55 protein-coding genes, 1 tRNA gene, 2 rRNA genes, 1 pseudogene and 3 other annotated features (1 of these 62 running past the window's edge) are annotated in these 57671 nt (G+C 37.3%); of the genes and pseudogenes, 3 read left to right on the top strand and 56 right to left on the bottom strand.

The window, feature by feature from the left end; translation table 11 throughout:
* The 28 genes and pseudogenes from rplC to ispF form a co-directional block, all read right to left on the bottom strand.
* Positions 1-148, bottom strand: partial view of a 50S ribosomal protein L3 gene (gene rplC / locus EZV73_RS23265; protein WP_240842845.1) — the beginning only. The gene continues 485 nt to the left of window position 1, outside the view; 148 of the gene's 633 nt are visible here — the first part of the coding sequence; it begins with the start codon at positions 146-148; its stop codon lies beyond the left edge, outside the window.
* 117 nt (positions 149-265) lie between these two features.
* Complete coding sequence (gene rpsJ / locus EZV73_RS23260) at positions 266-580, bottom strand: 30S ribosomal protein S10 (RefSeq protein ID WP_240842844.1); 315 nt, start codon at positions 578-580, stop codon at positions 266-268.
* A gap of 287 nt (positions 581-867) precedes the next feature.
* The gene (gene tuf, locus EZV73_RS23255; RefSeq protein WP_240842843.1) at positions 868-2064 is read right to left on the bottom strand and encodes an elongation factor Tu; all 1197 of its coding nucleotides are present in this window, start codon (positions 2062-2064) and stop codon (positions 868-870) included.
* Between the two features lie 27 nt (positions 2065-2091).
* The gene (gene fusA, locus EZV73_RS23250; RefSeq protein ID WP_240842842.1) at positions 2092-4164 is read right to left on the bottom strand and encodes an elongation factor G; all 2073 of its coding nucleotides are present in this window, start codon (positions 4162-4164) and stop codon (positions 2092-2094) included.
* Between the two features lie 33 nt (positions 4165-4197).
* Complete coding sequence (gene rpsG, locus EZV73_RS23245) at positions 4198-4668, bottom strand: 30S ribosomal protein S7 (RefSeq protein WP_240842841.1); 471 nt, start codon at positions 4666-4668, stop codon at positions 4198-4200.
* Between the two features lie 112 nt (positions 4669-4780).
* Positions 4781-5200 (bottom strand): 30S ribosomal protein S12, encoded by a 420-nt coding sequence (gene rpsL, locus EZV73_RS23240; protein WP_240842840.1) that lies wholly within the window; start codon positions 5198-5200, stop codon positions 4781-4783.
* Between the two features lie 42 nt (positions 5201-5242).
* Entirely contained in the window at positions 5243-5491 is a 249-nt protein-coding gene (locus EZV73_RS23235) for a ribosomal L7Ae/L30e/S12e/Gadd45 family protein (RefSeq protein WP_240842839.1), read from the bottom strand.
* Positions 5492-5629: 138 nt separating this feature from the next.
* The gene (gene rpoC / locus EZV73_RS23230) at positions 5630-9139 is read right to left on the bottom strand and encodes a DNA-directed RNA polymerase subunit beta' (RefSeq protein ID WP_240842896.1); all 3510 of its coding nucleotides are present in this window, start codon (positions 9137-9139) and stop codon (positions 5630-5632) included.
* A 59-nt stretch (positions 9140-9198) separates the two neighbouring features.
* Positions 9199-12921: a DNA-directed RNA polymerase subunit beta gene (gene rpoB / locus EZV73_RS23225; RefSeq protein ID WP_240842838.1), complete on the bottom strand. Its 3723-nt coding sequence runs from the start codon at positions 12919-12921 to the stop codon at positions 9199-9201.
* A gap of 340 nt (positions 12922-13261) precedes the next feature.
* Complete coding sequence (gene rplL / locus EZV73_RS23220) at positions 13262-13630, bottom strand: 50S ribosomal protein L7/L12 (RefSeq protein WP_240842837.1); 369 nt, start codon at positions 13628-13630, stop codon at positions 13262-13264.
* An 18-nt stretch (positions 13631-13648) separates the two neighbouring features.
* Positions 13649-14236, bottom strand: a complete 588-nt coding sequence (gene rplJ / locus EZV73_RS23215; protein WP_240842836.1) for a 50S ribosomal protein L10 — start codon at positions 14234-14236, stop codon at positions 13649-13651.
* Between the two features lie 35 nt (positions 14237-14271).
* Positions 14272-14388 (bottom strand) — a sequence feature (ribosomal protein L10 leader region).
* 54 nt (positions 14389-14442) lie between these two features.
* Complete coding sequence (rplA, locus tag EZV73_RS23210) at positions 14443-15135, bottom strand: 50S ribosomal protein L1 (protein WP_240842835.1); 693 nt, start codon at positions 15133-15135, stop codon at positions 14443-14445.
* Between the two features lie 56 nt (positions 15136-15191).
* Complete coding sequence (rplK, locus tag EZV73_RS23205; protein ID WP_240842834.1) at positions 15192-15617, bottom strand: 50S ribosomal protein L11; 426 nt, start codon at positions 15615-15617, stop codon at positions 15192-15194.
* 32 nt (positions 15618-15649) lie between these two features.
* The gene (nusG, locus tag EZV73_RS23200; RefSeq protein ID WP_240842833.1) at positions 15650-16168 is read right to left on the bottom strand and encodes a transcription termination/antitermination protein NusG; all 519 of its coding nucleotides are present in this window, start codon (positions 16166-16168) and stop codon (positions 15650-15652) included.
* Positions 16169-16225: 57 nt separating this feature from the next.
* A complete protein-coding gene (gene secE, locus EZV73_RS23195; RefSeq protein WP_240842832.1) occupies positions 16226-16420 on the bottom strand; it encodes a preprotein translocase subunit SecE in 195 nt (64 codons plus the stop codon).
* A gap of 17 nt (positions 16421-16437) precedes the next feature.
* Complete coding sequence (rpmG, locus tag EZV73_RS23190; protein ID WP_240842831.1) at positions 16438-16587, bottom strand: 50S ribosomal protein L33; 150 nt, start codon at positions 16585-16587, stop codon at positions 16438-16440.
* Between the two features lie 118 nt (positions 16588-16705).
* Positions 16706-17362, bottom strand: coding sequence for an RNA polymerase sporulation sigma factor SigH (gene sigH, locus EZV73_RS23185; protein ID WP_240842830.1), 657 nt, complete (start codon positions 17360-17362; stop codon positions 16706-16708).
* Positions 17363-17397: 35 nt separating this feature from the next.
* Complete coding sequence (locus EZV73_RS23180; protein WP_240842829.1) at positions 17398-17925, bottom strand: NYN domain-containing protein; 528 nt, start codon at positions 17923-17925, stop codon at positions 17398-17400.
* Positions 17915-18661: a 23S rRNA (guanosine(2251)-2'-O)-methyltransferase RlmB gene (gene rlmB / locus EZV73_RS23175; protein WP_240842828.1), complete on the bottom strand. Its 747-nt coding sequence runs from the start codon at positions 18659-18661 to the stop codon at positions 17915-17917. Before rlmB ends, EZV73_RS23180 begins: the two co-directional genes overlap by 11 nt.
* Complete coding sequence (thyX, locus tag EZV73_RS23170) at positions 18662-19423, bottom strand: FAD-dependent thymidylate synthase (RefSeq protein WP_240842827.1); 762 nt, start codon at positions 19421-19423, stop codon at positions 18662-18664.
* Positions 19413-19769, bottom strand: a complete 357-nt coding sequence (locus tag EZV73_RS23165) for a hypothetical protein (protein WP_240842826.1) — start codon at positions 19767-19769, stop codon at positions 19413-19415. Before EZV73_RS23165 ends, thyX begins: the two co-directional genes overlap by 11 nt.
* Positions 19762-20199 (bottom strand): Mini-ribonuclease 3, encoded by a 438-nt coding sequence (locus EZV73_RS23160; protein ID WP_240842825.1) that lies wholly within the window; start codon positions 20197-20199, stop codon positions 19762-19764. Before EZV73_RS23160 ends, EZV73_RS23165 begins: the two co-directional genes overlap by 8 nt.
* A gap of 9 nt (positions 20200-20208) precedes the next feature.
* Entirely contained in the window at positions 20209-21603 is a 1395-nt protein-coding gene (gene cysS / locus EZV73_RS23155) for a cysteine--tRNA ligase (RefSeq protein WP_240842824.1), read from the bottom strand.
* A 50-nt stretch (positions 21604-21653) separates the two neighbouring features.
* Entirely contained in the window at positions 21654-22283 is a 630-nt protein-coding gene (gene cysE, locus EZV73_RS23150) for a serine O-acetyltransferase (RefSeq protein WP_240842823.1), read from the bottom strand.
* Positions 22284-22377: 94 nt separating this feature from the next.
* Positions 22378-22585, bottom strand: a binding site (T-box leader).
* Between the two features lie 51 nt (positions 22586-22636).
* The gene (gene gltX / locus EZV73_RS23145) at positions 22637-24115 is read right to left on the bottom strand and encodes a glutamate--tRNA ligase (RefSeq protein ID WP_240842822.1); all 1479 of its coding nucleotides are present in this window, start codon (positions 24113-24115) and stop codon (positions 22637-22639) included.
* Positions 24116-24217: 102 nt separating this feature from the next.
* Positions 24218-24379 (bottom strand): annotated as a pseudogene (locus tag EZV73_RS23140) (proline--tRNA ligase); the annotation flags it as partial.
* A gap of 41 nt (positions 24380-24420) precedes the next feature.
* A complete protein-coding gene (locus EZV73_RS23135; protein WP_240842821.1) occupies positions 24421-25866 on the bottom strand; it encodes a transposase in 1446 nt (481 codons plus the stop codon).
* A gap of 195 nt (positions 25867-26061) precedes the next feature.
* Positions 26062-26252, bottom strand: a binding site (T-box leader).
* 34 nt (positions 26253-26286) lie between these two features.
* Positions 26287-26760, bottom strand: coding sequence for a 2-C-methyl-D-erythritol 2,4-cyclodiphosphate synthase (gene ispF / locus EZV73_RS23130; RefSeq protein WP_255813946.1), 474 nt, complete (start codon positions 26758-26760; stop codon positions 26287-26289).
* Between the two features lie 110 nt (positions 26761-26870).
* On the opposite strand from ispF, the gene EZV73_RS23125 reads away from it, so the two are divergent.
* A complete protein-coding gene (locus EZV73_RS23125) occupies positions 26871-27935 on the top strand; it encodes a TadE/TadG family type IV pilus assembly protein (protein ID WP_240842820.1) in 1065 nt (354 codons plus the stop codon).
* Positions 27936-27947: 12 nt separating this feature from the next.
* Here the strand turns inward: EZV73_RS23125 and ispD are convergent, their stop codons facing one another.
* From ispD to EZV73_RS23080, 9 genes are all read right to left on the bottom strand, one after another.
* Positions 27948-28622, bottom strand: a complete 675-nt coding sequence (gene ispD / locus EZV73_RS23120) for a 2-C-methyl-D-erythritol 4-phosphate cytidylyltransferase (RefSeq protein WP_240842819.1) — start codon at positions 28620-28622, stop codon at positions 27948-27950.
* On the bottom strand, positions 28619-29722 hold the full coding sequence (locus EZV73_RS23115) for a PIN/TRAM domain-containing protein (RefSeq protein WP_240842818.1): 1104 nt from the start codon (positions 29720-29722) through the stop codon (positions 28619-28621). The genes ispD and EZV73_RS23115 overlap by 4 nt, the downstream gene beginning before the upstream one ends.
* Before the next feature lie 162 nt (positions 29723-29884).
* Positions 29885-30358, bottom strand: coding sequence for a CarD family transcriptional regulator (locus EZV73_RS23110; protein ID WP_240842817.1), 474 nt, complete (start codon positions 30356-30358; stop codon positions 29885-29887).
* A gap of 9 nt (positions 30359-30367) precedes the next feature.
* Entirely contained in the window at positions 30368-31417 is a 1050-nt protein-coding gene (gene disA / locus EZV73_RS23105) for a DNA integrity scanning diadenylate cyclase DisA (RefSeq protein ID WP_240842816.1), read from the bottom strand.
* Between the two features lie 9 nt (positions 31418-31426).
* Positions 31427-32779 (bottom strand): DNA repair protein RadA, encoded by a 1353-nt coding sequence (gene radA / locus EZV73_RS23100; RefSeq protein WP_240842815.1) that lies wholly within the window; start codon positions 32777-32779, stop codon positions 31427-31429.
* A 12-nt stretch (positions 32780-32791) separates the two neighbouring features.
* Positions 32792-35014, bottom strand: a complete 2223-nt coding sequence (locus EZV73_RS23095; protein WP_240842814.1) for an ATP-dependent Clp protease ATP-binding subunit — start codon at positions 35012-35014, stop codon at positions 32792-32794.
* An 88-nt stretch (positions 35015-35102) separates the two neighbouring features.
* The gene (fusA, locus tag EZV73_RS23090; protein ID WP_240842813.1) at positions 35103-37178 is read right to left on the bottom strand and encodes an elongation factor G; all 2076 of its coding nucleotides are present in this window, start codon (positions 37176-37178) and stop codon (positions 35103-35105) included.
* A gap of 169 nt (positions 37179-37347) precedes the next feature.
* Positions 37348-38166, bottom strand: a complete 819-nt coding sequence (locus EZV73_RS23085; protein ID WP_240842812.1) for a hypothetical protein — start codon at positions 38164-38166, stop codon at positions 37348-37350.
* Positions 38167-38256: 90 nt separating this feature from the next.
* Complete coding sequence (locus tag EZV73_RS23080; protein WP_240842811.1) at positions 38257-39969, bottom strand: S-layer homology domain-containing protein; 1713 nt, start codon at positions 39967-39969, stop codon at positions 38257-38259.
* Positions 39970-40139: 170 nt separating this feature from the next.
* Between EZV73_RS23080 and EZV73_RS23075 the strand changes: the two genes are divergently transcribed.
* Positions 40140-41081, top strand: a complete 942-nt coding sequence (locus tag EZV73_RS23075; protein ID WP_240842810.1) for an NAD(P)-dependent oxidoreductase — start codon at positions 40140-40142, stop codon at positions 41079-41081.
* 16 nt (positions 41082-41097) lie between these two features.
* Here the strand turns inward: EZV73_RS23075 and EZV73_RS23070 are convergent, their stop codons facing one another.
* From EZV73_RS23070 to EZV73_RS23015, 12 genes are all read right to left on the bottom strand, one after another.
* The gene (locus EZV73_RS23070; RefSeq protein ID WP_240842809.1) at positions 41098-41517 is read right to left on the bottom strand and encodes an A24 family peptidase; all 420 of its coding nucleotides are present in this window, start codon (positions 41515-41517) and stop codon (positions 41098-41100) included.
* A 24-nt stretch (positions 41518-41541) separates the two neighbouring features.
* Positions 41542-41868: a DUF192 domain-containing protein gene (locus EZV73_RS23065; protein ID WP_240842808.1), complete on the bottom strand. Its 327-nt coding sequence runs from the start codon at positions 41866-41868 to the stop codon at positions 41542-41544.
* Entirely contained in the window at positions 41868-42773 is a 906-nt protein-coding gene (locus EZV73_RS23060) for a type II secretion system F family protein (protein WP_240842807.1), read from the bottom strand. Before EZV73_RS23060 ends, EZV73_RS23065 begins: the two co-directional genes overlap by 1 nt.
* Positions 42774-42785: 12 nt before the next feature.
* On the bottom strand, positions 42786-43733 hold the full coding sequence (locus EZV73_RS23055; protein ID WP_240842806.1) for a type II secretion system F family protein: 948 nt from the start codon (positions 43731-43733) through the stop codon (positions 42786-42788).
* Between the two features lie 10 nt (positions 43734-43743).
* A complete protein-coding gene (locus EZV73_RS23050; protein WP_240842805.1) occupies positions 43744-45072 on the bottom strand; it encodes a CpaF family protein in 1329 nt (442 codons plus the stop codon).
* Between the two features lie 5 nt (positions 45073-45077).
* Positions 45078-46217, bottom strand: coding sequence for a response regulator (locus EZV73_RS23045; RefSeq protein ID WP_240842804.1), 1140 nt, complete (start codon positions 46215-46217; stop codon positions 45078-45080).
* A 1-nt stretch (position 46218) separates the two neighbouring features.
* Complete coding sequence (cpaB, locus tag EZV73_RS23040; RefSeq protein WP_240842803.1) at positions 46219-47232, bottom strand: Flp pilus assembly protein CpaB; 1014 nt, start codon at positions 47230-47232, stop codon at positions 46219-46221.
* Positions 47233-47310: 78 nt separating this feature from the next.
* Positions 47311-47688 carry a TadE/TadG family type IV pilus assembly protein gene (locus EZV73_RS23035; protein ID WP_240842802.1) on the bottom strand — a complete coding sequence of 126 codons (378 nt, stop codon included), beginning with the start codon at positions 47686-47688 and terminating at the stop codon, positions 47311-47313.
* An 85-nt stretch (positions 47689-47773) separates the two neighbouring features.
* A complete protein-coding gene (locus EZV73_RS23030) occupies positions 47774-47953 on the bottom strand; it encodes a Flp family type IVb pilin (RefSeq protein WP_240842801.1) in 180 nt (59 codons plus the stop codon).
* Between the two features lie 194 nt (positions 47954-48147).
* Positions 48148-48798: a response regulator transcription factor gene (locus tag EZV73_RS23025; protein WP_240842800.1), complete on the bottom strand. Its 651-nt coding sequence runs from the start codon at positions 48796-48798 to the stop codon at positions 48148-48150.
* A complete protein-coding gene (locus EZV73_RS23020; RefSeq protein WP_240842799.1) occupies positions 48791-49954 on the bottom strand; it encodes a sensor histidine kinase in 1164 nt (387 codons plus the stop codon). The genes EZV73_RS23025 and EZV73_RS23020 overlap by 8 nt, the downstream gene beginning before the upstream one ends.
* Positions 49955-50124: 170 nt before the next feature.
* Entirely contained in the window at positions 50125-51093 is a 969-nt protein-coding gene (locus EZV73_RS23015) for a DUF523 and DUF1722 domain-containing protein (protein WP_240842798.1), read from the bottom strand.
* Positions 51094-51194: 101 nt separating this feature from the next.
* Between EZV73_RS23015 and EZV73_RS23010 the strand changes: the two genes are divergently transcribed.
* Positions 51195-51695 carry a hypothetical protein gene (locus tag EZV73_RS23010; protein WP_240842797.1) on the top strand — a complete coding sequence of 167 codons (501 nt, stop codon included), beginning with the start codon at positions 51195-51197 and terminating at the stop codon, positions 51693-51695.
* 40 nt (positions 51696-51735) lie between these two features.
* On the opposite strand, the gene nrdJ is transcribed toward EZV73_RS23010, so the two are convergent.
* The 7 genes from nrdJ to rrf (EZV73_RS22975) all read right to left on the bottom strand — a co-directional run bounded on the left by nrdJ (position 51736) and on the right by rrf (EZV73_RS22975) (position 57466).
* Entirely contained in the window at positions 51736-54087 is a 2352-nt protein-coding gene (gene nrdJ, locus EZV73_RS23005) for a ribonucleoside-triphosphate reductase, adenosylcobalamin-dependent (protein WP_240842796.1), read from the bottom strand.
* 263 nt (positions 54088-54350) lie between these two features.
* Entirely contained in the window at positions 54351-54974 is a 624-nt protein-coding gene (locus EZV73_RS23000) for a PHP domain-containing protein (RefSeq protein ID WP_240842795.1), read from the bottom strand.
* A gap of 89 nt (positions 54975-55063) precedes the next feature.
* Positions 55064-56299 (bottom strand): alkaline phosphatase family protein, encoded by a 1236-nt coding sequence (locus tag EZV73_RS22995; RefSeq protein ID WP_240842794.1) that lies wholly within the window; start codon positions 56297-56299, stop codon positions 55064-55066.
* Complete coding sequence (locus EZV73_RS22990; protein ID WP_240842793.1) at positions 56296-57072, bottom strand: hypothetical protein; 777 nt, start codon at positions 57070-57072, stop codon at positions 56296-56298. Before EZV73_RS22990 ends, EZV73_RS22995 begins: the two co-directional genes overlap by 4 nt.
* Before the next feature lie 74 nt (positions 57073-57146).
* A 5S ribosomal RNA gene (gene rrf, locus EZV73_RS22985) occupies positions 57147-57263 on the bottom strand.
* Between the two features lie 5 nt (positions 57264-57268).
* Positions 57269-57343: transfer RNA gene (locus EZV73_RS22980), tRNA-Gln, on the bottom strand.
* 6 nt (positions 57344-57349) lie between these two features.
* Positions 57350-57466, bottom strand: a 5S ribosomal RNA gene (gene rrf, locus EZV73_RS22975).
* Positions 57467-57671 lie beyond the last annotated feature (205 nt).

Raw genomic sequence — 57671 nt, 5'->3', positions numbered from 1 at the left:
CCTGAACTGCGTTATAACCGTCAGTTTCAACTGTTTTGATTTGTGTTACAAAGATTGGACCAGCTTCAACAACTGTTACTGGTACAACTGCACCTTTTTCTGTGAACACTTGAGTCATCCCGATTTTTCTTCCGATGATCCCTTTCATTCATACACCTCCTAAATTTCTTACAGCGGATTATGACAATTCATAAACCATAATCATACTAAAAAGTTTAGTTGTGTTCTTATATTTATAAAAACAACAAATTCTTAGTATTCTTTATTATAATTTGATTTCGATATCCACACCAGCTGGTAAATCGATCTTCATTAAAGCATCAACTGTCTTTTGAGTTGGGCTTAAGATGTCTACCAATCTCTTGTGAGTTCTCATCTCAAATTGCTCTCTTGAGTCCTTGTACTTATGTACCGCTCTTAAGATTGTTACAACTTCCTTCTTTGTTGGTAAAGGAATTGGACCTGATACTTCAGCACCAGTTCTCTTAGCTGCTTCAACGATTTTTACTGCAGAAGCATCTAATAATTTGTGATCATAAGACTTAAGTCTGATTCTGATTTTTTGACCTGCGTTAGCCATTTTTTTTCCTCCTTGTAAGTAGTTTTTTTAATCTGTTTTTCTTGCACACTCAGCCTAGCGTATCGTAAGCTTTTTGACAAAAAAACAACGAGTCGCTCGCCTCTCAGGGCAAACTCTTCTCCACGGAAGTTCTCCAGTGGCTCTGGTAACCTCCCGCTTCATCGCGTTTTACGTACCAAACAAGTATAACCCACTTTTTCAGATAATGCAAGACCTTTTTTAAAGTTTTTTTAAAAAAGAAGAAAAAAATTAGACTGACAAAGTCAGTCTAATAATTTATGTTTTGATTAGTCTTCTAAGATCTTGATAACTGAACCAGAACCTACTGTTCTACCACCCTCACGGATAGAGAACTTTAATTGCTCTTCGATAGCGATAGGAGCGATAAGTTCGATAGTCATTTCAACGTTATCACCAGGCATACACATTTCTACGCCTTCTTTAAGTTGAATGTTACCAGTTACGTCAGTAGTTCTGAAGAAGAACTGTGGTCTGTAACCAGAGAAGAATGGCTTATGACGTCCACCTTCTTCTTTCTTAAGAACGTAAACTTGAGCTTCGAACTTAGTATGTGGGTTGATAGTACCAGGAGCAGCAAGAACTTGACCTCTTTCGATTTCTGTTCTTTGAACACCTCTTAATAAACAACCAATGTTGTCGCCTGCGAAACCTTCATCTAAAAGCTTCTTGAACATCTCAACACCAGTACAAACTACTTTTCTCTTCTCTTCTTTGATACCAACGATTTCGATTTCGTCAGAAACTCTTAAGATACCTCTTTCGATTCTACCTGTTGCAACTGTACCTCTACCTGTGATAGAGAAAACGTCCTCAACTGGCATTAAGAAAGGCTTATCAGTGTCTCTTTCTGGCTCTGGAACATACTCGTCAACGATTTCGAATAATTCAACGATTTTGTCAGCCCACTCTGAAGAAGAATCTTCAAGAGCTAATAAAGCAGAACCTCTGATGATTGGAGTGTCATCACCTGGGAAATCATATTCGTCAAGTAATTCTCTAACTTCCATTTCAACTAATTCTAATAATTCTTCGTCATCAACCATATCACACTTGTTTAAGAAAACAACGATGTATGGAACGCCTACCTGACGAGATAATAAGATATGCTCTCTTGTTTGTGGCATAGGACCATCTGCTGCAGATACAACTAAGATAGAACCGTCCATTTGAGCAGCACCAGTGATCATGTTCTTAACGTAGTCGGCATGGCCTGGACAGTCAACGTGAGCGTAGTGTCTGTTAGGAGTTTCATACTCAACGTGTGCTGTAGAGATAGTGATACCTCTTTCTCTCTCTTCTGGAGCTTTATCGATATTCTCGAAGTCTACCTTCTCACCAAGACCATACTTGTCATATAATACTTTAGTGATTGCAGCTGTTAAAGTTGTTTTACCGTGGTCAACGTGACCAATAGTACCAACGTTAACGTGTGGCTTATTTCTTTCAAATTTTTGCTTTGCCATTTTTGAAATTCCTCCCTTTATAAAAATTTATTTTTTGTCACCCATGATCTTCTCACCAATTGAGTTTGGAACTTGATCATAATGACTGAATAGCATAGTGTAGTTACCTCTACCTTGAGACTTAGATCTTAAGTCAGTAGCATAACCAAACATCTCTGATAATGGTACATGTGCTCTGATTACTTGAGCACCATCTTGTGCTTCCATACCTTCTAATTGACCTCTACGAGAGTTAATATCACCCATAACGTCACCTAGGTATTCTTCTGGAACCACAACTTCAACTTTCATCATTGGCTCAAGAAGTACAGCAGCACCTTTTCTCATAGCCTCTTTGAATGCCATAGAAGCAGCTAATTTAAACGCCATCTCAGAAGAGTCGACTTCATGATAAGAACCATCATATAATTCAGCTTCAATATCTACAACTTCATATCCAGCTAGGATACCATTTTGAAGTGCACCTTGGATACCTTGGTTAACTGGCTCGATGTATTCTCTAGGAACAGCACCACCAGTAACAGAGTTGATGAAGTTATAACCGTCACCTGCAGTTTGAGGTCTGAAGTGCATTTTAACATGACCGTATTGACCCTTACCACCAGATTGCTTAGAGTATTTGTGCTCAATAGTAACTTCTTTAGTGATAGTTTCTTTGTAAGCAACTTGAGGAGCACCAATGTTCGCCTCTACTTTAAACTCTCTTAATAATCTATCAACGATGATTTCAAGGTGAAGCTCACCCATACCAGCGATAATAACCTGACCAGTTTCTTCATCAGTGTATGTCTTGAACGTTGGATCCTCTTCAGCAAGCTTTGATAGACCAATACCCATCTTTTCTTGAGAAGCTCTTGTCTTAGGCTCAATAGCAACCTTGATTACTGGCTCAGGGAATTCCATCGACTCAAGTACAACCATGTTATCTTGTGAACATAAAGTATCACCAGTTGTTGTAAACTTAAGACCGATAGCTGCAGCGATATCACCAGAGTAAACCGTTTTGATTTCTTCTCTCTTGTTCGCATGCATTTGTAGGATTCTACCAACTCTCTCTTTTTTATTCTTAGTAGAGTTGTGAACGTAAGACCCTGAATCTAATGTACCAGAGTAAACTCTGAAGAACGATAACTTACCTACATATGGATCAGTCATGATCTTGAACGCTAATGCAGCAAAAGGACCTTTGTCATCAGCTGGTCTTGCAACTTCTTCGTCAGTCTCAGGATCAATACCTTTGATAGCAACAACGTCAGTTGGAGCTGGCATGTAATCGATGATAGCGTCAAGAAGAATCTGAACACCTTTGTTCTTGTAAGCAGTACCACATAATACTGGTACAATTACGTTATCAATTGTAGCTGTTCTTAATGCTTTAACTAAATCGTCATGCTCTAGCTCTTCACCTTCAAGGTAAGCCATCATTAACTCTTCATTAGTTTCAGCAATTGCTTCGATCATTTCACCTCTTTTTTCCTCAGCTAAATCTACTAAGTCAGCAGGGATGTCAGTGATCTCAATGTTTTCACCTAGGTCGTCCTTATAAACATGAGCTTTCATTGTTAATAAGTTTACGATACCTTGGAATTGGTCTTCAGCACCAATTGGTACTTGAATTGGAATAGCATTTGCAGATAATCTGTCCTTCATCATTTGAACAACTCTGAAGAAGTCTGCACCTGTAATATCCATTTTATTTACGAAAGCCATTCTTGGAACTCTGTATTTAACCGCTTGTCTCCAAACTGTTTCAGACTGAGGCTCAACGCCACCTTTCGCACAGAATACAGCAACTGTACCATCTAATACTTTTAAAGATCTCTCAACTTCTACTGTAAAGTCAACGTGACCTGGTGTATCGATGATGTTGATTCTGTTATTTTTCCATGAGCATGTTGTAGCAGCAGAAGTAATTGTGATACCTCTCTCTTGCTCTTGCTCCATCCAGTCCATTGTAGCTGCACCGTCATGAACCTCACCAATCTTGTGAGAAACACCAGTGTAGTACAGGATTCTTTCTGTCGTTGTAGTCTTACCAGCATCGATGTGAGCCATGATACCGATATTTCTAGTTCTCTCTAATGGGAACTGTCTTGACACGATGGTTCCTCCTTTCAAGATACCTACGCAATATTAGAATCTGTAGTGTGCAAATGCTCTGTTAGCTTCTGCCATCTTATGCGTATCTTCTTTCTTCTTAACTGATGCACCAGTGTTATTAGCAGCATCCATAATTTCTTTAGCTAGTCTTTCAGACATAGTTCTTTCGCCACGCTTTCTTGTGTAAAGCGTTAACCATCTTAAACCTAAAGTTTGTCTTCTTACTGGACGAACTTCGATTGGTACCTGATAGTTTGAACCACCAACTCTTCTTGACTTAACTTCTAATACTGGCATGATGTTTTCCATAGCAGTTTCAAAAACTTCTAAAGCTTCTTTACCAGTCTTTTCAGCGATCATTTCGAATGCATCGTAAACGATTCTTTGTGCTGTACCTTTTTTACCATCTAACATGATTGAGTTGATTAGCTTAGCTACTACAACCGAACCATGTACTGGATCAGGTAACACTTTTCTCTTTGGAACATTTCCTTTTCTAGGCACTGTACTTCCCTCCTTAATTATAACTTTTCTTCATCGGTACTCGACAATTTTAACAACTGTCGTTGTGCATATGACTATATGAAGCCTTTACCGAAGTAAAGGCTGATTTAAATTACTTCTTCTTCTTAGGTCTCTTAGCACCATACTTAGATCTAGCTTGATTTCTATCAGAAACACCTGATGTATCAAGTACACCTCTAACGATATGGTATCTACAACCTGGTAAGTCTTTTACTCTACCACCACGAATCAAAACAACACTATGCTCTTGAAGATTGTGGCCTTCACCTGGAATATAAGCTGTAACTTCTAAACCATTTGAAAGTCTAACTCTCGCAACTTTTCTAAGGGCCGAGTTAGGCTTTTTAGGTGTAACAGTTTTAACTGACGTACATACACCTCTCTTTTGTGGAGATTTAGCTTTAGTAGCTTGTCTCTTTAAAGAGTTGAAACTTCTGTTTAACGCAGGAGCAGTTGATTTTGTCTCACTTGCTTTTCTCCCTTGTCTTACTAATTGGTTAATAGTAGGCATCCATGCACCTCCTTTCGAATTTTAATATAAATATAGTCACTTTTATTTTACAATCACTGCCGTCGCAGCACCAACGTCAATATTACACGCTTTACCCAAGATCAACATACTTTCAACATAAATTATTGGAATTTGTTTTTCTTCAGCAAGCTTAACAATGCTTCTGACTACATATTGCTCAGCGTCTTTAGCCACAAATAGGGCCTCGGCTTCATCACGTTTTATAATCTTCAGCGATTGCTTGATACCGATTTTTTTACATTGAGCTGTTTCTAAGTTTGTTAAATCCATAGAACACCCCTTTGTTACTTGTTTTTACAAGCGTTTTATCATGAACAGAATATATTCAAGATAACATACTCAAATATTGTAACACCCCGAAAGCAGTATTGTCAATAAAAATAACAAAATACTTTCGGGTCTTACAACTTATAAGAATACATCTTGCATGTCTAATTCATTTTTCTTTTCGTATGCTACATTCTTGTACTTTCTTAGTCCTGTACCAGCTGGTATTAACTTACCAATGATAACATTTTCTTTAAGACCAAGAAGCTTATCTTCTTTACCTCTTACTGCAGCATCTGTAAGAACTCTTGTTGTTTCCTGGAACGATGCAGCTGATAAGAATGAATCTGTAGCAAGTGAAGCTTTTGTGATACCGTAAAGTGCTCTAGTACCTTCCATTACTTCTTTGCCTTCAGCAACTAATTTTTTATTAACATCTTTAAACTCTTTATAAGAAATGACTCTACCTGGTAAGTTATCAGAATCACCTGGTTCATCAATTTTAATCTTAGAAAGCATTTGTCTAACGATAACTTCAATGTGCTTATCATCGATGTCAACACCCTGAAGACGATATACAACCTGGATTTCCTTAACGATGTACTCTTGTACGCCATTAACACCAACAACTCTTAAGATGTCATGTGGGTTAATCGAACCTTCCGTGATCTTTTCACCAGCTTTTACGTAGTCACCTTCTTGAACTCTTAAACGAGAACCAAAGACAATTTGAGAAGCATGTGATTCACCAGAATCATTTGTAATAACAACTTCTAATTTTCTTCTTGTCTCTTGGAAGCTTATGCGACCTTCGATTTCAGCGATAACTGCCATACCTTTTGGCTTACGACCTTCGAAAAGCTCCTCAACTCTAGGAAGACCTTGAGTGATATCGGCACCGGCAACACCACCTGTATGGAATGTTCTCATTGTTAACTGTGTACCCGGCTCACCGATTGATTGAGCTGCGATTGTACCAACAGCCTCACCAATATTCATTGGCTTACCAGTTGCAAGGTTTTTACCGTAACACTTACAGCAAACACCGTACTCTGCTTCACAGTTAAGAACTGAACGAATCTCTACTTCAGTGATACCTGCATCTACAATTGCCTTAGCAACTTTCTTGTTGATCATTACTTCAGATGAAGCAACTACTTGACCTGTTTCAGGATGAAGAACATCTTGAACTGGGTAACGACCTTCAACTCTTTCAGCCAAACCTTCAATGACTTGACCATTTTCTACGATATCTCTAACAACAATACCTGTTTCAGAGCCACAGTCAACTTCACGAACGATAACGTCCTGAGCAACATCAACAAGTCTTCTTGTTAAGTAACCTGAATCGGCTGTTCTAAGTGCGGTATCGGCAAGACCCTTTCTCGCACCAGTTGTTGAGATAAAGTACTCAAGAACCGACAGACCTTCACGGAAGTTAGAAAGGATTGGAATCTCTACCGTCTTACCAGTTGCATTGGCCATAAGACCACGCATCGCACCTAACTGTCTGATCTGGTTTCTCGAACCACGGGCACCAGAGTGGGCCATGATATTAATATTATTTAAACGAGGCATTGTATCCATCAGCTCGTTTGTTACATCTTCAGTTGTTTGCGTCCAAGTTTGAATGATACCTTCGTATCTTTCTTCTTCAGTTAAGAAACCTCTCTTAAATGCAGCTTGGTACTTTTCAACTTTCTTTCTAGACTCTTCAACGATTTCCCATTTGTTTCCTGGAATAACCATGTCAACTACGGCAACTGTGATTGCAGATTGAGTTGAGTATCTAAAACCTAGATTCTTAATCTCATCCATAATTCTAGCAGTAACTGTGTTACCAGTACGCTCATAACAGCTTGCAATAATTGTTTCTAAGTCTTTTTTAGTACATAAGTAGTCAATTTCTAATCCATATGGATCTTCATCTCTATCAACAAAACCTAAAGTTTGAGGTAATTCAGCATTGAAGATGAATCTACCTACTGTAGAGTGAACAATTTGACCTAAATCTTCATCATGTAATTTAACTCTTACACCAACTTTAGCATGAAGATGAACTGTGCCAGCTCTGTAAGCCATGTACATCTCATCAAAATCTTTAAAGATCTTACCTTCACCTAGAACGCCTTCTTGATGAAGTGTTAGGTAGTAAGCACCAAGTACCATATCCTGTGTAGGAGTAGTAATTGGAAGACCATCTTTCGGTGCTAAAATATTGTTAACAGAAAGCATTAAGTATCTTGCTTCTGCTTGTGCTTCTACAGATAAAGGAACGTGAACCGCCATCTGGTCACCGTCAAAATCGGCGTTGTAAGCAGTACACACAAGTGGGTGAAGTCTAATCGCTTTACCATCAACTAGTACCGGTTCAAATGCTTGGATACCAAGTCTATGAAGTGTCGGTGCTCTGTTAAGCAGTACTGGATGATTCTTAATAACATCCTCAACGATTGGCCATACCTCAGGCTTACCTCTTTCCACCATTCTCTTAGCTGATTTAATGTTATGAACAATTTCTTCTTGAACAAGACGCTTCATAACAAATGGCTTAAATAGCTCAAGTGCCATTTTCTTAGGTAAACCACACTGGTAGAACTTAAGTGATGGACCAACTACGATAACCGAACGGCCAGAGTAGTCAACACGCTTACCTAATAAGTTTTGTCTGAATCGACCCTGCTTACCTTTTAACATGTCTGATAAAGATCTAAGTGGTCTGTTACCAGGACCTGTTACAGGACGGCCTCTTCTACCATTGTCAATTAATGAATCCACAGCTTCTTGAAGCATACGCTTTTCATTTCTTACGATGATATCAGGAGCACCTAATTCTAAAAGTCTCTTAAGACGGTTGTTTCTATTAATAACTCTTCTATATAAGTCATTTAAGTCAGATGTTGCAAAACGACCACCATCTAATTGAACCATAGGTCTTAAATCAGGTGGGATAACTGGTACAACGTCCATGATCATCCAATCAGGGCTGTTGCCAGATTCTCTAAAGTTGTCTACAACTTCTAATCTTCTAATTAATTTAACTTTCTTTTGACCAGTTGCTTCTTGATATTGAGCTTTTAACTCTTCTCTTAAAGAATCTAGGTCAAGTTGTTGTAAGATTTTTCTTACAGACTCTGCACCCATACCAGCTTTGAATCTACCGCCGTATTGCTCTCTGGCATCAGCATATTCTTTTTCTGATAATACTTGCTTGTAAGAAAGTGCTGTATCACCAGCATCTGTTACAATGTAAGCTGCAAAGTATAAAATTTTCTCTAATGATCTAGGTGACATATCAAGTAAGATACCCATCTTAGATGGAATCCCTCTGAAGTACCAGATATGAGATACAGGTGCCGCTAATTCAATATGGCCCATTCTCTCACGACGTACTTTAGCTCTTGTTACTTCAACACCACAACGATCACAGATTACGCCTTTATAACGTACTCTTTTGTATTTACCACAATGACATTCCCAGTCCTTTGTAGGTCCAAATATTTTTTCACAGAACAAACCTTCTTTTTCAGGCTTTAAAGTTCTGTAGTTGATAGTTTCCGGCTTTTTAACTTCTCCTCGAGACCAGCTTCTGATCTTTTCAGGAGAGGCTAATCGAATTTTTATGGAATCAAAATTATCAAACTCTAGCAAGATTTTCGCTCCCTTCATAAGTAATCGCTTCACTTATGGAGCAGCCGTAGCTGCTACCATTAGTCTTCAAAATCTAAATCAAGATCATCTACTGGGATGATGTCATCATCTGAGAAAGCCGCTTCTTCACTGAATTCTTCTTCAATGATTTCGCCTTCTTCATCTTCGATTAAAACACCTTCGCCTTGCTCAGCGTCATTAACGATTAAATCATCTAAATCAGAAGGATCATCTGCAATATCATCGATACCCTCTTTCATTTCGACTTCGCCAGCGCCTGCTTTGATCACACTTACATCAAGTGCAAGTGATTGGAATTCTTTAATCAATACCTTGAATGATTCAGGGATTCCTGGCTCAGGAATATTTTCACCCTTAACAATTGCCTCGTAAGCCTTAACACGACCTACTACGTCATCCGACTTAACTGTTAAGATTTCCTGTAATGTGTATGCTGCACCATATGCCTCAAGTGCCCATACCTCCATCTCACCAAATCTCTGACCACCAAACTGTGCTTTACCACCAAGTGGCTGTTGCGTTACCAATGAATATGGACCAGTTGAACGAGCATGGATCTTATCGTCTACCAAGTGATGCAGTTTTAACATGTACATGTAACCAACTGTTACTGGGTTGTCGAAGTATTCCCCTGTTCTACCGTCACGAAGCTTAAGCTTACCAGTACCTGGATAACCTGCTTCTTCAAGAAGTTCAGCAATTTGTCCCTCTTTTGCACCATCAAAGGCCATAGTTGCTACATTCCAGCCTAGCTTCTTAGCAGCTAAACCTAAGTGAATCTCAAGCACCTGACCGATATTCATACGAGATGGTACCCCTAGTGGGTTAAGGATAATTTGAACTGGTGTACCGTCTTCAGCAAATGGCATATCTTCAATAGGTAATATCTTAGAAATAACACCCTTGTTACCATGTCGACCGGCCATCTTATCACCAACGTTGATCTTACGTTTCTTAGCAATGTATACTCTTACTAGTAAGTTAACACCTGGAGATAATTCATCACCATTTTCTCTTACAAATACTTTTACATCTACGATGATACCAGCTTCACCATGAGGTACTTTTAATGAAGTATCTCTTACTTCTCTAGCCTTCTCACCGAAGATTGCTCTTAATAATCTTTCCTCAGCTGTTAATTCAGTTTCACCCTTAGGTGTTACCTTACCAACTAAGATGTCTCCAGGACCAACTTCAGCACCAATTCTAATGATACCTCTTTCATCAAGATCCTTCAGTGCATCCTCACCAACGTTTGGAATATCACGAGTAATCTCTTCAGGTCCTAATTTTGTATCTCTAGCTTCACACTCGTACTCTTCAATATGAATAGAAGTCAAAGCATCTTTTCTTACTAACTCTTCACTAAGAAGAATCGCATCCTCATAGTTGTAACCATTCCATGTCATGAATGCAACTTGAAGGTTTGTACCCAGTGCCATCTCACCATTGTGAGTTGAAGGACCATCAGAAATGATGTGACCTGCTTTTAACTTTTGGCCTTTTGATACAAGTGGTGTTTGGTTCACGCAAGTACCCTGGTTTGAACGCTTGAACTTAAGCAGTTCGAACTCATCTCTCTTTTGTGAATCATCACGCTTTAATACAATCTTTGTAGCAGATACATACTCTACAGTCGAATCCGCCGGTGCAATATTAACCGCACCAGAGTCTCTTGCTGAGAAGTACTCCATACCTGTACCAATGATTGGTGATTGAGCAACTAATAAAGGTACTGCCTGCTTCTGCATGTTAGCACCCATTAGGGCTCTATTGGCATCATCGTTCTCTAAGAACGGAATAAGAGATGTTGCAACTGAAATCAACTGCTGTGGTGATACTTCCATTAACGAAACTTCTTCACGAGCAAATTCCTTGATGTCACCCTTACGACGACCAACAACGTTTTTATTTTTAATGTAACCATTTTCATCTAGCTCAGTAGAAGCTGGAATCATTACGGCATCTTTTTCTTCATCTGCACTCATGTAACGGATTTCGCCAGTTACACGACCTGTACCTTTCTCTACAATGTTGTATGGTGCCTCTACGAAACCATACTCATTGATTTGAGCAAAGATTGATAAGTTACCGATCAAACCGATGTTTGGACCCTCAGGCGTTTCAATCGGACACATTCTACCGTAGTGAGAATAGTGAACGTCACGAACCTCGAAGCCCGCTCTCTCTCTTGAAAGACCACCTGGTCCAAGAGCTGAAAGTCTTCTTAAGTTTGTTAACTCGGCAAGTGGGTTGTTCTGGTCCATGAACTGAGATAACTGCGAAGAACCAAAGAATTCTTTAATAGCAGCAGTTACAGGACGAATGTTAATTAAGGCTTGAGGCGTGATCGCTTCCATATCCTGAATTGTCATTCTTTCACGAACAACTCTTTCCATTCTAGATAAACCGATTCTAAATTGGTTTTGCAGAAGCTCACCAACAGAACGGATTCTTCTGTTACCTAAATGGTCAATATCATCTGTAAGACCCACGTTTTGTGCTAGGTTCAGAATATATGAGAATGATGCAATAATATCATCTACAATAATATTCTTAGGAATAAGTTTGTCATTCACCTCGTCACGCTTACGGTCTTTTTTAGCGTTCATGTTGATTTGATCAACAATTTCTTCTTCATCTGTGTAGTTTTCTAGAATGCTCATTAATGTAGGGTAATGTACCTTACCTTGAACATTAATACCTTCATAGTCTACATACTGACTTAAGTCAACAAAGTGATTACCTACAACTTTAACAGGTTCGCCATCGGCGTTGATCACGTTTACAACTTTAACACCAGCATTTTCTACTTCAAATGCTTCTGCTTCCGTAAATTTATGACCTTCTTCAAATAAGATTTCACCAGTTCTAGGGTCAACGATGTTCTCAGCCGCAATATTAGTCATAATACGGTCAGCAACACCTAACTTCTTGTTGTACTTATAACGACCAACCTTTGCAAGGTCATATCTCTTATCATCGAATAATAAAGAGAATAATAATGACTTGGCATTGTCCACGTTTGGTGGCTCACCTGGTCTTAACTTCTTATAGATCTCTACAAGAGCTTCATCTTGAGAAGACGTTGAGTCTTTCTCTAATGTTCTTAATAGTCTTTCTGACTCACCAAAAATACTAATAATTTCATGATCTGATTCAAATCCAAGCGCTCTAACAAGAACCGTTGCTGGTAACTTTCTAGTACGGTCAATTCTAACAGAAATAATATCGTTAGAATCTGTTTCATACTCTAACCACGCACCACGATTTGGGATAACAGTTGTAGAAAATAATTTCGAACCAACTTTATCAAACTTCATATCATAGTATGGACCTGGTGAACGTACTAATTGCGATACAATTACACGCTCAGCACCGTTAATCACAAAAGTTCCTTTTGGTGTCATCATAGGGAAGTCACCCATGAAAACTTTTTGCTCTTTAACTTCGCCAGTCTCTTTGTTGATGAATCTTACCTGAACCTTTAACGGAACGGCATAAGTTACATCTCTATCTTTACATTCTTCAATATCATACTTTGCCTTGTCTTCTAATTCGTAATCAACGAATTCCAAAACTAAGTTTTCCGTATAGTCTTTAATCGGTGAGATATCATTAAAAGCTTCCATTAATCCAGTTTCTAAGAACCATCTGAATGATTTCTTTTGAACTTCAACTAGATTTGGCTTTTCAATTACGTCTTTCACCTTCGAAAAACTCATTCTTTCAGCATTTCCGAGTTGTATAGGTTGCGGCATCAACTGTTCACCCCTTAAGCATAAATTTGTTGTTATTTTAAGAGAAATTACTTCTCTATACGTTAAAAAACCACGGCATAAATAGGATTCATAGCATATATTTTTGCACGCGCAAAAAGACATATCGCTACTTATGCCATTTTAAAACTATAACATATATCATGTTGTTAGTCAACGATTTTTTCGTAAATATTATACCTCTTTATTAATACTTGAAACACAGTTTCACATAATGATAATCTCCTTTTAAAAGCAGGAGATTACAGTATCAATAAAAAGGTCTTTTAAAGAAAAAAATGGATTCCATTACTGAAATCCATTTATAAAATTTAAGTATTGATTACTTAAGTTCTACAGCAGCACCAGCTTCTTCTAACTTAGCTTTCATTGCTTCTGCTTCTTCTTTAGCTACGCCTTCTTTGATTGCATTTGGAGCGCCATCAACTAATGCTTTAGCTTCTTTAAGACCTAAACCAGTGATTTCTCTAACTACCTTGATAACACCGATCTTCTTAGCACCAGCGTTAGCTAATACTACGTCAAATTCAGTTTGCTCAGCAGCACCACCAGCAGCATCTCCACCACCTGCAGCCATAACTACAGGAGCAGCAGCTGATACGCCAAACTCTTCTTCACAAGCTTTAACTAATTCGTTAAGCTCTAATACAGTCATTTCCTTAATTGCTTCAATAATTTGCTCTTTGTTCATAATACACCTCCGAAATTATTATGCTTCTTCTGCAGGAGCAGCTTCAGCTTGTTCTACGTTTTCCTCAGCTGGAGCTTCTGCAGGAGCAGCTTCTTCAACTGGAGCCTCTTCGCCTTCTTCAACTCTCTTATCTACAATATTCTTTACTAAGTAAGCAAAGTTTGAGATAGGAGCTTGGAATGAACCAACAAGTCTAGAAAGTAATACTTCTCTAGATGGAATGTCAGCGATTTCAATAATTTTAGCATTGTCATAGTACTCGCCTTCAACAACACCAGCTTTTAATTCTAAATTTTCATGGTCTTTCGCAAAGTCTTTAACGATCTTTGCAGGTGTAACAGGATCTTCGTAACCAAATGCTACTGCACTTGGACCAGCTAAGTCTGCTGTTAAACCTTCAAACGAACTATCCTTAATAGCTAATTTCATTAAGTTGTTCTTGTAAACTTTATACTCAACGCCAGCTTCTCTAAACTTCGTTCTTAAATCAGTAGCTTCTGATACTGTAAGACCTCTGTAATCAACAAGAATTGCCGACTTGGCATTTGAAAACTTTTCGCGAATTTCTTCTACTTTAACTTTTTTGTTTTCAAAGTTCTGAGACATTCGTCCACCTCCTCGTTTAGATTTATGGATTCACCGATATCAATAAAAAACCCCTCTGCAAAGACAAAGGGGTATCATAAAAATCTATTTATACCTCGGTAGGATAATTAAGCCGAAGCCCCTACTGTCTTTGGTGAATACTCGTATTTAATTTCTTTATGAAGTTTAACACTTAAGTGAAACAATGTCAACTCAATTTTTAAACTTTATAATTTTGCAGCGTTTAATTTGATACCAGGACTCATAGTTGAAGTAATAACTACAGATCTTAAGTAAGTACCTTTTGCTGCAGCAGGTCTAGCTTTGTTGATAGCTTCAGTAAGAGCGTTTAAGTTTTCAACTAACTTATCGTTCTCGAAAGAAATCTTACCAACTGAACAGTGGATAATATTAGTTTTATCTAATCTGTACTCAACTTTACCAGCTTTGATTTCGTTAACAGCTTTAGTAAGATCGAATGTTACTGTACCAGACTTAGGGTTTGGCATTAAACCTTTAGGACCTAACACTCTACCTAAACGACCGATAAGACCCATCATATCAGGAGTCGCAACGATTACATCGTAATCGAACCAGTTTTCCTTTTGAATCTTTTCTACCATATCTTCAGCACCAACGAAGTCAGCGCCAGCTGCTTTAGCTTCTTCAGCTTTTTCGCCTTTAGCGATTACTAGTACCTTCTTTGAGTTACCAGTACCGTGAGGTAATACAATTGCACCTCTAATTTGTTGATCAGCATGTCTACCATCAACACCCATTTTGTAATGAACTTCTACAGTTTCATCAAATTTAGCTTTAGCTATGTCTTTTAATAAAGCTACCGCTTCGTCTACATCGTATAATTTAGACTTATCGATTTTTTTCATAGCATCAGCATATTTCTTGCTTAATTTTGCCATTTAGTCCTCCTCGTGGTTCTATCGACTAACGTCTCCCACTTGACTTATACTTGTAATTAACCTTCTACTACGATACCCATTGATCTAGCAGTACCCATGATCATGCTAGTAGCAGTCTCGATGTTTGCAGCGTTTAAGTCTTCTTTCTTAATCTCTGCGATTTCTTGACATTGTGCTTTAGTAATAGTAGCAACCTTCACCTTATGAGGCTCACCAGAAGCCTTGTCAATCTTAGCAGCTTTCTTTAATAATACTGCAGCAGGTGGAGTCTTAGTGATAAATGTGTATGATCTATCTTGATATACACTGATTACAACTGGAATAATCATTCCTGGTTGATCTGCAGTCTTTGCGTTGAACTCTTTACAGAATTGCATGATGTTAAGACCGTGTGGACCTAACGCAGAACCAACTGGTGGTGCTGGAGTCGCCTTACCTGCAGGAATTTGTAATTTAACCAAACTTACCAATTTCTTAGCCATTTTGATTTCACCTCCTCAAAATAAATTTGATATTATAATTTTTCAACTTGAATAAAGTCAAGTTCTACAGGTGTTTCTCTTCCGAACATCGAAATCGAAACATGTAAAATTTGCTTTTCCATGTTTACTTCTTTAACAATACCTTCAAATCCTTCAAAAGGACCTGAAACAACCTTAATGCTGTCACCTTCAACAACATCAATTTCAACAATGTGCTTTTCAATACCCATCTTCTGAATTTCTTCTTCAGTCAGTGGTATTGGCTTAGATTCCGGTCCAACAAAGCCTGTTACACCTCTTGTATTTCTAACAATGTACCATGACTCATCTGTCATAACCATTTTAACTAGACAATAACCTGGGAATATCTTTCTTTGCTTGACTTTCTTCTTACCGTTTTTAATTTCAACTATATCTTCGGTAGGCACAGCAACTTCTAAGATAAGGTCATTCTTTCCTCTGTTCTCTACGATTTTCTCGATATTAGCTTTTACTTTGTTCTCATGACCCGAGTACGTATGAACAACATACCATTTAGCTTCTTTTGACATACTGAATAGTGCTACTACTGTAACACTCTGCCCCCTTTCTTCATAATGTAGTTGTAATTAACCAACGATTGCTCTGAATAAAAAACCAAATACAGCGTCACATGCAGCAATAAGTACGCCTACAGCAACACACATACCAAATACAACCGCCGTGTATTGACCAACTTCTTTCCTATTTGGCCAACTTACTTTCTTTAGTTCCATCCTAATAGATTTGAACCAGCTTGTTTTTTTCTTAGTTTGTACAGCCATTTTCTCACATCCTTAAACTATTTAGTTTCTTTATGGTTTGTATGAGTCTTACAGAATCTACAATACTTTTTAAGTTCTAATCTATCCGGATTATTTTTCTTGTTTTTTGTAGTGTTATAGTTTCTTTGCTTACACTCTTGACAAGCTAAAGTAATTTTTACTCTCATGTCAGACACCTCCTACCCTTTTAGATATTTATATACACGTATCCAAAATACCGTTACCTTATTAAGTTAACACACTAATTTCAAATTGTCAACATAGGTACCTTGTATTTTAAATGACTTAATTAAAATCGAAATCAACTTCCAAATACTTCTCAATTTTCTTCTTAACCCTTTGGAGTGCATTGTCAATCGACTTAAGCGGTTTCTCCAAATCATTAGCAATTTCTTGGTATGAATGACCTTCCAAGTAATAGGTCAGCACTTTCCATTCGAACTTACTAAGTATTTTTCCTATTTTGTCTTTAATAGAAGTGATTTCTTCTCTTGTGATGTAGAGCGTTTCTGGATTCATCGAATGTCTTCCCTTAAGAACATCTAAAAGTGTTCTCTCCGACTCATCATCAAATATGGGCTTACTTAATGACACATAAGAATTAAGCGGAATGTGTTTTTGGCGAGTAGCAGATTTTATGGCTGTAATGATCTGTCTCTTGATACACAACTCAGCAAAGGCTTTAAAATTATCGTTTTTATCAACATTATAATCTCTAATGGCCTTAAACAAACCAATCATACCTTCCTGAATGATATCTTCCGGATCTGCACCAATCAGAAAATAGGATCTGGCTTTTGCTCTTACAATATTCTTATATTTTCTAATTAGATAGTCAAGTGCAAAAGTATCACCTTCATTGGCCCATACAACCACCAGCTCGTCTGGCATGGTTTCATAGTCCTCATTTTTGATGTATTTTGCAGAAGCACCAGAACTCATTATAATCACTCCTCGCTAATAAGTAAATACCCAATTTAATTATTTTTTCTGATTTCCAGTAATTTATCTAGATTTCTTAAAGATTGGTGGCCCGACGGCTCCTTAGAAGCCGCTTCTTCAGCCATTCTGTGTCGATGTTCAATCTTCCTTCTTATTCTAGCACATTTATCTTTTAATTCCCAAGGCGTTAAACGAATGCCACCAGAGCCAAGAATTTGTCTTTGCTGAACCCAATCAGAAGTTGCTACCTTAATCATGATTCTTACATCTTCAGACAAGAGTTTCACTTGTCTTTCTATATAAGAATCTGCTGTCTGGTTTTCTTTTGTGTAGACCACATGCAAATGACCATAGCTTTCTACATGTGCCTTCTTAGCATTTGTTAAATAAGCATCATAAACCACATAAACTTCCTCGCCATAATATGACGCGTATTCATGCATGTAGTCATTGAGTTTTTCTCTAGCCCCCTCAAAGTCATCCTCTAGAATAAGCTTAAGTTCAGGCCATGCATTTAAGACATTGTAACCATCTACAAATAAAATGGTTTTTCTATTGTTCATTAGCTTGCCTTTGCTTGAAGATTTCATACATAATGACAGATGCCGCTACTGAAGCATTTAATGAAGAAACCTTACCAATCATAGGAATGTTGACTAAGAAGTCACACTTTTCTTTTACCAAACGACTGAGTCCCTTACCTTCATTCCCCATAACAAGAGCAATGCCACCAGTAAAGTTGGCTTGAAAATGCGTTTGTTCACCAGCCATATCAGCACCAGCAACCCAAATATTATGCTCTTTTAACTCGTCAATGGCTCTTGCCAGGTTTGTAACTCTTGCAACGGGCACATATTCAATAGCTCCTGCAGATGTTTTTGCTACAACCGGCGTTAAGCCTACTGCACGTCTTTTAGGAATCACAATGCCATGAGCACCAACAGCATCTGCTGTTCTCATAATAGAACCCAAGTTATGAGGATCATTGATTTCATCCAATACTATAATAAAGGGTACTTCGCCCTTTTCTTTAATACTTGCAATCATCTGGTCAAGTGGCATGTAGTCATAAGCTGCTACAAAAGCAATGACACCTTGATGGTTGTCTGATTGACTAAGAGAATTGATCTTATGTCTGTCTACATAAGAAATGACAATGCCCTTTTCTTTAGCCTGAGCTATAATTTTTTTAATAGAACCTTCCTTATTACCACTTGCAATCATAAGCTTGTTAATGTCTCTGCCAGATTGAATGGCTTCTAAAACTGGATTTCTACCTTCTATCATATAATCATTCATTTAATCTTCCTTCAAATAATATGTTTTCTTTTCAGCTGCCTTACCACAAGTCATAAAACCTTCTGGACAAGTAGAGCCTACACAGGACGGTCCTGCATATTTAAAGAGGTTAGGAGAAACCGACTTAACCAAGTCTAACATCTGATCAGCAAGTTCTCTGATTTCCCATTGGGCTCTTTCACAACATCTATGCTTAAAAAACTGCATCAATGTTCTAGCATTCATCGTAAATATAATTTTTGTCTCACAGGCATTTGGAAAAACAAATCTGGCATCCTCTATGGCTTTTTTCTCCGCCATTTGCTTAGATTTCTTGTCACTGTAGCCTTCTGATAGGTATTCTTCTATATAAGATTTTTCTAAAGTCTCTACCAGGCTGTTGTAATGCATCTGGTCTTCTTGCATGGCTTTTTCAAATATTGCATAAGCTTTCGGATTCTTTTTTATCATCGGTGGCACAACATACTCAAACTGTTCTAGTTTGACATAACGCTGTGATTGCTGAGAATACGATGCTATTCTATGTCTTACAAGCTGATGTGTCAAGACCCTGCTGACACCTTCTACAGCAAATGTATAAGAAACATGCTCTATAGGTGATTCGTGACCAAGACTGGCAAGCTTTTCAATAAAGGATTCCACCTTGTCATCAGTCAAGCCTTCTAATATGGACTGGGTACCCGTTTTCGAGTAACACAGCTTAGCCGCTGCAGATACAACTTTTTCTGCTTCCGGCGTATGGGTAATCAAATCAACTTTCATCTTCTACACCTTCTAAAATACTTTCTTCTGCATAAGGTAAGATACCCAGAATATACTTTCTGATTTTAGCCTTGTAGGTACCTTGTGTCACCTGGACATTGCCATCTAAGTCTTTGTAGGACTTTTCTCTTTCACTCATCTCAGTGATGTTTACAACCTTTATCTGAACCAAGGTCCCATAAAGACCACCACTGTATCTTTCATCTACAAGCTTTTCCACATAAGTCAGAAATGCCTCTTCAGCTTCATTCTCCACTTGATAAGGATCTAAAACAAGTGACTTCACAAGCAGTAGAATCACCAGACCGATCATGACAAGAATCATGATTTTATCTCTTTTACTCATCGTCTGCCTCCGGATCAATATGCTTGATGCCATGAATGATCAAGTCTTCTAATCTTTCTTTTTCACCCTTAAGATAAAGCTGGCCGATAAGGGCTTCAAAGCCCGTTGCCATTTTATAGTCCTTGATATCGGCATTTTTAGAAGCTGTGGTAACCTTATGATTTCTACCACGCATAACCACTGCCCACTCACTTTCAGACAAATATGGTTTTAAATACTCAACAATTCTAGCCTGAGCACCCGCCTTAACAAAGCTGACTGCCTTTCTATTTAGGTTGTTGACATTGGCCCTGTAATTGTTCATCACATAAGTCCTGATGTAAACCTCATAAACGGCATCACCAATATAAGCAAGTTTCATGGCGTTCATCATTTTTACTTCATCGTCTGTTAAAGTTCTTCTATCAATTTTGTCTAAAAATTGTTTCAATGAGGACTCCTATCTTTTGTATGACCACTTAACGCCTGTTGGTGTGTCTTCAAGTACAATACCTTTTTCCAATAGTAAATCTCTGATTTCGTCTGAACGCTCAAAGTTTTTAGCCTTTCTAGCTTCTTGTCTTTCATCGATAAGCGCTTTTAAATCATCAGCAAGCACATCATTTTCTTTAACTAAAATACCAAGTACGCCTGTCAATTCTTTTAACAAATCTAAAGTGCCTAAGATAAGTTCTCTAGAAGATAATTCTGTCATATCCTTGTTCATATCTCTAACAAGTTCAAATATGGCAGCAATACCGTCAGCTGTATTAAAGTCATCATCAAGTGATTCAATAAACTTGATCTTATGTTTTTGATAACCATCTAAGATGACCTGATCTGAATCACTCAGACCTGTAGGTGCTGTCTTTAGTAGATGCATCATGTTGTCTCTAGCTGTATAAATTCTATCCAGTCCATTGGCTGCTGATTCAACCAGTTCTCTAGAGAAGTTAACAGGATGTCTGTATTGAACTGAAAGCAAGAAGAAACGAATGACTTCCGCATCGTATTTTTCTAGAATTTCTCTAACTGTAAAGAAGTTACCTTCAGACTTTGACATCTTCTTATTATCAATATTGATATAACCATTGTGCATCCAGTAGTTAGACAGTGTCTTACCCGTATAAGCTTCACTTTGGGCTACTTCATTTTCATGGTGTGGAAAAACCAAGTCCTTGCCACCTGCATGAATATCAATGGTTTCACCTAAGTGTTTATTGATCATTGCAGAACATTCGATGTGCCAACCTGGACGACCTTCACCCCAAGGAGACTTCCATGCAATTTCACCTTCTTTTTTCTTCTTCCATAAGGCAAAATCCATTGGGTTTTTCTTAACTTCAGATACATCGATTCTAGCACCGGCTTCTAACTCATCTATGATTTGACCTGATAATTTACCATAGTCTTTGAAGGCTTTCATGTCAAAGTATACATCACCGTCAACATTGTATGCATAGCCATTTTTCTCAAGTGTTTTAACAATTTTTATAATACCACCAATGTTTTCTGATACTTTTGGATGAAAATCAGCTCTCTTGATACCAAGGGCATCTGCATCTTTAAAGTATTCATCAATGTACTTTTGAGAAACGGTCATTGGATCAATATTCTCTTCTATAGCACGGTTGATGATTTTATCATCTACATCCGTAAAGTTCTGAACATAAGTGACGTCATAACCTCTATACTCCAGGTATCTTCTGAAAGCATCAAAGATTAAAAAAGGTCTTGCATTACCAATGTGGAAGTAGTTATAAACTGTTGGTCCACACACGTACATCTTTACTTTTCCCTCTTCAAGAGGTTTAAACTCTTCTTTTTCACGAGTTATCGTATTATATAGTCTCATAAGCACTCCTTTATCTTATCTATTATATCACTATTCCTATGAATTAGGTATTAGCCAACCTTCTTTTCTAGTTCAAGCAATTTTTTTCTTAACTTGTCAAACTCAGCTTCAACGGGATTTGGTAAATGAACTTGGTCCATATCACAGAGTTTTTCCTCATCCACCTTTTTATAGTTTTGCTTAACAATCCTTCCTGGTACACCAACAACTGTACAATGGTCCGGTACTTCCTTTAAAACAACAGATCCCGCACCGATTTTTGAGTGATCACCAATCTTAAAAGGCCCAAGTATTTTAGCTCCAGAGGCGATCATAACATCGTTGCCAATGGTCGGATGACGCTTGCCTTGGTCTTTACCTGTACCACCTAAAGTCACGCCCTGATACAAGGTCACGTCGTCTCCAATAATGGCAGTTTCACCAATAACCACACCCATGCCGTGGTCTATCAAAAGTCTTCTGCCTATAACAGCACCTGGGTGGATTTCAATGCCAGTCAGTACTCTCATGATTTGAGAACCCATTCTAGCCAAGACCCTTAAACCCATATTATGGAGCAAATGATTGACACGGTGTGCTATAACAGCATGTACACCAGGGTAACAGACTAGTACTTCCAATCTATTCTTAGCAGCTGGGTCTCTTCTTACAATAGAAGCTAATAGTCCTTCTTGTCTCATCGCTTACTCCTTTCTAAAAATAAGCACTCAGCACATCGAGTGCTTCGTTACTTATTAAACTGGTTTTCATACCAAACAAAAAAATCACCCTCATAATAAAGGCGATTTAACTCACGGTTCCACTTTAATTAGGCCTAAGCCTATCTCATATAATAGATAACGGTATTAACCGGCCAACCCTACTCAATTTCAAGCGGCGACTCATAGGTGCACTTCAACCATCTGCCATCTAGGTTCATTTCACCAACCAGAACCCTCTCTAAAGACTTTCAATAATTTACTCTCCTAATCATGGTCTTTGAATTAGTGTGATAATAACAAAAAAAAATCGCTTTTGCAAGCGATTTTAACAATTAACAATAATTTTCTTTAACTGATGTCATTCTCTTAACAACATTATCCTTGCCTAGAATCGCAATAGTTTCCATTAAATCAGAACCATGTTCTTGACCTGTTACGGCAATTCTAGTGCACATGAATAAGTTCTTACCCTTGATACCAGTTTCCTTTTGAACTTCTTTAAATAACTTCTTAACAGAAGGTGCATCAAAGGCTTCAGCAGATTCAAACTTTCCTACTAGAGCATCAATCAATGTTGGTACATGGTCTAGCTTGATCATTTCCATAGCAGAATCATCTGTGATTTCTACCACGTCACCAATAAATAACGGCACATAGTCAGTAATTTGAGCCATGTACTCAAGCTTTTCTTTAACCAAAGAAACAATCTTCTTAACCCAATCAAAGTGACCTTCAAGACCATCTTCATTAATGATACCTGATTCAACTAAGTAAGGCATAGCCAAGTCTGTTAAACGGTCATCATCAGCATTTTTAATGTATTGGTTGTTCATCCAGTTAAGCTTTTGAACATCAAATACACCACCTGATTTTGATACTCTCTCAAATGAGAACTGCTTGGTCATTTCTTCAAGTGTCATGATCTCTTCTTCACCTTCTGGACTCCAGCCAACAAGTGCTAAGAAGTTGATTAGAGCCTCTGGTAAATAACCTTTTTTCTTAAAGTCTTCTACAGCTACTGAATCATGACGCTTTGAAAGCTTCTTTTTCTCAGTATTTAAGATGTTAGGAAGATGTGCATACTTAGGTTGTGGCCAGCCAAGTGCTTCATATAAAATAATTTGCTTAGGTGTAGATGGTAACCACTCCTCACCTCTGATCATATGTGTGATGCCCATTAAATGATCATCTACAACAACTGCCATATGGTATGTCGGGAAGCCATCTGCCTTTAAAAGAACCTGGTCGTCAGAATCTGCTGTGTTCATCTTTACAGTACCTCTAACCATATCTTCAAATACAAGCTCACGGTCTTCTGGCATCTTAAGTCTTACAACATATGATTCACCAGCAGCAACACGTTTTTTTGCTTCTTCTAAAGAACCGTCTCTACAATGGCCATCATAACCTGAAATAATACCCTTTTCCTTGTTCTTTGCTCTTACTTCATCCAATCTTTCTTTAGAACAGAAACAGTAATACGCATGACCTGATTCTAACAACTGGTCCACATAAGGTCTATATGTATCTAATCTTTCAGATTGAATATAAGAACCATAGTCACCTCTTTGAACCATCTTGCCTTCTTCAAAGAAAGGTCCTTCATCATGCATGATACCTGCCCATTCAAAGGCATTGATTAAATTTTCAATAGCATCATCCACAAGTCTTGTTCTATCTGTGTCTTCAATTCTTAGTACGTACTTACCATCATGTTTTCTAGCAAACATATAGTCATATAGGGCCGTTCTTAAAGAACCAACATGTACATATCCTGTTGGAGACGGCGCAAATCTTACGCGATTACTCATTTCGTTTCCTCCTGTAATTCCTTTTATCTTGTATGTTTCACCATTTATTATCTAGTTACCTATATAATATAATGGACAAACATAGAATTAGCAATACTTACCTTAATAGGCTTTAGCTAAATATACCATTTTATCAGCTTTTTTTCCACAAACTAAACAAGTATCTGATAATTTTTCTTGCTTAAACGGCATACATCTGATGGTTGCCCCGGTATCTTCCTTGATTTTACCTTCACAGTCTTCATGAGCACACCACATGGCTTTTTGAAGTTCTCATGATTAAAATCACGAGATTCCTTAGGAGATTAGCAAACTGCCCTTATCCTAAATGGCGCCTCCAAGACGCTTCTGTTCCATTCGCCTTTCGCATTTGGAAATACTTTTCTTATGATATTAAATGCTGCATTAACATCCGCATTGATGATTGTGCCTGTTTTCGTCCTATACAAGCCTCTTTCAATACGCTTACCTGAAAACTTATAGGTCTTCTTATTACTCTCATTATAGACTGGTAATTCATCGCCATCTAAGAATGACGCTTTCGATGTATAACTTTCTTCAGTAACGATTAGTTTGATGCCTGCATCACTTGCTTTGTAGTCAAGTACATCTATGAATTTTTTGAATGGAATTGTTGTAAAGTTTTGATTGTTTTTCTTTCCCATATTACAGGCTTGATTAAATCCTTTGTTATAACCGATTACAATCGTATCTATACCATGCTCTAGAGCATAATCTATAATATAACGACTGGATTTATGTAAAAAATCTTTTACCTTTGCATTTCTTTTTTCGTCTAATCGATTCAACTGCTTTGAATGATAGTGACCTTCATCTTTCTGTTTTCCGTTTCTCAAGATACTCATTAAACCTGCGCGTTTTTTATTATAGTATTGATTGATGCTTTTAAGTCCTTTGCCATTTACAATAACTGATCGCTGACCAACATTGTTTACAATAGTTGCCAAGTTGTTTACACCGATATCAATTCCTAATATACGCTTACTATCATGTGACAGTTCTTCAGATTCACCAAGATCCAGTACAATCTCAAGTGTATAGAAACTTGAACCTGGTACAATACGCACTTCTTTTAATTTAAATTTTTCATAGTCCATGCATTTTGTGATATTGAATTGATAGTTTGTCTTTGGAAATCTCAAATATTTATCGTTTTTATAAGGATCCTCATCGTCTTTTATCACACATACCTGATTGGACAAAACCACAACATATCTGCCATTTTTCTTTTTATATTTTGGTATTTTAGGTTCATCTTCTAACTCACCTTTTCTGTAGAGATCCATTAACTTAAAATAGCTCTTCCATGCCCTAATAACCTGTTTGATTGTATTCTGATTTGTATGAGCTGGTAGAGATCTATAATCTACTTGATCGATGTATTTGAAGTAAGCATCCAATAGATTGTAAGTAACAATCTTATTGTCTTTTGATAGCAAGTCAAACTGCACTGGACCCTTTGCTTTTTTACCTTTCTTATTTTTCTTTTTATAACTTTCTCGAAGTTTCTTGTTAATCAAAGGGATTTTCTCATTAATGTCATTGATGACTTCATCTTCATTTTTATGACGCTTACTCTTACCGATTCCTGAGAAAACTTGTCTGAAATGATAATTTGTTGTGTTAAAAAGATTTTTTGAGTTAAAACACATTTCATCACAATAATTATACATATCATGGCCTGATTTTACTCTGATTTGAATTGTTCTATAAGTACTGCTTTTACTCATTTTTTATCACCTCCTCTCTTCCTCTTATTATACCATGTTTTAGAAGTGTAGAACAAGTGTTCGTATTCGTTTTTAGCAGTTTTTGTTTCCAATTTTTCGTTCTGGAGCAAAGTTTTTTATACTAACATTTAAATCCGATTCATCTCATGTTTAAGACACGAATGTTTTCGGATTATTATAAAAGGCCCCCATCTCTAAAGAGACGGGGGTCCGCGGTACCACTCTAATTAGCCAAAGGCTCACTTTCTGGAATATATCGTTTCCACACGGGATAGGTTAGTATCCATCTCAAAGGTAGGTTCAACTTCAGTTTCTTATGAAGCTTTCACCAGCGCCTCACTCTCTACAAAGTCTTTAAGTCTAATAATCCTTGTCATCGATTTTCTTACTATAATATGACATAATAATTCGTATGTCAAATCAAACTTTCATAAGTAGGGCAATCGCTTCACAAGCGATACCTTCACCACGACCTGCAAAACCTAATTTTTCAGTAGTCGTTGCCTTTACGCTGACTTGATCTACAGAAACATCTAAGACGTCAGCTATATTTTGTCTCATTTTAGGGATATAATCTTTTAGTTTCGGTCTTTGACAAATCACAACAGAATCAAGATTACCTAGTTCGTAACCAGCGTCATCTAACGAGGTCTTAACATGTTCTAAAAGTTTCATACTTGATATGCCCTTGTAGGCAGGATCTGTATCTGGAAAGTGCTTGCCAATATCACCTAAACCTGCTGCTCCTAAAAGGGCGTCCATAATGGCATGGACAAGAACATCTGCATCGGAATGTCCTAAAAGGCCTAATTCATAAGGGATTTCCTGGCCCCCTAAAATAAGTTTTCTATCTTCAACCAATTTATGTACATCATAGCCTATACCTATTCTCATTATTCATCTTCCTTTCTTTACTTTATACTACACTTTATTGAGGCTTTTGAAAATAAAATCGAATATTTTTTCACAAATCGGGTATATATGTAAGATGAAAGGAGACAAAAATGAATACATTCAGGAAACAAGATGGCTCAATACTGGTTATCGTCGTTTTTGTTATGATCATACTTTTAGGTGTCATGGCACTTGTCATTGATATTGGTAGAGTTGTTGTTGAAAAGCAAAAACTCCAAGTTGCCATAGATGCAACACTCCTAGCAGCAGCACCAGAACTGCCAGACACCACCAAGGCAAAAAATGTAGCCAATCAATACATCGTTTTAAACGGATATACCAGTGATGATATCAGTGTAACTTTCGAAGAAAATGACTCCATCATTAGGATTGTTGGTCAAAGAAATGTCGACCTAGTATTTGCTCCAATTATCGGTTTTGATAATCAAATCGTGTCTACACAGGGAGCAGCCCAAAGCGGAGGCGATTTTTATGAAGCCTTTTTATATACTATTTTCTCAGGATCTACAGAAAAAGAACTCATACTCAATAGTGAGGACATCATGATTGAAGGCGATGCACACACAAACGAAAAACTTAAACTCAATGGCAAACGTATCACCATTGATGGTCGTGCAGAAGCGGTTAAGCAAATAGAGTTAGATGGAGAAAGTCTTTCTATAACAGAACAAGTACCTAATCACCACTTCATAGAAATGCCTGACTTCTCTGAGGAAATCAAACAACAGGCAAAGGCAGCAGGGACTTACTACAACGGAGATGTTACTTTCAACTCTAGCGATATCAACCTTGATTCCAACATATACGTTAAAGGCAAAGTGACCATTAACGGCAACAACTTTGTCGGTTCTGGTTGTATCATAGCTACGGATGAAATCATCATCAACGGTGACAGCACACATATCAACTCAGACGATTTCATTTGCTTGTATTCAAAGAACAAAGACATCATCGTCAATGAACCGGGCACCGTTATAGATGGTATCCTTTATGCACCTAATGGCAAGGTCAAACTCAATGGTGAAAATCAAACCATTAACGGTAGGCTTATAGGTAATGAGGTAGAAATGAACGGTAAAAACCAAAATGTATATGGCGGTGGTACAGAAGTACTTAGATCTGTCACTGAAATTACAACAAAGCTTATAGAATAATAGAAAACCAACTCATTTTGAGTTGGTTTTTATCATGTATTCACCAATTGCCAAATCTTCAGGCGTGGTTATTTTTATATTCTCATAACGACCATTTACAATTTTCACAGTCTTTCCGTAAGCTTCATAAACAGAAGCATCGTCCGTTACACTCAGCGCTTTCTTATAGGCATAATCATAAGCCTTAAGAAGAGACTTGGTCTCAAATGACTGGGGTGTTTGAACATTGTAAAGTAAAGACCTGTCTAAAGTCTCTTCAACCATACCATCTCTAACAAGCTTTATGGTGTCTTTGGATGGGACAGCCGATATAAAGCCACAGTCTTTATGGTCTTTTTCTATATGGTCCAAAATCATTTTTTTAGATACAAAAGGTCTTGCACCGTCATGGATTAAAACTGTATCACCAGATACTTTTTTTAGACCATTGTATATGGAATCCTGGCGTCTAGGACCGCCAGCAATAACCGCTTTTACCTTCTTGATACCAAAGTCCTTGACCATAGCTTCAATAAGGCTTATATCTTCTTTGCCTGTTACTACAATGACTTCATCAATTTCATCTAATTCAAAGGCTCTTAGTGTCCTAACAATAATAGGCACACCTGAAAGCTCAATAAACTGCTTCTTTTTTTCATGGTTCATTCTAGAACCGGTCCCTGCAGCCGCCACAATCACCGATATCATGAGATGACCTTCTTAGGCTTCACAAAGATCATTTTACCTGCAGCCGTCTGTAGGGCAGTTGTTACTTCAACTGAAATGGTTTTACCAATTAAGTCCTTACCATTTTCAATAACAATCATGGTGCCATCATCTAAATAAGCAAGACCTTGGTTGTTTTCCTTACCTTCTTTTACCACGTTTACAATCATTTCTTCGCCCGGTAAAACAATCGGCTTAACAGCATTGGCAAGTTCATTGATATTTAAAACATCCACACCATGAAGTACAGCAACCTTGTTTAAGTTATAATCATGGGTTGCAACCATACCATTTAGTTTTTCTGCTAACTTTAAAAGCTTGATATCTACTTCACCTACATCTTTAAAGTCAGTAGAATCAATAATAACTTCATTATCAATTTCATTTTGCAGCTTGTTTAAAACATCTAAACCTCTTCTACCACGTTTTCTCTTTAAGGCATCAGAAGAATCTGCAATATGACGCAGTTCCTTTAAAACAAACTCTGGTACAATCAACTTACCTTCAATAAACTTGGTTTTACAAATGTCTAAAATTCTACCATCAATAATCACACTGGTATCCAAAACTTTGGGTTTAGCCCCATCGTTTCTACCAGATAAGGTAAGCTTAGAAAAGCTCTCGATAATTCTAGTAAAATCCAGCTTTGAACCAAGAGCCACCCTTACACCCAAGTAGCCTAAGAATAAATACAAGACCACACTGACTGCATTATTGATGATCTCCATAGGTATTAAGTTTTGAGTCAAACCACTGATAATAAAGGCAACCAAGAAACCTGATATCAAACCTAGAAATCCTACAATCACCTGTTCTGCTGGAAGTTTTGTAATCTCCCTCTCAATGTACTTAGCAAGTCTTTCTCCCTGGCGAATCAAAAACGGTGATAAAATAAAAATAATTAATCCTAGAATAAGTCCGCATAACACAATAAAAATAAATTCCGTTATCATTTCACCAAAGGGTAATTTTATAAACCTTGTTAAGTCAAATCCTTCTGCGCCTACCATACTATTCGCTATGGCTGCTCCAGTGGACATGGCCGCTAAAGTCAACAGTAAGCGAATGAGTTTTTTAAACATATCATCACTCCTTTCTTTAATTATCTTATATTACCATATAAGCCCCATTCTACCTTGTTTTTTAGAGTTATTTAATAAACTAGTCATAATTATAGAGATATCCCCTAAAAGAGAAATAAATCCTATGAAATGTGCATAAAAGAAAATCAAGATTGCTCTTGATTAAAAGTATGTCTTGATTAACTTTTCCACTTCATCTTTTTCTTTACCAGTCGATAAAGTTACTTCTGAGATAAATAAGTGTTTGGAATCATTGAGCATTTTTCTTTCGCCCGTTGATAAACCTCTTTTGGAATCTCTTTGCATCAAATCATTGATCACATTTGCAAGTTCATAAATATCGCCACTTTTTACTTTTTCCAAATTCATTTTATAACGCTTGTTCCAATTCAAGCCTCTATCAACATAATCCTTGGTGAAGACATCAAATACATCAGGAATCATTTTGGAATCAATGATCTCACGTAAGTGAAGTGCATCACTTCTATCAACAGGAATCATCACTTTCATATTTTTTGTCGGTAAATTTACAATATAGTACTTATGGTTTTCGCCTAAAACATTTTTTTCTTCAATAGTCTCAACGACACCTGCGCCGTGCATAGGGTACAGGATTTTATCGCCACACTTAAACATATAACCTCCCTACTTCTTTATAAATGCATAGAGCTCTCTGATTCTTCTTAGGCCTTCTATAATGTTTCTTGCTCTAACAGCACCTACACCTTCAACTTCGTCCAATTGTTCCATATCAGCATTTAGAATAGAATGAAAATCTTCAAAATAATCAATCAAATTATCAATCACATAGTCTGGTACACGTTTGATTCTAGACAATAGTCGATAACCCTTGGTAAATACAGGGGCATCCAATACATCTACTTCTGAATAATAACCCAATCGTCTTGAAATCTCTGTTAAATCCATAAAATAATCTTCATCGAATGTTTCTGGTGCATTCGGATAAGAATAGTCTTTAACAATGTTTTTAAGCTCATCATCTAAATCACCAATCAGTTGTTCAAGGTGGGTATTGATGATATCGCCTTCTGTACCTAACTCATTGATATAACGTTTGACTTCGCGACCCATCTTGGCAAGCATTTCGCCATGTTGGATTACAATACAAACATCATTTAAGGATACCAAATCCTCTAGTTCCAAGCCGTTGAGCATCTCAACACTCTCTTCGAATGACTTACGATACTTTTCAACCGTTTGAATACCTTGATTTGCTTTACTGATAAGTTGTTCTACATCAGGTAAAACATACTTACCACCGTCCTTGTACAATGTAATCAAATCTCTTCTTTGTGATATGGAGATAACCAAGAGGCCTGTTTGCTTGGCCACTCTTTCAGCTGTACGGTGTCTGATACCTGTTTCACTGGTCTCTATACTTGAGTCTGGATTTAAGTGTGTATTTGCATAAACGATGCGTCTACCATTTTCACTTAAAATGATAGCACCATCCATTTTTGCAAGTTCATAAAGTTTTGCAGGAAGAAAATCTTCGTTGATAAAAAAACCACCATCTGACATGCTTTTAATGTCATCCGTATCGCCAAAGACAATTAAAGCACCCGTTTGAGCTGCCAGTACATTTTCAAGGCCCTCTCTTAAAGCCGTACCAGGTGATAGCTCATTTAAAATATGACCAAAATTGTCGTAATCGCGATTCTGCATGTAAATCATGGTGGACTCCTAAAATAAATAGTTCAACATCTCTTCAACATTTTCTACTGTTATAAGTTCAATACCAGATACCGTTTGTTCTAGATTTCCCTTTGGAAGAATACATTTCTTAAAACCAAGTTTGATGGCTTCATGAATTCTTTGCTCCACATGGGAAACCGATCTGACCTCACCTGTGAGGCCCACTTCACCAAATATAACAACACCTTCTTCTAAAACCTTATCCTTAAAGGAAGAAATCACTGCTGCCACAATGGCTAAATCTGTTGCTGGTTCCGACAATTGCATGCCACCAACAACGTTTAAATACGCATCACATCCACCTATTTGGATGCCTAAACGCTTTTCTAATATGGCCATCATCATAACCATCTTGTTATGATCCACACCAACAGCCATTCTTCTTGGCGTACCAAAACTCGAATTTGAAATCAAAGCCTGTATTTCAACGAGCACGGGACGCGTGCCTTCCATGCCTGCAACCACGACTGAACCTGGTGCTGATTCAGGACGATTGCTTAAAAATATTTCCGAAGGATTTAAGACCTCTTTGAGCCCCTTAAAGGTCATTTCAAAGATACCAATTTCATTGGTAGAACCAAAACGATTCTTCACACCTCTAAGAATCCTAAATGTATGATTCTTGTCTCCTTCAAAGTAAAGTACAGTGTCTACCATGTGCTCAAGTACCTTTGGGCCAGCAATGGAACCCGACTTGGTCACATGTCCTACGATAAAAGTTGCCACAGCATCTACCTTGGAAATCTTCATCAAGGTGGCAGTTGCCTCTCTAACCTGAGAAACAGAGCCAGGAGACGACTGAACGGCCGGATTGTAAACGGTTTGAATAGAGTCCACAATCAGAATATCAGGCGACAGTTCTTCTACATACTTGACGATATAATCTAAGTTATTCTCAGAAACCATGTAGATTTGATCACATTTGATACTTAAGCGGTCTGCACGTAACTTGGTCTGTTTTAAAGATTCCTCACCAGATACATACAGGACCTTTTGACCGCTCATACCCACAGTATTGGCAACCTGCAATAAAAGCGTTGATTTTCCGATACCTGGATCACCACCTACTAGGACCAAGGATCCTTTTACAATACCACCACCCAACACATTATCGAGTTCCTTCATATGCGTCTTATAACGCACTTCATCATCAATAACGACTTGACTTAAAGGCACTGGTTTCTTATTGTTGCTGATACCAACACTTTTTGTGACAACCGGTTTATCAATAAATTCCTCTACAAAAGTATTCCATTCTCCACAAGTTGGACACTTTCCTAGCCATTTATTACTTTCAGCACCGCATTCTTGGCACACATACCTTGTTTTTATTTTACCCATTTTTTTCCCTTTCTAACACTTTTGAAGAATCTTGATGCCCTCTTCATCAAGGCATGCCTCAATGACAGCACCCTTTTCATGTTGATAAGTTAACAGAAATTCTGCTAATGGGTTTTCTAATAACTTAACAATTGTTCTTTTCAAACTTCTTACACCATAAACTTCTGAATAACCTTTGTCATAAATCATTTCCTTGACCCTATCACATATCTCAAACTCATAGCCAAGGGATGAAACCCTTGAAACCAGCTTATCTAAGAGCATATCAATAATTTTTAAGACCGCTTCTTTTTCAAGCTTGTTAAAGACGATGATCTCATCGATTCTATTGATAAACTCTGTCTTTAAAGATTTCTTCAGGTCCTCTATAAGGGACGCTTCAAACTCAATTGGATCACTTGAAAAACCGATGGTTTTTTTGTTGATTTTATCTGTTCCAATATTGGAAGTAAAAATAAGAACCGTGTTCTTAAAAGAGACACTTCTGCCTTGACCATCTGTTAGAATCCCCTCATCTAGCATTTGAAGCAGGAGGTTTAAAACATCTGGATGGGCTTTTTCTAGTTCGTCAAACAAGACAACAGAAAATGGTTTGGTCCGTATTTTTTCTGTCAGCTGGCCACCTTCCTCATAGGCAACATAACCAGGAGGAGCACCAATCAACTTGGATACAGCATGTTTTTCCATGTACTCAGACATATCAATCCGTATCAAGTCCTTTTCACTGCCGAACAAGGCTTCTGCAAGGGCTTTTGCAAGCTCAGTTTTTCCTACACCTGTTGTGCCTAAAAAGATGTAGGTTCCGAGTGGTCTTGATTGATCACTTAAACCGACTCGACTTCTTATAATGGATTTAGAAACACCCCTTACGGCCTCATCTTGACCAATCACACGAGAGGATAAGGTATCTTCTAACTTTTTCAGTTCTGTCATAGACTCAGTCGTCAAACGGCCTACAGGAATACCTGTCCATAAGGCGACAATTTCATAAATATAATCAGCCGTTAAGGTTTCTACCTTATTGAGACGACATCTTGAAGCACCTTCATCCAATATATCTAAGGCCTTATCTGGTAAGAACCTATCATGTATGTATTGATTAGATAGCTTTACAGACGCTGTAAGTGCTTGATCTTCAATGGCAATGCCATGATAAGACTCATAAACTGACTTGAGTCCCTTCAGCATGTCTATACAGACTTCTTCACTCGGTTCATGAATGAGTATAGGCTGTAAACGTCTTTCAAGTGCCTGGTCTTTTTCTATATGTTTTCTGTATTCAGAAATAGTTGTTGCACCAATCAGTCTGATATCATCTCTTGATAAAAAAGGTTTTAAAACATTTGAAGCGTCCATGGCCCCTTGGGTAGCGCCTGCTCCAACAAGGGTATGGATCTCATCTATAAATAAAATGATCTTCTTATCTTGTCTGACCTCCTTAATCAATTGGGTCAAACGGTCTTCAAACTCTCCTCTAAACTTAGAGCCAGCAAGAAGCGAGGCTAAATTAATAGACACAATCTTCTTATCTAATAGATAATCCGGCACATTTCCTGAAACAATGGCTCTTGAAATACCTTCAGCAATGGCTGTTTTACCAACACCAGGCTGGCCAATTAAACAAGGGTTGTTTTTGGTTCTTCTGCCTAGTATCTGAATGGCTCTTTTAACTTCTTCATCACGACCAATAAGTGGGTCGTATTTGTTTTCTTTGGCCATATCGGTCATGCATATGCCATAAGAGTCTATTAAAGAGGCTTGAATCTTTTCTTTTTTGGCTTTCTTAGCTTTTTTCTCAATTAAATCTAACTCTCTGATGATGTCTGTCTTTAAATCAAAAGCAGAAAATCCAATCTTTTCTAATACCTTTACAGCCGTCGCCTCATTTTGGTCCAACAAGGCAAGCATCATATGCTCAGGTTCAACTTTAAGAGATTTTAAAGCATTGGCCTCGTGTGAAGCCAGCCTTAGTATCTCTGATGCCCGTCTTGAATAACCCTGTATTTCTCTTTCTACAAGGCCAATGCCCACATATCTTAGACACTCTTTTTTGACATCTTTATAAGTCAGCTGATTGTACCTCTTAATGGTATCCACAATGTCTGATTTCACTTTTAGAAGACTAAGTAGCAAGTGCTCTGAGCCTACATAATTCATATTCATCGATCTTACTTCTGTAAAAGCCTGATCAAGTATCATTTTTGCCTTATCTGAATAATTATCGTATAATTCCATGTCTTTCTCCTATACATCTATTATAGCAAGAAATCAACCGCTTATACCAGTTGATGGCAAGAAAAAAAGCCGCTTTCGCGGCTTAATATTACTCTTCTTCAGTTACAGTTTGAATGATTTTATCTACCAGGTTAGAAGGTACTTCTTCATATCTTGTAAACTCCATATCAAACCATCCACGAGCATGTGTCATTGACTTAAGTTCAGTCGCATACTTAAACATCTCTGCTAGAGGTGCTTCAGCAACAACCTTTTGAAAACCTTTAACAACAGCAGCTTCCATACCAAGTACACGACCTCTTCTACGGTTCATATCACCCATGATATCACCCATGTAAGACTCTGGGATAAAGATATTTACAGCATAGATAGGCTCTAATAAAATCGGCTTCGCTTCTTGGATACCTTTTTTGAATGCAACACTTGCAGCCATCTTAAATGCCATCTCAGACGAGTCAACGGCATGGTAAGAACCATCTAGTAATGTCGCCTTGATATTCACAACAGGGAATCCAGCCAATACACCTTTTTCTATACAGTCATGTAAACCTTTTTCAACTGCAGGAATATAGTTTCTAGGTACAGAGCCACCAAAGATTTTCTCTTCAAATACAAACTCTTCTTCACAAGGTTCAAATTGAATGTGTACATCACCATATTGTCCAGAACCACCAGATTGTTTCTTATATTTACCTTGAACAGTTGCAGTACCTTTAATAGTTTCTCTATAAGCAATCTTTTGGTCTACAAGATCCACTTCAACGCTGAAGATATTCTTAAGTTTATTGGTAACAACGCCTAGTTGCATTGTACCTTGACCACCAATTAACAACTGCTTGGTTTCTTTATTTCTTTGAACAATGAAAGTTGGATCTTCTTCAACTAACTTATGAAGTGCTTGACCAATTTTTTCTTCATCACCTTTTGATTTAGGCTCAACTGCCATAAAGATACATGGTTTCGGATAGTTGATACCCTTGTATCTGATTGGGCTTGATTTATCACATAATGTATCACCTGTTTCAGTATGCTGTAATTTAGATGTCGCACCTATATCACCAGCTAATACTGCATCAACTTCTAATTGTTCTTTACCTCTTAATAGGAATACTGTACCGATTTTCTCTGTTTCATCCTTGGTTGCGTTAAGTACTTCCATATCCTTCTTAAATTTACCTGAGTAAACCTTAAACATAGAAATCTTACCAACAAACGGGTCAACCACTGTCTTGAAAACAAGTGCTGATAATGGTGCATTTTCATCCACTTCTCTAGAAACAGTCTCTTCAGATTCCGGATCAACACCTTCATAAATACCTTCATGCATATCATGCGGTGTAGGCATATAATCAAATACCATATCTAATAATGTATGTAGACCAACACGCTCTGTAGCAGAACCTACTAGTACAGGCACGATTTCATTAGAGATAACACCTTTTCTTAAACCTTCATGGATTTCTTCTGTTGTAAACTCTTCACCTTCAAAGTACTTTTCCATCAACTCTTCATCAGATTCAGCAACCGCTTCAATCAACAAGTCTCTGATAGGATTTACTCTAGCCATTAATTCTTCAGGTACTGCAGTTTCAACACAATCATCACCCTTGAACTCTTTAGCTACTAGATCAACAACGTTTACAAAACCTTTGAAATCAGGACCAATACCCCAAGGTACTGCAAAAGGCGCAACTTTCTTACCAAACTTTTCTTTTAGTTCACGAATGACCTTAACGTAATCGATATTTTCTTTATCCATTTTGTTGATAAAAAGCAATCTTGGCATTTTTCTATCTTCACAATATCTCCAAGCTTTCTCAGTACCAACCTCTATACCAGAAGAAGCATCTACCATTATCACTGCAGAACCTGCTACTCTTAACGATGAAAACGTTTCGCCAACAAAGTCAAAGTATCCCGGTGTGTCAATGATATTGTACTTAGAATTATTCCACTCTACTGGTATTACTGAAGTTCCAATTGAAAATCCTCTTTCCATCTCAGATTTATCATAATCAGAAACAGTTGTTCCATCTTCAACTCTACCCATACGCTTTGTTTGCTTTAAAGTGTATAAAATGGCCTCTGTTAGAGTTGTCTTTCCTGAACTACCATGTCCTAAAAGTGCTATGTTTCTTACATTGTCATATTTATAATTCTTCATGCTTCTTCCTCCTTGTGATTTTATTTATCGCACTTAGAGTTAATTCTTCATAAAGATAGAAAACTCCTTTTTATTTTGCGATATTTTTTCAATATTCTAAAAATTTAATAAATTTGCAGAGTCAATATGTAATTCGTACAAAAAAACTCGACAAAAAGTCGAGTTTATCTTATAAAATTCCTGACATCTTAGTCACTTCTAAGCCTTCTTTTTTCCACGCGTCAATAATAACGTTCAAGCCAATAGAATCGCTAGCCATATGGCCAGCAACGATGACATTGCCAATATTTTGCTCCTGTACTGCTTTTTTAACATCTTCAGGAATATGCATGCACACAATTGTACCTACGCCAGCTTCAAAGTAAGCCTTAAGAACATCTGCACCACCATTGGTGCCACCCGCCATTAAGACAGCAACTTCTCCAGCATAGTCCGTTTTTGCGCCCACACGAATAACAGGACCTGCGAGAGCATCCTTATATATAGGCATCTCATTAAGCGCATCAAGAACATCACCTAGCGTGCGCTTAGGTTGATCCTTAAGTGCTGTGTCCAAATGTTTCTGGACGATTTTTTCAGTTATTATATCTGCAGGTAAATGAATGTTTAAGTAAGGCATCTCTAATAGTCTTGCTGCCGATGCATGTCTATCATAGTTAGACACATGACCTGCAAGTTCTACTGACGCCTGCTTCTTTCGAAGCATCTTCTGCGCTTTATTAATCGGTACACCATAAGACACCATTTTATCAATTTGTACATCCATAACTTTCGAGAATTCCACTCTAGCGCCATCAGCCTTTGGATGGTGGCTGACTACACAGTCATACTCTAACTCTTTTGCAAGCAAAAGCTCAGGTGTTTCCATATCCACACCTATTAGAATCTTCATGAGATCTTCTCCAGGTACTTGAATGCCTGAATCAAAAGGTATTTTATCGAGTCCGGCTAACTCTAACGCGATGTCCATTAACTGTTTTGTATTCATTCATACCTCCACATCTGATTCTATTTTAACATGAAATGATTGGTTTGAGATAAAAAAAAAGAAAGTTTTAATAACTTTCTTTTCCTAACCTTACGGCATTGTGATTTTAACTGAGTTTCCAGGAACTTTCATATCATTGTAAACAGCCGTCACAGAAACATAATAAGTTTCTCCAGATTTAAACTGACCATCCATGTCACCACCACTATAGGATTGACCTGGTGCAATCACTTGTCTATGGCTTGTTAAATCAGTAATCCAATAAGCGTATCCATCACCTGGATAGATCGGTGCTGGATTGGATTTAGAAGCAACAATCTTATAACCTTGCAGGTTTAAAGTGCTCACTTGACCCCATTCAATAACCAGCTTGCCGTCGTTTACAACCGCTTCTACCTTAGGAGTTTTTTCAGCTATAGTAACTTCTTCTTCCTCTTGAGGTTCACCTGGCATAATAAACTTAACCGTATTACCAGCAATTTTACCTGAGTTATAAACCGCTGTTACACTGAAGTAATAAGTTTCGCCTGGTTTGAACTTACCAGACAAATCACCACCATGATAAGAGGTACCCGGTTCAATGTAATACGTTAAAGTATTTAAGTTAGTAATCCATGTAGCATAGCCATTTTCAGGATAGACTGGCGTCTCATCACTCATAGATGCAACAACCTTGTAGCCTTGAAGACCAACCGTGTCTATGGCCTGCCATTCAACAACTACACCATCACCGGCTTGCGATACTTTTACTTGAGGAATTTTACCTTCTACACTAATTGCAGCTGGCATTGTCTTCTTGACTACGTTACTCGTTACATAAGTATCACCCACTAAAGCAGTGATTGAGAAGTAGTAGGACTCACCTGATTTAAAGTTTGCAAAGTCACCACCATTGTAGCCATCTTTACTGTAAACAGTTGCAGAGTTCCCTTGAACATACTTGGCATTGCCGTTCTCAGGATAAGCAGGTGTTTCATCACTTAATGAAGCCACAACCTTATAACCCTTTGGCTCAGAAGCACCTGTATAGTCCCAGTATAATTTCAGACCACCCTCAACTTCTTTGATTTGAAGAGTCACATCTGTATCTTCAAAAACAACTTTTTCTTCATCGTCGTTAAATACTATTTTTTCTTCATTAATAACAGACATCAATAAGGCTGCCGCTTCAGCTCTTGTTAATGTGCCTTGTGGTTTTAAGTATTTCATTTCATTTTCAACTGAACCAGAGATCAGACCATGTTTGACTGCTGAAGCCATATAAGGTCTTAGGTTAGCAGATATACCGCCATCCCCTTTAACTACAGATGCAAAACCATCTTCATAATCATCTAATAATGGTAGCATAGTATCGTCTGCCGGTTTAGATAAGGCATTAACAAGAGCTACTGCCATGTCTTCTCTTACTGCATATTCCGTTGGCTTAAATACATAATCACCATTCTTTGTCCAGCCTGTCATATAAGGTTTAGCTGTTTCAATCCAGTCTGATGCCCAATAATCATCTGATACGTCTACAAATGATGATTTACTTTCTACAACCTCTAGTTTCAAGGCTTTAACCATCATGGTTGCAAACTCTTCACGTTTAACAGGATTCTGAGGTTTAAAGGTCCCATCAGGATACCCGCTAATAATATCATACTGACTCATCGTCATAACCGCATCATAAAACCAATCGTCTTCATTGACATCAGAAAAACCTGTCTCAGTTTTATCAACTGTCAAAGTTTCATCTGCAAATACTGAAAAACTAAAGAGCATTGTTAGTATCAGTATAAGCACCATACCTTTTCTAAACATGTTACCTCCTTCTTTCTATTGTAAAAAATTATAATCTCTTTAATCATTCTTATTATAACAACCTTCATAAGCTATATACCGTTCTCACCCGCTATTTAATCTTCCTTTAAAATAATGTCATATGCTTGTAATCTATGTCATAGACAGTATAATAAAAATTGGAGGTAGCTATGAAAATTGTAATAATGGAATCTTTAGGAATCAGTCAAGAGGACTTAAACAAACTGATTCAAAACACAAATCATGAATTTACTGTATACAATGAAAAAACATTTGATGATGAAGAACAGTTAGAGCGTGCAAAGGATGCAGACGCCTTAATCATTGCTAACACACCACTTTCGGCTTATGTCATCAACAAGTGTCCTAATCTTAAAATGATTTCGGTGGCTTTTGTCGGCGTTGACCATGTAGCCACCAAAGCTTGTAACGAAAGAAATATCTTGGTGTCAAATGCTGCTGAATACTGTACCTATGCCGTAGCTGAGCTGGCCATAGGACTGACGCTTTCTGTTTTAAGAAACATCCCAAGATGTGACCTGCGCACAAGAAAGAATCAAACAAAAGACGGCTTAATCGGTCACGAGCTTTACAAGAAAACATTTGGTATCATCGGTGCTGGTGCTATTGGTGCGGCCACAGCAAGAATTGCCAAAGCCTTTGGTTGTGACGTCATCTACCATAGCCGTACAAAAAAACCATCCCTAGAAGAGATGGGGATAAAATATGTTTCTTTTGAGGAAATATTAAAAACATCCGATATATTATCATTACATACACCTCTCACATCAAATACCAAGGGTATGATTGATAAAAAAGCCATTGATATGATGAAGACAAGTGCTGTCTTAATCAATACAGCTAGAGGCCCAATTGTTGATAATGCTTATTTAGCTGAAGCACTCAAAGCTGGTCGTTTAGCTGGCGCTGGTATCGATGTGTTCGACATCGAACCACCACTAGATAAGGATCCACTGTCAGAAATCGAAACAGCTGTACTGACACCTCATGTAGCTTATGCTACTAAGGAATCCATCTTCAGAAGGGCGCAAATTGTCTTTGATAACATAGAATCATGGTGTCAAGACAAGCCACAAAATGTTATGAATTAGAGCTTCGGCTCTTTTTTTATACAAAGAATGAAAGTACAGCACCTAAAACCAAGTAAGGTCCAAAGGCAATCATATCCTTTTTATTCACTTTCTTTAATGCAAGCAAAATCAAACTTACAACCCCACCAATCATAAATCCGAGTAAGAGTGCATTAAAGCCCTGTCTCAAACCGACAATCAATCCTATATTGAATATATACTTGACATCACCCATGCCAAAACCTTTGGTAGCTGCTGCCAAAATCAACATCAAACCACCCAAAAGTATCAAACCTAGTAGATGACTAAAGACATTTTCATAATCCAAAATGGTCACTAGGATACCAAATAGGAAAAGGATAATATTGATTTTATTAGGGATAATATGCTCCTTAAAATCAATATAAGAAATATAAATGCCTGTTATAACTATCACTAGTAATTGTATGGTTGCCATATGCCTCCTTCCATTTTCTGTATTTTAGCATATTTTCAACCGATCGCCAACTTCTACAAGATCAAAGACATTTTTTTGAGCCTCTACCGTATAAACAGCATCTTTAATCGGCTTGATGACTTTGTTTTTTTCTAAACCAATATACTTATCTATAACGGTCATACTTTCATCAAGAAACAAGACATCGATATCAAATTTCATAAAAAAAGTATGAATGCTGTTACAAGGCGATAAAACAATCCCCTCATAATGAGGTTTCTCATGAAACATATAGCCTCTTAAACGCTTGATAAAAGTGTCGGCTATATGAATATCCTTAACGAGTAAAACTTGATTCTTATACAAATCCATTAAAATACCTCAACAATCTTAATAATGGCTGGTCCTAATACAACCATAAAAATAGTTGGGAAAATGAATAAAATCAAAGGAAACAGAATCTTAACCGGTGCCTTCATAGCTTTTTCCCTTGCTGCTTGTTTACGCTTTTCACGTAGTTGTGCACCTTCAATACGAAGTATCTTACCTAAACTTACCCCTAGTTCATCTGCTTGTACAATACTGGACAAGATCATTGATAAGTCTTTATTTCCAACCCGTTCTCCCATATTTTTAAGAGCTTCTTTCTTTTCTATACCCATTCTCATCTCTTTTAAAGTCTGACCAAACTCATCTGATAAAGGACCAGAAATTGCACTTACAATCCTACCAATCGCACCATCTAAGGAAAGCCCCGCTTCTACTGAAACAGTAATCAAATCAAGTGTATATGGGATGGCTCTGACAATCTCCGTTGTTCTTCTAGTAATTCTTCTTGAAAGATAAAACCTGTAACTGACATGAACAATCAGTGCAGCCAATAATGCCATGACTAATGAAACAACAATATTTTCTGCTAGAATCATTGATCCAAGACCAACAAAGAAGGCAACCAAAAATGTAGTGACTGCTTTTCTTGCCACCCATCTTTCAGACGTAACATGCTTTAATACGCCAGCCTTTTCAAGCGTATCTCTGGTACGCTTGGACTTATAACCTGGAGATAGCTTTAAAAGGAAGCTACCTAAAGACTTAAAGATTAAAGCACCCACGGATTCACCATAATCTTCATCCAACTCCGTCCATCCTCTATCCAAGGATTCCATGGCACTTATTCTCTCGGTCATTTCAATTTTATTCTTGTTAAATGAAATCAAAACAAAGTATGCAAACAACATCATTGAGATAAAAAAGACTGATATAGTTACATATAACATACCCTCACCATCCTACACATCTATCTTGATAATTTTTCGTATAAACATGACACCAATAACTTCATTCATTAAGGCGCCTCCAAGAATCATCATACCAACCCTAGTCTGGAATAAAAGCATGATGTATTCTCTGTTTAAGAGATAAATCATACCACCTAAGAAAAAAGGAATCAGCATTACAATCATACCTGACATCTTTCCTTGTGCTGTTAAAGTCTTCATCTCATTAATAATTTTCTGTCGTTCTCTAATAGTTTCCGAAATATTTTCAAGTATTTCAGCCAAGTTACCACCAATATCTTTTTGAATCATAATCGCATTAACAACAAGTTTCATATCAGGAGAATTGACACGTCTTAGTAAATTGTTAAAGCCTACATCCATAGGGATACCAAAATTCAACTCCTTGAGAAGTATCTTTAGTTCTTCAGAAAAAACACCCTGAGTTTCACGTGCTGCAATCGATACAGCCTGCATAAAGGAATGACCTGCTTTTAAGGCATTTGCAATCAATATCAAGCCACCATTTAACTGGTCATTAAAATCATTGACACGATTCTTTATTCTTCTATTAATAAAGAATTTTGGTATATTCCAAATAAAAACAACGACGCCTGCTGTCACAACAAGATCCTGTCTTACAACCTGAGCTAAAAACCCCAAGGCAATCGAAAATAAGAGCCTGTAAATAAACAGTTCTTCTGCAGTTATAATCAGATTAGCACTGACAAGTTTATCTGCCATTTTATTGTTTTTACCTTTAGGAACCAAGCGCGAAAGGCCCCTCATAGGTGATTTTTTCTTTTTTTGTACAGTTTTCTTTTCTTCTATGACTCGTCTGGTAACATCTAAATCTTTGATCCTGTCGATATAACGTTCCTTTACAAACAGGCTCTCAAACAACCAGAAAATGAAAATTAAAATGAAGAAGAAGACAACTATAATTGCACCGAGTAACATAATAGCCTCCTTACTGGAAGATACTCTGTGGTAACTCTATACCATGATTCCTCAAATTCTTTAAAAATCTTGGTATAATACCTGTGAATTCAAAATCTCCAACAACTCGTCCTTTTGAATCTATTCCCTTTTGAACAAACTTGAAGATATCTTGAAGTATAATCACATCACCTTCCATACCAAGCACTTCAGTAATGTAGGTAATTCTTCTTGAACCATCTTGTAGACGCGACTGCTGAACAATCAAATCTACTGCTGATGAAACCTGGTCTCTTACTGCTCTAATCGGTAAGTTCATACCTGACATTAAAACCATGGTTTCCAATCTTGACAACATATCTCTTGGCGAGTTGGCATGGGCAGTTGTCAAAGAACCATCATGACCTGTGTTCATGGCCTGAAGCATATCAAGGGCTTCACCCGAACGCACCTCACCAACAACAATTCTATCAGGCCTCATACGCAAAGAGTTTTTAACAAGATCACGAATTGTAATCTCTCCCTTGCCTTCAATATTAGGCGGTCTCGTTTCTAACCTAACAATATGTGTCTGCAAGAGTTGCAACTCTGCCGCATCCTCAATGGTTACGATACGTTCATCTTCTGGTATAAAGGAAGATAAAACATTCAGTGTCGTTGTTTTACCTGAACCAGTACCACCGGATACAATAATATTTAAACGACCTTCTACACAAGCCCTCAAAAGTTCAGCCATCTTAGATGTTAATGTACCAAAACCGATAAGGTCATCCACCATAAATGGGTCTTCAGCAAACTTTCTAATGGTTAACGATGGTCCATCAATGGCCAAAGGCGGAATAATGGCATTTACACGGGAACCGTTTTTAAGTCTGGCATCTACCATTGGTGATGATTCATCAATACGTCTACCAATAGCTCCTACAATTTTTTTAATAACATGTAGTATATGATTGTTGTCCTTAAAAATGGCACTCTCTAGTGTCAACTTACCATCTCTTTCAACAAATATCTGCTTAGGTCCATTGACCATAATCTCTGTAACAGCTGAATCATTTAGAAAAGCTGTAATAGGTCCAAAACCGATAATTTCATTCAAGAGTTCTTCAGCAACTTTTCTTTTTTGCGCAGAAGTTAAGTTCAAAGATTCTTTTTCAATGTTTTTGGCAATAATCATTTGGATCTCTTGTTTAAGTTCGTCATTGTCTTCGGAGATCTCTGTAAAATCTATATCCAATTCACTGATTACTTTGTTTTGTATTTTCCCTTTCAATTCTGAAAATGGATCTTTACTATGATCAGATGTTTTTGCTGATTTACCACTTGTATTCACTTGTTCTAATCTCTGTTTTAATGACATCTATATCACCCCAACTGTTTACATAACTTTAATAACGATTTATAAAACTTCGTTCCCTTACCTTTAGAATCAAGTGCCAAAGCATGGCCTCTGTTAACAGACAGCCTGAGAGGCTTGACCTCTTCTTGAAGATAAAGGAGAATTTCTCTATTGAATACCTTCTCAATATCTTTCTTAGAGATACCAAATTTTTCACTGGCCTGGTTGACAATGATGTTAACCTTATCATCTTCATAATTCAAGGATTTCATTACACCTAAACCAAGTTTTGAATTCTTAATAGATGTCATCTCCATAGATGATACAAAGAATATTTTATCTGACACATCTAATGCATATAAAGTATGCTCATGGAAGTTAACCCCCGTATCCATGATGATGATGTCATAATGTTCTTTTGCCTTTCCAATAATCTTGCCTATTATATCTTTTGAAATATAATCTGCACCTTCTGGGCTAAGTGGTGCATATAAAATATCTAAATCACTGCAGTATTCATAAAAATATCCCGACATAGCTTCAAAGCTATCTACCATGCCATCGTCAACCATATCCAATACATTCTTTTCAGTATGTTTGTTGGTCATCAACGAAATATCACCAAAGTGTAAATCAAGATCAATCAAAAGAACTTTTTTCTTTAACTTACTAGCAAATATCACAGAAGTGTTTAAAGCCATTAAAGACTTACCTACACCACCCTTAAAGGAATAAAAGGTATAAATTTCTGCATCTTTAACGTCTTCTTTAGGAAGCGTTCTAGCTCTCTTTTGACCTCTCTCATGAGTTTTCTTAATCAGTTCAGTAACTTCCTCATGATTAATGGGTTTTAAGATATAACCTTTTGCACCAGCTTCCATAGCAGTTCTCAAATACTCAGTATCATTTTGAACGGACATGATAATAACATTGGCATCTGGATTAGCTGCCATAATTTCTTCTGTTGCCTCAAGGCCATTTTTCTTAGGCATATTGATGTCCATCAGGATAATGTCCGGTTGAAGTTTTTTGACCATCTTAAGAACTTCTTCGCCATCACCTGCTTCTCCTACCACCTCAAAAGTTTCATCCTCGAGCATGATAACCTGTTTCAATAAGTTCCTTGTCTCCTCAATATCATCTGCAATCAAAATTCTAATACTCATATCATTCACCTCTATTTTCGAGGACAGGCACCCGAATACCCATACCAGCACTTATTATGTTTTCATCTTTAATGTTATTAACTTGCTGTAGTAAAATATAGTTTTCTTCCGTTCCGTAGAATAACAGGCTGATTTCTCTAAGAGTATCACCGTACTCAACCGTATAATAAACATATTTATCATACTTAACTTCATTTGGATCTATAATAACTTCACCAACTGAGTTTACCTCATAGTTAGGGAACATATCTTTCAATCTATCAAAATCATCTAGTAGTAATTCTTGCCAAATCACACCTTCAGTTGTATAAGCAAAATCACCTTCTAATGGTCTTAATACTAGATCTATAAGACCTACATCTTTAGCCAAAACCAGCTTTTCAACTTCAAATACAGGGACTGCAAGAGTTGCAATATAATATTGAGTTGAAGCAGTGTCTACAGCTACCTCTTCTAACTCGGATTCGACTTCTTGGGTCAAATCTTGATCAACTGCCAGCACTTCGACATTCTGTAAAATTATTTTTGCTATATCTGGTCTAACAACCACCTGTTGCTCCGTTAACTTCGGCAGATAAACCACAACATCTACATAGTCACCTGGTTTTACCAAATTGGCTATACCAGAATTACCACTGATACCTAAGGAAACAGCCCTCATATTACCAGATATCTTTAAACTTAAGTCTGATTCTAAAGTCACATCAATGCTATCTTTATGGAATCTAGACTCTGCATATATTTTAGTCAGTACATATTTACCGATTATATCTTCTTTCCTATTATAGAAACTCTCTGTTTCTGGATTGTAAGTAACCTCAATTTCTTTAATCATGGTTTCATCAATCTTCAATCTTGCTGGAATATCCTGAGTTGCCACAAGAACTACAAAAGTTTCCTCTTCTTCAACATCTACACTTGTATCTAAACTCTCTAAGTACATATAAACTCCAGCAGAAGCTAAAAGAGCAAATATAATAGCTAGAATAAACAATCGTCTTCTTAATTTCTTCATCAGCTCACCTCAATTATCATTTGTTCATTTCCAATTAACCTTTAGTAATCGGCTTTCAACCTATCAACCTAAGGCGATTTATTCTACTCGCATTACAGTTTGTGCTTCTAAATCAATTAAAGGACTCAAAAAAGAGGACATAATTGGTGTGATAATCTCATAATCATACTCGATTGTTACATTGATCATATCGCCACTATTTCTATTGCCCGGGGAAATTGAAATACTGATTCTGTCCGCATCCAAGTTAGGAGCAGCCTCTAAAACTCTTTGAGAGATTTCTGCATTGGTTGCCCCAACACTACCTAGTCTGGCACCCTCTCTCGAAGCATTGCTTACTGTAATATATGTATTAAACATAAAACCAAATTCAATAATCGCCATGAGTATCAAGATTAGAATAGGAATCAGTAAAGCGAATTCCACCAATGATTGACCTTTTTCATTTTTCCACATGATGTACTCCTTTCTGATCCTAAAAGTAAAAATACTCTAACCATCCTAATGATTAGAGTATTAGCATGTCATGCAATTGTAATTCTTAAGCACCTGTTAAACTATCAACGATTTCTTGGAACTGATCAGCGATTGCTGGTCCTAATAATACCAATACTGCGATAACTGCGATTACTACTAAACCAATGATTAAAGCATACTCAACCATACCTTGACCATCTTCCTTCTTAAAGCTTAATAAAAAATTATACATCATCATTAACATAATATTTCCTCCTTATATGTATATCCCAAAACTTAATGTTCCTTGTTATGTACTAATCATATCTTAATAAATTGTAAAGTAATAGGTCACATTGTCCCTACTTTTTGCCCCAAAGTACCTTTCTACAGGTACCACGGTACCGATTTCGACTATTATTTTCCATTTGTACATAAAAATAAAAGCCCGAAGGCTTTTTAGATGTATTGATCAATATGATGGGTCACCCCATATATAGCAGCATGAACACGGTCCTTGAAGTCCATTTTCTTTAGAATACGAGATACATTATTCTTAACGGTACTTTCAGATATAAATAGCTCATCTGCTATTTCTTTGTTATTAAGTCCCTTTGAAACATAAAAAAGGATTTGAAGTTCACGTTTAGACAGGTCTTTAAAGACCGATTGATCTTTTGGATCCTTGTACTTATTAAACATCATCTCCATCAGAGATTTGTCTAAATACTTTTTACCTTCATGTACGCTGTGGATGGCTTCTACAATTTCTGCTGTCGTCGACTCCTTGACAACATAACCATCAGCACCAGACTCAATGGCCTGGTTAATGATATCCGCACCTCTTTCAATGGTCAGCATAATAATCTTTATATCACTGCCCTTCTTTCTTAAAGCACGTAATATTTCTAAACCACTGTGGCCCGGCATACTCATATCTAGTAAAAGAACATCAGGTTTTAAGAAGTCCACTTTGTTGATTACATCATTGCCATCAATGGATTCAGCAACTATACTAATATCCTCTTCATAGCTTAAGACACGTTTGATGCCTTCCCTGATGATTTCATAATCATCAGCGATCATAACTCTAATTACATTATCACTCATCTAAAATCACCTCTCGGTTGATCGGTAACTTAATGTTAAATATAGTGCCTAACTCTGACGACTCCACATTAAACTCCCCTTGCAGTTGATCTACTCTTTCCATTATACCAATCAGACCATATGATTTTTTCTGTGCACGCACCCGTCTAAGGGTATCATCCACATCAAAACCGATACCATCATCACTGATTGTTAATCTCATATATTTTGTGCCATACTCCGTTTTAATCATTATATTTCTAGCTTTTGCATGCTTTTTAATGTTATTTAGAATCTCTTGGGTGATTCTAAAAATGGCTACTTGAATAATTTTTTCTACTTTAGAAGGCAACTTGGCAAGTTGATACTCTACACGAATGTCTTCCTTATCTAAAGTTGTTGTTACATTCATCTCTATGGTCTTATTCAGGCCTAAATCATCTAAAGCCATCGGACGTAAATTGTAAATGATTTCTCTTACCTCTCTTAAAGCTTCACGACTGGCTTCACGAAGCTCAGAAAGAGATGCTAGGCCATCTTGAATATTCTTTCTGGCAATCTTTTCACACAAATCTGCCTTCATCACAATATTAGCGACGCGCTGGGCAGGACCATCATGAATATCTCTTGATATTCTTTGACGCTCATTCTCCTGGGCTTCAAGTATTCTAACGCCAAGCATCATGTCAGAACCAAAGTTTGCCTCTTCTAAAGCTTCAAGGATTTCACCTTTCAGATAAGAAGATGCAACAGAAACTTGATGAACTACTTGTTCAGCATTATGAATGTTACTAAGAGCAGCTTTGATGTCTAACTCAATCTGAGTCCTTTGTTCCTTTAGAGCCTTTTCTTTGGACTGAGCAACTTTTAAATCAATACGAATTTCAGTTGCCTTTTCATAAGCCTGCTTGATATCTGCTTCAGTATTGGATCTGAAGTTCTTTGACACGGTTGCCAAGTTCTTTCTGGCAAGTTTGTCTTTTATTTCTAGAGTATCAACCATTTGAATGGCTTCCTCAGTTTCCGCCTTTAGATTTTCTAAACGCAGCACAAGCTTTTCGTAATTTAATCTGGCTTCAGTCACCAAATCCAATATTTTATTTCGACTATGATCAATGCTCTCAATAACATTGTCAAAAATCTCATTTACATTTTTTATATTAATTTCTTTTCCCATAACATCACCTTTAATAATGTATACCCCAAAACTGAAGTCCTATACCACAAAATAAAGTCTAGATTCCCATAAATTTATCTTCACTTCTTATTATATGTTCAATAGTATCATACATAACAATCAAACTTAACTAAAATTATCAAAGTCAACTTTATAGAATTACACCAAATCTACTTGATCCCCTTGCCTGAATCAGTCACATCTAGTATCTCTCTAGGGTAGGGGTTAAAGATGACTTGGTCTTTTAGATAGGTCTCATCAAAACGGATGACCCATACATAGATCAAAGAAAGCGGAACACTAAAAGGTACTTTCATATCCTTGTACTGGTCAAGCATCTCTAAAAAAAAGGCTTTTTCTTGACTCGAAAGTTCTTTTTTAAAGTAACCAAAAAGATGCATGAGCATGTTAATGTTAGTACCTCTTTTAAGGGGGTGTATCAGGGCCTTTTTTAGAAGGCCCTCATATGTCTTGATGACATCGGAAATCGGACAATGTGCTTGGTTGGCAACTATTTTACCAAGGTCCTTTTGATACTTTTGGTGATAAGCCATCAAAAGATACTTATGATTACGATGAAAATCAATCAAATCTTTCATGGTTTCTTTTTCTTTAACATCATCATACCTAGACAAGGTAAAGATGCTGGTTAGAAAATGATCTCTTATAGAGTAATTGCTTAAACGCCCCTCATCTTCTATCGGCATATAAACATACTTGTTAGAAACATGTCTAGAAAAGAAACCACTTGTTTTCTCGTCAATGGACATGGACTTACCAAAAGACTTATAGACTTTTACATCTTTAATCCCACAAGTCGGCGACTTGTTTTTCAGTATAAAACCATGCCAGTTTTGGTCGTCTAACTTCTGAACAAACTCTCTTGAAAAGTCATTCATCCTTTCAGTCACATCACCACCAGACAGGGAATGAACCAGTCTATAATCAGCGTCCGACTTGATGACTCTTATGGCCTCTCGTGGTACACCTAGGCCAATCTCAACTTCTGGACACACAGTCACAATATCAACATACTCTTTGATCCTTTTTATAAAAGGACTGGCAATCTGACCACCGTCATATCGGCAGTGACCGTGTTCTAAACATTTACTAATCAATATTCTAGGTTTCTTATTCATAAAAGCCTCCACCTTAATTTTACCCTATTATGCTTCATTCATTCACACAATCATTCAGCCTGAGTCTTATGTTATACTTAGATAGAAAGAAGGTGTTTATCTTGAAGAAGATTACTATCAAGGATAAGATGCAAGAAGGGCATTACTATCTTACAGAGCCTATGGGACAAAACTTCCATGAAGAATTTAAGCCAGAATTAACACCAAAAGAAATGTTGAAGTTAGGCGTTTTCGGCGGTAAGTACCTAACAGACTGCCAAGATGAGTTTCCTAGTGATTGGTTTGACCATGCCAAACTGTCTCCTAATAAGAAAGATGTTACATTAAATTATTATCAAGTAGATGCTTCTTTGCCCCTAAGCCATTGGCAAATGAAAGGCTGGCTACATCCAGACGATCCTCGTGGTTGGTTTCAATGGTACTGCAGGTATTATTACGGTAGGAGATTGCCTGTTGAAGATTTAAGGCAAATCAAAAGATGGAAGGCCATGAAAAGACACATTGGTGCCATTAAAAAGAATTGTTTTCCATTGGATCTTTCCTGTCGTACAAAACAAAGACAAGCCCTTTTACACTGGGCTTACGATTCAAGAAATATGTAAAAAAAAGCGCAATAGCCATAACTATTGCGCTTTCATATTATTATCTAACTGGACAAGCTCCAGATTCACAGCCTTCTGAACCGATATCAAATACGATTTCTTCCTTTTCGTACTTGCTGATCAATGAAGGTCTGAAAGTCTTCATGCTCTCAAGTCTCTTAGTGTATTCATCTTCATCAATTGATTCATATGGTAATAACTCATAGAAAGAATCGTCAAGTGATAAGAAAGATACAGCCATCACTTCATCCCAGTGTTGCCATACCCACTCTTCTACAGCATCCCATTCGTCGTTACGAACATGAACTGTAATTGAGCAGTTATGATCTACGTAGTTTTCCATAAACATCTTGTAGTTTTCAAGCTGTTCAATGGCAGAAACATCATACTTAGTTCTTCCTTCTGGTGCCTTAACAGGGAACTCCACAACTTTCGTTGAACACGTCTCCCATTCCTGACCTACCTCAGGGAATACTGGATAACCTAATTCCTCACATACTTTTACAAGTGGATCGTCAGCATTGATTCTAACTCTTCTTATGTAATAAGGTGAATGTGAATAGTGTACACCACTTGAAACTGTTGGTAACTGAGATAAAGTACCTTCAGGTTTAACAGTTGTTACAAGAAGTGGTACATTCTTACCAAGCTCTAAAGCATACATTTCTGCTTCTTTGTTGGCAACTTCACGTAGTTTCTTTAATAAGACAGCCTGCTCTGTTCTAGTTAACTTTGTTGCATTAACCATGTCTTGCCATCCAGTTAAAGAACAACCAATAAGCTTGTCATTTTGCTGAACTGCATCCCAAAGTGGTAACTCTAATTCAACGCAAGTCATTCTGTAACCTGCTCTAGCAGACAATCTTTGTGCTCTTAACAAACCTTTTTCATCAAGTGTGCCATCGTCATTAACGAAGGCAAATACGTTGATGGTAGTCAGGTTACATAACCCCTTGTTATCAAGTAAGATTTCACCACATGGGTTAACACCATTAAAGTTTGGTCTTCTCTTGTTACCAGCTTCCGCATTAACCCAAGCAGGTTCACCCGAATAACGCATACGCTCAATTTGCCAGTGTAATCTCTCGCGAGATGGCTTCTCTAAATAGTAAATAGAGTTGTTAGACATTTGTCTATGGATAATTTCTTTATCCACAACCCATTGACCATCCACTTGCTTGTAAAGGCCAGACTTAGCTTCAATAGCTTCGTTGTCATCAGCATCTAATAAGATGATTTCAGCAGTTCTTCTTACACCACCAACAACCACATTCTCACCGATGATATTAGCAATATCTAAACAGTCGATTGGACGTAATTTGATTTTCTTACCAGGATTTAAAAGACTCGCTTTTTTGATAGTCTTGTAAATCTTTTCAAACATATCTTTTAAACTCTTATGACCTGAAGCTGTACCACCAAATGTCTTAAGTTTTTCACCCTTTGGTCTTACATGGTCATAGTCGATGATGATTGATGTAATGTTTCTATATTCATTGCTTGAAATCAACTTCATGAACGAGTCTAAAGATTGTACCCAACCCTCTTTAGAGTCACCAATTGTGATTTTAGCAGTATGATTGTAGAAGAACTCTAAACTTGTATTGTCTTCTCTCTCATCTGGATGCATTGCAGAATAATCTTTATGTATAACCTCGAAGTCCGTTCTGATTTTAGGAATCTTTTTAACGTCTTCTTTAAGAATTCTAATACCAACACCTGAACCAATCATCAATAGGTAGAAGACATCTCTAAATGATGCTATGCTATCAACGATTTGGAATGAACAGTTGTAGTTTGCCATTGGATAGTATTTAGCAACATCTGTGTTACCTACCCAGAAAGTTCTTCCTGATAAGAACTGACGAAGGTGGAAGATGTTATCAAATAATTCTTCTGCTTCACTTCTAGTCGCATTCACAAGTGAACAGTTGTACTCGACAGCTCTTCTAACAGTTTCCCACCAATGCTCACGACGTTTTTCTTCTGGCAACCAACGAGAGTATGTACGGTAGTAAACAAAGTTACCCAATTGTCTCATTGGAGAAGGTAAATGCTTGTACTTACTGATAAAAGCATCTGTTAGTAAACGATCGTCTTTCTTTCTCACTTCACGTGTCTTATCACGCTCACTTCTGTAGATGATGTATCTCTTCGCAGCATCTTTTCTCGAAGATCTCATCAATTCGATTTCAACAATGTCCTGAATTTCATCAACCGTTAAATCATGTGGACTGTCCTGAATCTGCTGATCAACACTTGCACCAATGCTTGTGCATATCTCTTCATCCACGCCTCTTTCAGTTTCGTACATTGCATTACGAATCGCAGTCAAGATTTTAGCATTGTTGTACTCTACAATCTTGCCGTTTCTTTTTATAACCCTTGCCATTTTAAAAAGCCCCCTATTATTGATATACTACAAAGCACATGTTGTGCTTTTATTTATTTGTTCTATAGACTTTCTTACTATATATAGTGCTATCATCTCTTCAACACACTATATATTGTATCACCAAATGTTCAGTCCGACAATGCAAATCACCAAGAATTTTCGACCTTATGGTCTCTCTATAAAGAGAAAATCCATCAAGGCATGTAATAGCAAGGGGACCCAGTAAAAAATTAAAATAAAAAAAATTAGAGACATGGTCTCTAAGCTAACTTTTGATATTCAGTTACCAAACCAGTTAAAGATACCGGTCTGAAATTTTTCCTTTTAATAGCTTCAATAAAATCATTTTCATTAGAAATAATCCCATCAAACTCTGTGGCATAATTACCAACTTCACCAAGAGAATGGGCATCACTGCCACCAGTGACTGGCATCCCCTTTAAACGCGCAACTTCTAAGGCCTTCTGATTAGAATAAGTATCTGTTCTACCATTAAAAGCTTCTATGGCATCTAAATCTAAAGTCATGATTAAATCTTTCAAACCACGATTATTGTGCCTATATGGATGTGCTGCTATACAAACGCCACCTCTTTTATGAACATAGTCTATGGTTTCTTTTGCACTCATACGTATTTCAGGCATTTCATCTATGCCAAAGCATAGTAAATCGCCGTCTAGGGTATAGATTTCTACACCAACGATAACCGGCATGTCATACTTTCTAGATAAGTCCTCTGCGTGAGCTCTCAGTCCTAAATCATCATGATCTGTGATACATATGCCGTCTAAGCCAACTGCTTTGGCATCTCTGATGACTTCTTCCATATTTATTTTACTATCGGCTGAATGCGCCTCTTGATGTATGTGTAAGTCAAAAATCATAAGCTCTCCTTACACACTATGGTACAAGGCGAGCCTGCAAAAGTACAATTGTTTTTATCGATAGAATCCATTCTTAGTATCAAGAAAATCTATAGAAGTCTTTTTTCATCATTTACAATATAGTTTTTCTTAGACGATCCCTGCTTTAAATGATACAAACAGCCTCGGTCCGTTGCATTGATAACGTAATTCATCAAATCACTGTTTTTAAGTCTAATCGACCCCTGACTGCACGAGACTTCATCAAATGACCTTACATGGTCTATACGGATGTAGTCACCACTTGCCATAAAAGCAACGGACTCACCTGAGTGAATGTTGCTACCAGCGCATGGCGTAGAGTGATCCGAAGTTACAACCAAAAGACCTTCAAAGTCCACAAGCTTCTGGATTTTTCCATCAAGGTCCTCTAGGACCTGAACCTTTAGTTCAGGACTTTTCTTATGTGAAGCTGTATCTGGATCTTTGGTATGCAAATGAACATAATCGTAATCACACTCTAAAGCGTATTCTAAACCTTCTTCAAAGGATTCATAGTGGAAATAATCCATACCTATATAAGATGCCAATCCTCTTAAAAGCTTTGAATTACCTATTAGTAAAGCTGTCATACCATTTCTTTTCTTAAAAGGTTCTACTCTTTTGTAGATACCAGCCCATTTTGTCAGGATCATATTTCCCGGGACATGTCTTGATATATTGACCCTATGTTTGGATAAAACGTCATAGCTATATTTTAAATACGTATTGATTGCATCAGAAAGTTTCTTACTGGCGTCTGAATCATCTTCAAAGGGCTCAACCGCCATGGCATACTTACCTGGTCTGAAAGGATCGCTGTCAGAAACGTGATCTGTCAAGTCACTTCCCCTAACGACAATAAAGCCATGACTGTCATAGGAATGGACAAAGTCAAAATCATAACCATCTATACTTGTCTTTAAAACGGGGCTTAAGTCTTCAATCTCCTCATCTGACAGCTGAGGTGTAAAGCGGTGCAAAAGCTTATAACCCTCATCGTATTCTACTGTAGCTATAGAACACCTTAAGTAGAGTGCTTCTTTATCTATAGTAAGTTCTTCGCCTACAGCATCAATAATAGACCTGCTTGGATACTCGGAAACTTTGTAATTAAACATTAAAAAATGAGCTAAATCCGTCCCAAGGGCAATACCTTCACTTAAAGGTGTCATCAAACCACACTGGCCCTTAGATGCAATTTTATCTAGATTAGGCAGATTGGCATATTGAAGTGGGGTTTGACCTTCAAGTTCCTTATAGCTTCTATCTGAAGCACCATCTAAGAGTAAATTGATACATTTCATAGGATTTCCTTTATGCTAGCTTCTAATGATTTGATTGAGATATTACCTAAAACATATTCACCTGCTAATAAGCCTACTTTTTCTATATAATGACTTAAAAAATCATCTAATTGGTCTTTTTTATAAAGCGCTTTACCTTCTGTGTTTCTATAGTTACCACTTAGGACGCATTTAGGATGTGCTTTTCCTTCATCCCACTCCCAGCCGATCAGTCTTTCTACTTCATCGCCTTCAGCCATATTTTCTATTGGCATGATTAAGTCATAACCTAAACCTGCCATCACTTTTCTATAAGCACTCAGTACTTCAGGCAACTGATTAACTTTAACACGACCATCATGCGAAGCACGTTCACCTGATATAATTCTCTTAGAAAACATGTCAGCAAACTTTAACTTCGTTAAATGAAAGTACAGGTGACAACCTATACAAGGATTATAAAAGCCAAATCTATTCACAAGTTCTGTTGCGAAACGACCATTTAACAAATGCCAGAACTTTTGGTCACTGTATTCAACAAGATCATAAACAATTTTGTCATAACCATATCTTAAACGTACTTGTTCCTTTAACATTAGATAATTTTCATATAAGACATCAAAATCACCATACTCAGTTCCTGCAAAAGTGGCAATGGGTAATATGTAATTAACATCATCTGATTCAAATGCTTTCATTATAGCTGCTACGCTGTCTCTACCAGAGAATTCTCCAATCACTGTATCTGACGAATATATTTTTTCATCTATTTCATTTATTGCTTTGGTAATCATAATAACCTCCTGTTTATATTATTATATCCAAAAAACAAAAAAATAAAAAAGATAGTTTTAAAAACTATCTTTGAAACAAGCGACGTCTTACTTTCCCAGGTCGTCTCCAACCAAGTATCATCAGCTCTATGAAACTTAACTTCTGTGTTCGGGATGGGAACAGGTGTAGCCTTCATGATATTGTCACTTGATAAAATGGCTGGGGATACAGGATTCGAACCTGTGCATAGTGGAGTCAAAGTCCAGTGCCTTACCGCTTGGCGAATCCCCAATAAAAAACCAGCGACGTCTTACTTTCCCAGGTCGTCTCCAACCAAGTATCATCAGCTCTACGAAACTTAACTTCTGTGTTCGGGATGGGAACAGGTGTAGCCTTCGCGATATTGTCACTGGATATTTAATACTTTAATATAGTATCAAATTCATCAAATGCTGTCAAGCATTTTTTAAGAGATATTCTCTGAAGATTGCATATATGAATTTCAAGCTTTACAATTCTCTTTCGCTAATCACTTGCGTGATATCGCTCATACGACTTCGCTTACGCTACGCCGTTATTTGGTCAAGTCCTCGACCTATTAGTATCTATCACCTAAACA

This window comes from Acidaminobacter sp. JC074, assembly GCF_022496765.1.
Lineage (GTDB): Bacteria > Bacillota > Clostridia > Peptostreptococcales > Acidaminobacteraceae > JABXKX01.
This window is presented reverse-complemented; position numbering and strand designations above follow the sequence as displayed.

Excerpts from the sequence above, each read along its gene's own strand:
- rpsJ (WP_240842844.1), bottom strand. The coding sequence starts at position 580 with ATGGCTAACGCAGGTCAAAAAATCAGAATCAGACTTAAGTCTTATGAT.
- tuf (WP_240842843.1), bottom strand. The coding sequence starts at position 2,064 with ATGGCAAAGCAAAAATTTGAAAGAAATAAGCCACACGTTAACGTTGGT.
- rpsL (WP_240842840.1), bottom strand. The coding sequence starts at position 5,200 with ATGCCTACTATTAACCAATTAGTAAGACAAGGGAGAAAAGCAAGTGAG.
- EZV73_RS23235 (WP_240842839.1), bottom strand. The coding sequence starts at position 5,491 with ATGGATTTAACAAACTTAGAAACAGCTCAATGTAAAAAAATCGGTATC.
- rpoB (WP_240842838.1), bottom strand. The coding sequence starts at position 12,921 with ATGCCGCAACCTATACAACTCGGAAATGCTGAAAGAATGAGTTTTTCG.
- rplL (WP_240842837.1), bottom strand. The coding sequence starts at position 13,630 with ATGAACAAAGAGCAAATTATTGAAGCAATTAAGGAAATGACTGTATTA.
- rplJ (WP_240842836.1), bottom strand. The coding sequence starts at position 14,236 with ATGTCTCAGAACTTTGAAAACAAAAAAGTTAAAGTAGAAGAAATTCGC.
- rplA (WP_240842835.1), bottom strand. The coding sequence starts at position 15,135 with ATGGCAAAATTAAGCAAGAAATATGCTGATGCTATGAAAAAAATCGAT.
- rplK (WP_240842834.1), bottom strand. The coding sequence starts at position 15,617 with ATGGCTAAGAAATTGGTAAGTTTGGTTAAATTACAAATTCCTGCAGGT.
- nusG (WP_240842833.1), bottom strand. The coding sequence starts at position 16,168 with ATGTCAAAAGAAGCTAAATGGTATGTTGTTCATACGTACTCGGGTCAT.
- secE (WP_240842832.1), bottom strand. The coding sequence starts at position 16,420 with ATGGCTGTACAAACTAAGAAAAAAACAAGCTGGTTCAAATCTATTAGG.
- rpmG (WP_240842831.1), bottom strand. The coding sequence starts at position 16,587 with ATGAGAGTAAAAATTACTTTAGCTTGTCAAGAGTGTAAGCAAAGAAAC.
- sigH (WP_240842830.1), bottom strand. The coding sequence starts at position 17,362 with ATGAGTTCTGGTGCTTCTGCAAAATACATCAAAAATGAGGACTATGAA.
- EZV73_RS23180 (WP_240842829.1), bottom strand. The coding sequence starts at position 17,925 with ATGAACAATAGAAAAACCATTTTATTTGTAGATGGTTACAATGTCTTA.
- rlmB (WP_240842828.1), bottom strand. The coding sequence starts at position 18,661 with ATGAATGATTATATGATAGAAGGTAGAAATCCAGTTTTAGAAGCCATT.
- thyX (WP_240842827.1), bottom strand. The coding sequence starts at position 19,423 with ATGAAAGTTGATTTGATTACCCATACGCCGGAAGCAGAAAAAGTTGTA.
- EZV73_RS23165 (WP_240842826.1), bottom strand. The coding sequence starts at position 19,769 with ATGAGTAAAAGAGATAAAATCATGATTCTTGTCATGATCGGTCTGGTG.
- cysS (WP_240842824.1), bottom strand. The coding sequence starts at position 21,603 with ATGAGACTATATAATACGATAACTCGTGAAAAAGAAGAGTTTAAACCT.
- cysE (WP_240842823.1), bottom strand. The coding sequence starts at position 22,283 with ATGAGACAAGAAGGACTATTAGCTTCTATTGTAAGAAGAGACCCAGCT.
- gltX (WP_240842822.1), bottom strand. The coding sequence starts at position 24,115 with ATGAGTAATCGCGTAAGATTTGCGCCGTCTCCAACAGGATATGTACAT.
- EZV73_RS23135 (WP_240842821.1), bottom strand. The coding sequence starts at position 25,866 with ATGAGTAAAAGCAGTACTTATAGAACAATTCAAATCAGAGTAAAATCA.
- ispF (WP_255813946.1), bottom strand. The coding sequence starts at position 26,760 with ATGAGAATAGGTATAGGCTATGATGTACATAAATTGGTTGAAGATAGA.
- EZV73_RS23125 (WP_240842820.1), top strand. The coding sequence starts at position 26,871 with ATGAATACATTCAGGAAACAAGATGGCTCAATACTGGTTATCGTCGTT.
- ispD (WP_240842819.1), bottom strand. The coding sequence starts at position 28,622 with ATGATATCGGTGATTGTGGCGGCTGCAGGGACCGGTTCTAGAATGAAC.
- EZV73_RS23115 (WP_240842818.1), bottom strand. The coding sequence starts at position 29,722 with ATGTTTAAAAAACTCATTCGCTTACTGTTGACTTTAGCGGCCATGTCC.
- EZV73_RS23110 (WP_240842817.1), bottom strand. The coding sequence starts at position 30,358 with ATGTTTAAGTGTGGCGATAAAATCCTGTACCCTATGCACGGCGCAGGT.
- disA (WP_240842816.1), bottom strand. The coding sequence starts at position 31,417 with ATGATTTACATGCAGAATCGCGATTACGACAATTTTGGTCATATTTTA.
- radA (WP_240842815.1), bottom strand. The coding sequence starts at position 32,779 with ATGGGTAAAATAAAAACAAGGTATGTGTGCCAAGAATGCGGTGCTGAA.
- EZV73_RS23095 (WP_240842814.1), bottom strand. The coding sequence starts at position 35,014 with ATGGAATTATACGATAATTATTCAGATAAGGCAAAAATGATACTTGAT.
- fusA (WP_240842813.1), bottom strand. The coding sequence starts at position 37,178 with ATGAAGAATTATAAATATGACAATGTAAGAAACATAGCACTTTTAGGA.
- EZV73_RS23085 (WP_240842812.1), bottom strand. The coding sequence starts at position 38,166 with ATGAATACAAAACAGTTAATGGACATCGCGTTAGAGTTAGCCGGACTC.
- EZV73_RS23080 (WP_240842811.1), bottom strand. The coding sequence starts at position 39,969 with ATGTTTAGAAAAGGTATGGTGCTTATACTGATACTAACAATGCTCTTT.
- EZV73_RS23075 (WP_240842810.1), top strand. The coding sequence starts at position 40,140 with ATGAAAATTGTAATAATGGAATCTTTAGGAATCAGTCAAGAGGACTTA.
- EZV73_RS23070 (WP_240842809.1), bottom strand. The coding sequence starts at position 41,517 with ATGGCAACCATACAATTACTAGTGATAGTTATAACAGGCATTTATATT.
- EZV73_RS23065 (WP_240842808.1), bottom strand. The coding sequence starts at position 41,868 with ATGGATTTGTATAAGAATCAAGTTTTACTCGTTAAGGATATTCATATA.
- EZV73_RS23060 (WP_240842807.1), bottom strand. The coding sequence starts at position 42,773 with ATGTTATATGTAACTATATCAGTCTTTTTTATCTCAATGATGTTGTTT.
- EZV73_RS23055 (WP_240842806.1), bottom strand. The coding sequence starts at position 43,733 with ATGTTACTCGGTGCAATTATAGTTGTCTTCTTCTTCATTTTAATTTTC.
- EZV73_RS23050 (WP_240842805.1), bottom strand. The coding sequence starts at position 45,072 with ATGTCATTAAAACAGAGATTAGAACAAGTGAATACAAGTGGTAAATCA.
- EZV73_RS23045 (WP_240842804.1), bottom strand. The coding sequence starts at position 46,217 with ATGAGTATTAGAATTTTGATTGCAGATGATATTGAGGAGACAAGGAAC.
- cpaB (WP_240842803.1), bottom strand. The coding sequence starts at position 47,232 with ATGAAGAAATTAAGAAGACGATTGTTTATTCTAGCTATTATATTTGCT.
- EZV73_RS23035 (WP_240842802.1), bottom strand. The coding sequence starts at position 47,688 with ATGTGGAAAAATGAAAAAGGTCAATCATTGGTGGAATTCGCTTTACTG.
- EZV73_RS23030 (WP_240842801.1), bottom strand. The coding sequence starts at position 47,953 with ATGTTAATGATGATGTATAATTTTTTATTAAGCTTTAAGAAGGAAGAT.
- EZV73_RS23025 (WP_240842800.1), bottom strand. The coding sequence starts at position 48,798 with ATGAGTGATAATGTAATTAGAGTTATGATCGCTGATGATTATGAAATC.
- EZV73_RS23020 (WP_240842799.1), bottom strand. The coding sequence starts at position 49,954 with ATGGGAAAAGAAATTAATATAAAAAATGTAAATGAGATTTTTGACAAT.
- EZV73_RS23015 (WP_240842798.1), bottom strand. The coding sequence starts at position 51,093 with ATGAATAAGAAACCTAGAATATTGATTAGTAAATGTTTAGAACACGGT.
- nrdJ (WP_240842796.1), bottom strand. The coding sequence starts at position 54,087 with ATGGCAAGGGTTATAAAAAGAAACGGCAAGATTGTAGAGTACAACAAT.
- EZV73_RS23000 (WP_240842795.1), bottom strand. The coding sequence starts at position 54,974 with ATGATTTTTGACTTACACATACATCAAGAGGCGCATTCAGCCGATAGT.
- EZV73_RS22995 (WP_240842794.1), bottom strand. The coding sequence starts at position 56,299 with ATGAAATGTATCAATTTACTCTTAGATGGTGCTTCAGATAGAAGCTAT.
- EZV73_RS22990 (WP_240842793.1), bottom strand. The coding sequence starts at position 57,072 with ATGATTACCAAAGCAATAAATGAAATAGATGAAAAAATATATTCGTCA.